General features: G+C 68.7%; 47 protein-coding genes and 1 tRNA gene (2 of these 48 cut by a window edge). 14 read left to right on the forward strand and 34 right to left on the reverse strand.

Going from position 1 to position 57080, the window contains the following annotated elements; translation table 11 throughout:
- Positions 1-778, forward strand: partial view of a M28 family peptidase gene (locus tag ACT54L_RS18735; RefSeq protein WP_476087143.1) — the 3' portion only. Its footprint begins 500 nt before the window's first position; 778 of the gene's 1278 nt are visible here — the last part of the coding sequence; its start codon lies off the left edge, out of view; it ends in the stop codon at positions 776-778.
- 12 nt (positions 779-790) lie between these two features.
- Here ACT54L_RS18735 and ACT54L_RS18740 read toward each other — a convergent pair whose 3' ends face one another.
- The 13 genes from ACT54L_RS18740 to ACT54L_RS18800 all read right to left on the reverse strand — a co-directional run bounded on the left by ACT54L_RS18740 (position 791) and on the right by ACT54L_RS18800 (position 14287).
- The gene (locus ACT54L_RS18740; protein WP_476087144.1) at positions 791-1249 is read right to left on the reverse strand and encodes an HIRAN domain-containing protein; all 459 of its coding nucleotides are present in this window, start codon (positions 1247-1249) and stop codon (positions 791-793) included.
- A 58-nt stretch (positions 1250-1307) separates the two neighbouring features.
- Entirely contained in the window at positions 1308-4841 is a 3534-nt protein-coding gene (locus ACT54L_RS18745; RefSeq protein WP_476087145.1) for a bifunctional cytochrome P450/NADPH--P450 reductase, read from the reverse strand.
- A gap of 69 nt (positions 4842-4910) precedes the next feature.
- Positions 4911-6176, reverse strand: coding sequence for a glycosyltransferase (locus ACT54L_RS18750; RefSeq protein ID WP_476087146.1), 1266 nt, complete (start codon positions 6174-6176; stop codon positions 4911-4913).
- Positions 6176-7729, reverse strand: coding sequence for an MFS transporter (locus ACT54L_RS18755; RefSeq protein ID WP_476087147.1), 1554 nt, complete (start codon positions 7727-7729; stop codon positions 6176-6178). Before ACT54L_RS18755 ends, ACT54L_RS18750 begins: the two co-directional genes overlap by 1 nt.
- A 228-nt stretch (positions 7730-7957) precedes the next feature.
- Positions 7958-8470, reverse strand: coding sequence for an Lcl C-terminal domain-containing protein (locus ACT54L_RS18760; protein WP_476087148.1), 513 nt, complete (start codon positions 8468-8470; stop codon positions 7958-7960).
- A gap of 42 nt (positions 8471-8512) precedes the next feature.
- Complete coding sequence (locus tag ACT54L_RS18765) at positions 8513-8755, reverse strand: hypothetical protein (protein WP_476087149.1); 243 nt, start codon at positions 8753-8755, stop codon at positions 8513-8515.
- Positions 8756-8824: 69 nt separating this feature from the next.
- Positions 8825-9523: a hypothetical protein gene (locus ACT54L_RS18770; protein ID WP_476087150.1), complete on the reverse strand. Its 699-nt coding sequence runs from the start codon at positions 9521-9523 to the stop codon at positions 8825-8827.
- A gap of 56 nt (positions 9524-9579) precedes the next feature.
- Complete coding sequence (locus ACT54L_RS18775) at positions 9580-10443, reverse strand: hypothetical protein (protein WP_476087151.1); 864 nt, start codon at positions 10441-10443, stop codon at positions 9580-9582.
- A gap of 200 nt (positions 10444-10643) precedes the next feature.
- A complete protein-coding gene (locus ACT54L_RS18780) occupies positions 10644-10850 on the reverse strand; it encodes a hypothetical protein (protein WP_476087152.1) in 207 nt (68 codons plus the stop codon).
- Between the two features lie 249 nt (positions 10851-11099).
- On the reverse strand, positions 11100-11396 hold the full coding sequence (locus tag ACT54L_RS18785; RefSeq protein WP_476087153.1) for a hypothetical protein: 297 nt from the start codon (positions 11394-11396) through the stop codon (positions 11100-11102).
- A 1-nt stretch (position 11397) separates the two neighbouring features.
- Complete coding sequence (locus tag ACT54L_RS18790) at positions 11398-12279, reverse strand: SPFH domain-containing protein (protein ID WP_476087154.1); 882 nt, start codon at positions 12277-12279, stop codon at positions 11398-11400.
- A gap of 90 nt (positions 12280-12369) precedes the next feature.
- A complete protein-coding gene (locus ACT54L_RS18795; RefSeq protein ID WP_476087155.1) occupies positions 12370-13278 on the reverse strand; it encodes an alpha/beta hydrolase fold domain-containing protein in 909 nt (302 codons plus the stop codon).
- 157 nt (positions 13279-13435) lie between these two features.
- On the reverse strand, positions 13436-14287 hold the full coding sequence (locus ACT54L_RS18800; RefSeq protein WP_476087156.1) for a helix-turn-helix transcriptional regulator: 852 nt from the start codon (positions 14285-14287) through the stop codon (positions 13436-13438).
- Positions 14288-14364: 77 nt separating this feature from the next.
- On the opposite strand from ACT54L_RS18800, the gene ACT54L_RS18805 reads away from it, so the two are divergent.
- A complete protein-coding gene (locus ACT54L_RS18805) occupies positions 14365-15267 on the forward strand; it encodes an SDR family oxidoreductase (protein WP_476087157.1) in 903 nt (300 codons plus the stop codon).
- Positions 15268-15546: 279 nt separating this feature from the next.
- The gene (locus ACT54L_RS18810) at positions 15547-16425 is read left to right on the forward strand and encodes a manganese catalase (RefSeq protein WP_476087158.1); all 879 of its coding nucleotides are present in this window, start codon (positions 15547-15549) and stop codon (positions 16423-16425) included.
- A 53-nt stretch (positions 16426-16478) separates the two neighbouring features.
- Here the strand turns inward: ACT54L_RS18810 and ACT54L_RS18815 are convergent, their stop codons facing one another.
- The 5 genes from ACT54L_RS18815 to ACT54L_RS18835 all read right to left on the reverse strand — a co-directional run bounded on the left by ACT54L_RS18815 (position 16479) and on the right by ACT54L_RS18835 (position 23493).
- Entirely contained in the window at positions 16479-17819 is a 1341-nt protein-coding gene (locus ACT54L_RS18815; RefSeq protein ID WP_476087159.1) for a putative bifunctional diguanylate cyclase/phosphodiesterase, read from the reverse strand.
- Positions 17820-17910: 91 nt separating this feature from the next.
- Positions 17911-19713 carry a sulfatase family protein gene (locus ACT54L_RS18820; protein ID WP_476087160.1) on the reverse strand — a complete coding sequence of 601 codons (1803 nt, stop codon included), beginning with the start codon at positions 19711-19713 and terminating at the stop codon, positions 17911-17913.
- A 60-nt stretch (positions 19714-19773) separates the two neighbouring features.
- A complete protein-coding gene (locus ACT54L_RS18825) occupies positions 19774-21588 on the reverse strand; it encodes an amidohydrolase (protein WP_476087161.1) in 1815 nt (604 codons plus the stop codon).
- 109 nt (positions 21589-21697) lie between these two features.
- Positions 21698-21919 (reverse strand): hypothetical protein, encoded by a 222-nt coding sequence (locus ACT54L_RS18830; protein ID WP_476087162.1) that lies wholly within the window; start codon positions 21917-21919, stop codon positions 21698-21700.
- Positions 21920-22119: 200 nt separating this feature from the next.
- Complete coding sequence (locus ACT54L_RS18835) at positions 22120-23493, reverse strand: protease (protein WP_476087163.1); 1374 nt, start codon at positions 23491-23493, stop codon at positions 22120-22122.
- Positions 23494-23821: 328 nt separating this feature from the next.
- On the opposite strand from ACT54L_RS18835, the gene ACT54L_RS18840 reads away from it, so the two are divergent.
- Both ACT54L_RS18840 and ACT54L_RS18845 read left to right on the forward strand, forming a co-directional pair.
- Positions 23822-24667, forward strand: a complete 846-nt coding sequence (locus ACT54L_RS18840) for a MipA/OmpV family protein (RefSeq protein ID WP_476087164.1) — start codon at positions 23822-23824, stop codon at positions 24665-24667.
- Positions 24668-24788: 121 nt separating this feature from the next.
- The gene (locus ACT54L_RS18845; protein WP_476087165.1) at positions 24789-25481 is read left to right on the forward strand and encodes a YoaK family protein; all 693 of its coding nucleotides are present in this window, start codon (positions 24789-24791) and stop codon (positions 25479-25481) included.
- A gap of 27 nt (positions 25482-25508) precedes the next feature.
- Here the strand turns inward: ACT54L_RS18845 and ACT54L_RS18850 are convergent, their stop codons facing one another.
- The 3 genes from ACT54L_RS18850 to tcuA all read right to left on the reverse strand — a co-directional run bounded on the left by ACT54L_RS18850 (position 25509) and on the right by tcuA (position 28906).
- On the reverse strand, positions 25509-26225 hold the full coding sequence (locus tag ACT54L_RS18850; protein WP_476087166.1) for an MgtC/SapB family protein: 717 nt from the start codon (positions 26223-26225) through the stop codon (positions 25509-25511).
- 125 nt (positions 26226-26350) lie between these two features.
- Positions 26351-27463, reverse strand: a complete 1113-nt coding sequence (tcuB, locus tag ACT54L_RS18855) for a tricarballylate utilization 4Fe-4S protein TcuB (protein ID WP_476087167.1) — start codon at positions 27461-27463, stop codon at positions 26351-26353.
- Positions 27464-27496: 33 nt separating this feature from the next.
- Positions 27497-28906 (reverse strand): FAD-dependent tricarballylate dehydrogenase TcuA, encoded by a 1410-nt coding sequence (gene tcuA / locus ACT54L_RS18860; protein WP_476087168.1) that lies wholly within the window; start codon positions 28904-28906, stop codon positions 27497-27499.
- 247 nt (positions 28907-29153) lie between these two features.
- On the opposite strand from tcuA, the gene ACT54L_RS18865 reads away from it, so the two are divergent.
- The gene (locus ACT54L_RS18865) at positions 29154-30119 is read left to right on the forward strand and encodes a tripartite tricarboxylate transporter substrate binding protein (RefSeq protein WP_476087169.1); all 966 of its coding nucleotides are present in this window, start codon (positions 29154-29156) and stop codon (positions 30117-30119) included.
- Positions 30120-30179: 60 nt separating this feature from the next.
- Here ACT54L_RS18865 and ACT54L_RS18870 read toward each other — a convergent pair whose 3' ends face one another.
- The 6 genes from ACT54L_RS18870 to ACT54L_RS18895 all read right to left on the reverse strand — a co-directional run bounded on the left by ACT54L_RS18870 (position 30180) and on the right by ACT54L_RS18895 (position 36146).
- Complete coding sequence (locus ACT54L_RS18870) at positions 30180-30935, reverse strand: IclR family transcriptional regulator (protein WP_476087170.1); 756 nt, start codon at positions 30933-30935, stop codon at positions 30180-30182.
- Positions 30936-31130: 195 nt separating this feature from the next.
- Entirely contained in the window at positions 31131-32015 is an 885-nt protein-coding gene (locus ACT54L_RS18875) for an NAD(P)-dependent oxidoreductase (protein WP_476087171.1), read from the reverse strand.
- Entirely contained in the window at positions 32012-33490 is a 1479-nt protein-coding gene (locus tag ACT54L_RS18880; RefSeq protein WP_476087172.1) for an aldehyde dehydrogenase, read from the reverse strand. Before ACT54L_RS18880 ends, ACT54L_RS18875 begins: the two co-directional genes overlap by 4 nt.
- A 126-nt stretch (positions 33491-33616) precedes the next feature.
- Positions 33617-34831 (reverse strand): ABC transporter substrate-binding protein, encoded by a 1215-nt coding sequence (locus ACT54L_RS18885; RefSeq protein WP_476087173.1) that lies wholly within the window; start codon positions 34829-34831, stop codon positions 33617-33619.
- A gap of 14 nt (positions 34832-34845) precedes the next feature.
- Positions 34846-35706, reverse strand: a complete 861-nt coding sequence (locus ACT54L_RS18890) for an alpha/beta fold hydrolase (RefSeq protein ID WP_476087174.1) — start codon at positions 35704-35706, stop codon at positions 34846-34848.
- Positions 35703-36146, reverse strand: a complete 444-nt coding sequence (locus tag ACT54L_RS18895) for a hypothetical protein (protein ID WP_476087175.1) — start codon at positions 36144-36146, stop codon at positions 35703-35705. The genes ACT54L_RS18890 and ACT54L_RS18895 overlap by 4 nt, the downstream gene beginning before the upstream one ends.
- Before the next feature lie 100 nt (positions 36147-36246).
- Between ACT54L_RS18895 and ACT54L_RS18900 the strand changes: the two genes are divergently transcribed.
- Both ACT54L_RS18900 and ACT54L_RS18905 read left to right on the forward strand, forming a co-directional pair.
- Positions 36247-37047: an N-acyl homoserine lactonase family protein gene (locus tag ACT54L_RS18900; RefSeq protein WP_476087176.1), complete on the forward strand. Its 801-nt coding sequence runs from the start codon at positions 36247-36249 to the stop codon at positions 37045-37047.
- A 204-nt stretch (positions 37048-37251) separates the two neighbouring features.
- Complete coding sequence (locus tag ACT54L_RS18905; protein WP_476087177.1) at positions 37252-38178, forward strand: dienelactone hydrolase family protein; 927 nt, start codon at positions 37252-37254, stop codon at positions 38176-38178.
- Here ACT54L_RS18905 and ACT54L_RS18910 read toward each other — a convergent pair.
- The gene (locus ACT54L_RS18910) at positions 38175-39557 is read right to left on the reverse strand and encodes a sigma-54-dependent transcriptional regulator (protein WP_476087179.1); all 1383 of its coding nucleotides are present in this window, start codon (positions 39555-39557) and stop codon (positions 38175-38177) included. The two genes, ACT54L_RS18905 and ACT54L_RS18910, sit on opposite strands and share 4 nt — an antisense overlap.
- Positions 39558-39559: 2 nt before the next feature.
- Positions 39560-41332 carry a sensor histidine kinase gene (locus ACT54L_RS18915; RefSeq protein WP_476087180.1) on the reverse strand — a complete coding sequence of 591 codons (1773 nt, stop codon included), beginning with the start codon at positions 41330-41332 and terminating at the stop codon, positions 39560-39562.
- Positions 41333-41659: 327 nt separating this feature from the next.
- On the opposite strand from ACT54L_RS18915, the gene ACT54L_RS18920 reads away from it, so the two are divergent.
- Complete coding sequence (locus tag ACT54L_RS18920; protein WP_476087181.1) at positions 41660-43000, forward strand: dicarboxylate/amino acid:cation symporter; 1341 nt, start codon at positions 41660-41662, stop codon at positions 42998-43000.
- A 156-nt stretch (positions 43001-43156) separates the two neighbouring features.
- Here the strand turns inward: ACT54L_RS18920 and ACT54L_RS18925 are convergent, their stop codons facing one another.
- On the reverse strand, positions 43157-44209 hold the full coding sequence (locus tag ACT54L_RS18925; protein ID WP_476087182.1) for a GGDEF domain-containing protein: 1053 nt from the start codon (positions 44207-44209) through the stop codon (positions 43157-43159).
- 316 nt (positions 44210-44525) lie between these two features.
- Complete coding sequence (locus ACT54L_RS18930) at positions 44526-44960, reverse strand: MerR family transcriptional regulator (RefSeq protein WP_476087183.1); 435 nt, start codon at positions 44958-44960, stop codon at positions 44526-44528.
- Between the two features lie 84 nt (positions 44961-45044).
- On the opposite strand from ACT54L_RS18930, the gene ACT54L_RS18935 reads away from it, so the two are divergent.
- Positions 45045-47279: a heavy metal translocating P-type ATPase gene (locus ACT54L_RS18935; RefSeq protein ID WP_476087184.1), complete on the forward strand. Its 2235-nt coding sequence runs from the start codon at positions 45045-45047 to the stop codon at positions 47277-47279.
- A 138-nt stretch (positions 47280-47417) separates the two neighbouring features.
- On the opposite strand, the gene ACT54L_RS18940 is transcribed toward ACT54L_RS18935, so the two are convergent.
- A tRNA-Thr gene (locus ACT54L_RS18940) sits at positions 47418-47492 on the reverse strand.
- A gap of 224 nt (positions 47493-47716) precedes the next feature.
- Between ACT54L_RS18940 and ACT54L_RS18945 the strand changes: the two genes are divergently transcribed.
- The 4 genes from ACT54L_RS18945 to ACT54L_RS18960 all read left to right on the forward strand — a co-directional run bounded on the left by ACT54L_RS18945 (position 47717) and on the right by ACT54L_RS18960 (position 52827).
- Positions 47717-48877, forward strand: a complete 1161-nt coding sequence (locus tag ACT54L_RS18945; protein WP_476087185.1) for an ABC transporter ATP-binding protein — start codon at positions 47717-47719, stop codon at positions 48875-48877.
- A 99-nt stretch (positions 48878-48976) separates the two neighbouring features.
- A complete protein-coding gene (locus ACT54L_RS18950; protein WP_476087297.1) occupies positions 48977-49888 on the forward strand; it encodes an ABC transporter permease in 912 nt (303 codons plus the stop codon).
- Complete coding sequence (locus tag ACT54L_RS18955) at positions 49885-50703, forward strand: ABC transporter permease (protein ID WP_476087186.1); 819 nt, start codon at positions 49885-49887, stop codon at positions 50701-50703. Before ACT54L_RS18950 ends, ACT54L_RS18955 begins: the two co-directional genes overlap by 4 nt.
- Before the next feature lie 207 nt (positions 50704-50910).
- The gene (locus ACT54L_RS18960; RefSeq protein ID WP_476087187.1) at positions 50911-52827 is read left to right on the forward strand and encodes an acyltransferase family protein; all 1917 of its coding nucleotides are present in this window, start codon (positions 50911-50913) and stop codon (positions 52825-52827) included.
- Positions 52828-52836: 9 nt separating this feature from the next.
- Here ACT54L_RS18960 and ACT54L_RS18965 read toward each other — a convergent pair whose 3' ends face one another.
- Positions 52837-54903, reverse strand: a complete 2067-nt coding sequence (locus ACT54L_RS18965; RefSeq protein ID WP_476087188.1) for a hypothetical protein — start codon at positions 54901-54903, stop codon at positions 52837-52839.
- Positions 54900-57080 carry the 3' portion of a DUF4159 domain-containing protein gene (locus ACT54L_RS18970; RefSeq protein ID WP_476087189.1) on the reverse strand. It continues 630 nt past the right edge of the window, so the window shows 2181 of its 2811 coding nt (coding positions 631-2811); its start codon lies beyond the right edge, outside the window — the gene reads right to left on this strand; the stop codon is at positions 54900-54902. The genes ACT54L_RS18965 and ACT54L_RS18970 overlap by 4 nt, the downstream gene beginning before the upstream one ends.

Genomic DNA, 57080 nt, shown 5'->3' on the forward strand with positions numbered 1-57080 from the left:
GTCCGGCCGCGCCGGTGACGAGCCCGGCATTCCCGCCGCCGGCATCTCGCCCGAGAGCGCCGCGCGCCTTGCCCGCACCGCCGCCGGCTGGCCGAAGGTGCGCTTTCACCTCGACGTGCAGGACCGGCCGGGCGAGACGGCGACCTTGCTGTTCGACCTGCCGGGGCAGGGGCCGGACTTCGTGGTGCTGAGCGCCCATGTGGACGGCCACGACATCAATGAAAGCGCGCTGGACAATGCCTCGGGCGTCGCGGTGGCGCTTGCGGTGATGCGGGCGGTGGCGCCCCTCGTGGCGGGCTTCCGCCGGGGCGTGCGGCTCGCTTTCTTCAGCGCCGAGGAATGGGCGCTCACCGGCTCGGCGCAATATGTGGCGGGCCTTGCGCCGCAGGAGCGCGAGCGCATCGCCCTCGACATCAATCTGGACACGGTGGTGGGCGGCGCGCGCCATGCGGCGCTCACCAGCGGCTATGGCGCGCTGGAGCCCTTCCTGCTGCGGGCGGCGGAAGACGCCGGGCATAAGCTGCGCTGCGTGCGGCCTTTCCTTCAGAATTCCGACCACGCCAATTTCGCCGCCGCCGGCATCCCCGCCTTCCGCCTGGTGGCCGGCTATGACGAGCCGGAGGCGGCCGTCCGCCTCGTCCTGACCCCCGAAGACCGGCGCGACAAGGTGCAGCCCGGCGAACTCCCCCGCGCCGCCGCCCTCACCGCCGCCTTGCTGGTGGCCGCCTGCACGGCATCGCCCGAGGAAGCGTCGGGGTGGCGGGCGCGGGTGGGGTGAGGATCGTCCGCCTCAGGAGCGGGCGGTCACGAAGAGGCGGATCATGGGGTCGCCGCGCGTGAAGGCGGTGAAGACCAAGTCTTCCGGCAGGTCCGCCAGGCGGCGCAGGTTCAGCATGCGGATCACCTGCGCCGTGACGGCCTCGCCGCGATCCAGGAGGCATGCCACCGGGCTGTTGGCTTTGCGCGGGATGAAGCCGAGCTTCGTCCCGTCGAGATGCACCGCCACCGCATCGCCGTCATAGGGGTTCAGCGCTTCCCGCACGAGGGTCAGCTGCGTTCCCGGCTGGAGGCGCGGCAAGGCGTCCTGAAGGCCGTAATAATGGCCGCCGGCAATGGCGAAATCGAACAGGGGCAGGGACGGCCGGGCGATGGCCTTTCCTCCGCTGGCGATTGCCACAGCGGTGGCCAGGAGGGCCAGGTTCACGTCCCGGCGGGTGAAGGCGGTGCGCTCCGCCAGGTCGTCATCCATGCCCGCCCCCGTCTTGCGGCGCGTTCGCCCGGGAGGCGCCGGTTGTCGGCCCCACCCCTCAGCCGGCCGCCCAGACATCCTGCAGATAGCGCCCGCCGTCCTCAAGCTCCTTCAGCGCGCGCGCGCCCAGGAGCTCGGCGAAGGCGGCGTGCACGTCCGGGGCCATGGTGCGGGCATTGCCGCACACCAGGATGCAGGCGCCACGCTTGACGAGGTCACGCACCCGGTCCGCATGGACCCGCAGCAGGTCCTGCACATAGGTCTTGCCCGCGCCCGGCCGGCGGGAAAAGCCCACCGCCAGAAGGTCCAGCGTGCCTTCCACCCGATAGGCGCCCAGCTCCTCGCGATAAAGATAGTCGCTTTCATTCCGGCAGCCGAAGAAGAGCAGGATCGGCCCCACCGTGAGCCCCTTCATCCTTTGGGCGTGGCGCTCCTGGATGAAGCCGCGCAGCGGGGCAAGGCCGGTGCCCGGCCCCACCAGGATCAGCGGTACGGACGGATCGGCGGGCAAGTGGAAGCTGCTGCCGGTGTCCTTCACCAGCACGCGCACCGGCATGCCCTCGCCGCAGGAGGCCAGATAGCTGCTGCACAGCCCGTCATGGCGCACCCCGTCCGCAGAGACGAAATGATGCACGCCGACAGTGAGGGCGCAGGCCTCCGGCGACAGGAGCGGGGAGGAGGAGATGGAATAATAGCGCGGCTTCAGCGCCGGCCTCAGGGTGAGCAAGGTGCCGAGGTCCAGCCGCACCGAGGGCACCTGGGCCAGCAGGTCCTCCATGCGCGGCTTGGCGTCCGCCACGGCCGTGGGGAAGTCCGCCAGCCAGGAGGCGATCCGCGCCTGGTCCGGCGGGCATTGGGCGGCCTGCGCCCAGGTGCGCAGGTCCCGCCGGGTCACGGGGCCGGCCAGGTCCACATGATCGGCCAGCAGCTCGGCGACGCTGATCGGCACACCGAAGGGCAGGCCGGCATCGCTCGCCGCTTCCGGGTGCACGGGGGTCAGCAGCACGCGGGCTTCCAGCGCCAGGCCGCAGCGGGCCGCGGCGGCGGCAACCAATGCCGGCGGGTTGGACGGGAACACCGCCAGATGGTCGCCCGCCGTATAGGTGACGCCAGGGGGCAGGGCGATTTCCAGGTGGCGGGTGGACCCCTCGGCGCCGGGCGCCAGCAGGTCGCGATTGACGCGCACCCGGCTGACAAAGGCCCCGTCATCCAGGAGGGTGCCGGCGCGCGGGGCAGCCCCGAGGGCGGTGCCGGCGAAATTCACCACCTCCACCCGCACCGCCGCGGCCTCGCCCTGCGTCTCGCTCGGGGCGGCCTCCGCCGTGCCGCCGAAGGTCCGGTCCACGGCCTCCCAAAAGGCGGTGGTCCAGCTTTCCACGGCGGCCTCGTAATCGCCGTCCGCATCCGCCGTGCCCAGCTCCATCAGGGCGCTGCCGCCCAGTTCCACGAGGCGGGCCGAGATGGCCTTTGGGAATTTCTGAAAGGTCTGGTGCCAATGGGTATTGCCGCAGCCGAGCACCGCATGGCGCACGCCGGCGCATGCCGTGGCGGGCGCCCGCTCCAGCCAGCGGGCGAACTGGGCGGCATTGTCCGGCGGGGTGCCGTTATAGGTGGAGGTGACGATCACCACTGGCCCGTCGATGAGCCAGGCCTGGTCCACCTGGTCGTCCAGCTCCGCAACCGTGGCGGAAAAGCCCCGGGCGGTGGCCTGCTGGGCGAGGGAGAGCGCGATGTCGCGGCAGCCGCCCATGTTGGAACCGTAGAGCACGCTCATGCGGCGGGTGCCGGACCCGGCACCCAAGGGGGCCACGGTTCGGGCCTTCGGCGCCGTGGCATGGACGGGGAACTGGCCTTTCACCTCGGGCCGGGGCGCCAGCACCATGTCCAGATGCTCGGGCTTCATGGTCAGGGTGTGCTTGTGACGCAGCACGTAATGGGGGTCTTTGGGATGCGCCGTATAGCGCTGGATGAAGCGCGCCAGCACCATCTTGGCTTCCAACAGGGCGAACTGGAACCCGATGCAGGAGCGCGCCCCCATGCCGAAGGGATGATAGGCGTGGGGATGGTGGTGCTGCTCTTCCTCCGGCGCGAAGCGATCGGGACGGAAGACATGGGCATCGGCGCCCCAGAAGCGCGGATGCTGCTGCATGGTGGACAAGGTGATGAAGACGCGCTCGCCGCCCTTCACCTCATAGCGGCCCTGGCCCAGCGTGGCGTCGCGTGTGACGAGGCGCGGGAACATGGGCACCGGCGGGCACAGGCGCAGCGCCTCCTTCAGCACCCGCTGGGTATAGTCGAGGTGGGCGATGTCCTCATAGGTGGGCCGATAGGAGAAGTCGCGGCCCAGCACCCGGTCCACTTCGGCGATGAGCTTTTCCAGCGTCTCGGGATACTTCCACAGATAATAAAGGGCATAGGCCAGCATGCCCGAGGTGGTTTCGTGCCCGGCGATGAGCAGCACGATGAGCTGGCCGCGGATATTGTCGTCGGGCAGCTTCTGCCCGGTCGCGCGGTCGGGCGTGGTGAGCATGATCTGGAGCAGGTCGGTGGGCACCGCCTCGCCCGCCGCCATGGCCGCGCGGCGGGCGGCGATGATGGCCTCCACCTCGTCCAGCATCACCTTGTCGGCGGCCGCGCGCCGGCGCCGGACCTCGTGGTAGAACACCTCCGGCAGCAGCCGCTTGGGCTCCTGCATGGCATCCGCCAGCACCAGGTTCATGGCCTCCACGAAGGCCGGCAGGTCCGGCGCGTCGATGGCCCCGTAGCGCCGGTTGAAGGCGGCATAGGAGATGGCCTCGAAGGTCATCCGCGTCATCAGCTCGGTGGCCAGGAAGCTCTCGCCGGGCGCCAGGCGGTCGAGATGGGCCAGGAACTCGTCGGCCACCTCCAGCAGGCGGCCGTAATAATTCTTCAGGGCCGTGGCGCCGAAGGCCGGGGCGAGGATGTGGTGGGCCTGGTGCCAGAGCGGGTCGTCGTCAGAGGCGGTAAACAGGGCGCTGCCCACGCTCTTGTCGGCCAGGTTGCGCAGCCCGCCGCGCCCTTCCACGATCTTTGCGAACACCTCCGGCGCGGCGCACATTTCGGCGACCATGTCGGCATCGGAGCAGAAATAGGCGCACTTGCCGCCCACATGGAAGGCGAAGAAGTCGCCGTGCTTGGCGTGCAGGTCGTCGATGGCTCCCACCGAGCCGCCGGCATTGTGCAGTTCGGGCAGGTTGCCGACAATGGGATAGGGCCGCGGGCCGGGCACCGGCTCGCGGACCGCAGCCCGTGCCGATGCGTAAGACGAGGGGCCGGATGCGGCGTCTCCTGCGTCCGAGGCGCCCGATTGCTCCGGGGGCGCGGCGGCCGGCGCGCGGTGTAGCACCAGGCGCAGCTGGATGCCGTCGGGCAGGCTGTCGTCCAGCGCGACGGTGATGCCCCCTGCAGTCTCCACGTGGAAGGTGGCGTTTCCCGGAAGGTCTGCTGCCGCCCGCACCGCCTCTGTCACCGCCGCCGGGCTGGCGCCGGCGAACCAGCCCACCCGGACCTGGGCGCCGGCATGGTCGAGCGCGATGCGCTTTATGGCCGGAGGCGTGGGGCTCTGCGACATGCGGATCTCCTGCGGATCTCCCGGCCCTGGCCAAGGGCGCAGGGCCGGTGCGAGGGGGGCAGCCTCCCTTCAGGCCGCGACGAGGGCCGCTGGCATGCGGCGCACCATGGCCTCGATGGCGTCCACGGTGCGGTCCATGTCGGCGGCGGGGTCCATGGCCCGGGCGATGTCCTGGGCACGCGTCGCCATCGCCGCGTCATCCAATACCGCGCGCAGGCTGCGTTCCAGGTTGGCCCGATTGACTCGCGTATAGGCCAGAACCTTGCCGACGCCCATGCGGCGCATGCGCTCGGCATTGTCGGGCTGGTCGAGGCCCACGGGAATGGTCAACACGGGCACGCCGGCCCGCACCGCCTCGGCGCAGCCGCCCACGCCGCCATGCTGCACCACCGCCGCCGCATGGGGGAAGACGGCGCCATGGGGAACAAAGTCCAGCGAAAGGACCTGGTCGGCGGGGGCATTGGGCGGCGGGTTCTTGCCGATCAGCAGGATGGCCCGGCGACCGAGGGCGACCGCCGTGTCGGCGGCCACCTGGTAGAAATCCTCGGCCACATTGACCACCGTGCTGCCGAGCGTGAACACCACCGGCGCCGGCCCAGCCGCCAGGAAGGCGCTGAGGCGGGCGGCGGTGTCCGGGCTCGCCTCCTGGGCGAAATAGGGAAAGCCGGTCTGCACCGAGGCGGCCGGCCAGTCCTGCTGGAGCGGGCCGAAGGCGGCGGGGAAGAGGGCCAGCACCAGGTGGGGCGAGAATTTGTCGCTGAACACGATGTCCCGGGGAGCGGCCCCCAGCTCGCGCTGGAGGGCAAAGACCGGCTTGGCCCACGCATTGGTCATGCGGCGCATGAAGCGCATGATCGCCCGCTGCGGCCAGGTGCCCAGATGGCGCAGATGATAGGCGGCCGGGAACCAGGTGAGCACGCTCGGGTCCTGCGCCGACAGCATGGTGAGCGGGGACAGCATGACATTGGCCCACGGCAGGCCCAGCTTCTCCGCCACCAGCGGCGCCACATAGACCGCCTCGCCCGCCAGGATCGCATCGGCGCCCTGGGCGGCCTCCAGCAGGTCCGCATAGGTCTCGCGGGCGGCAGGGAAGACGTGCTCGGCCAGGAGATGCTTGCCGCTTCGGAAGGGGTCCGCGAACACGCGGGTCATCACCTCCGGCGGGAAGTCCGGCCGCAGGGGGCGGAAGGTGAGGCCGAGGGCGGTGATCCGCGCCGCATAGCAGGGGGCGGCGGCCATCACCGCCTCATGGCCGCGCGCCCGCAGCGCCAAGGCCACGGACAGCATGGGAAAGAGATCGCCGAGGGACCCGAGGGTGGCGAGGACGATGCGCATCAGGACGGCTCCTTGGTGGTCTCGACCGGCGGTTGCAGAGGGCGACGGAACAACAAGACGGCAGCGCACAGGGCGACGGCAAGGAACACGACGCACACGACATAGCCGTGGGCGATGCTCTGGGCCGCGCTGGCCCGCAGGGCGGATGCCACCGAGGGCCAGTGCTGCTCCAGAGCCTGGATGGCCTCCGCCTTGCCATAGATGGCTTGCGCCATGATTGCGTCGAGCGCCGCCGGCGGCTGCCCCGCCGCCGGGGCCGCGGCGGCGCCGATGGCTTCGATGCGGCTGCGCTCGGAGGCGACCACCACGGTGCCGATGGCCGCCATGCCTACGGCTCCGCCCAGCTGGCGCACGGTGTCCATGGCGCCGAAGGCGAGGCCCCGATGGCCTTCGTCCACCTGGGCGGTGCCATCCGCATAGCTGGGGGGCATGGACAGGCCGAGGCCGGCGCCGATCATCACCAGGGCCGGCATCATCAGGACGAAATCCATGCGCATCACCGCCAGGCTTTCCAGGACAAAGCCCACCGTCGCCAGGCTCAGGCCGGCCACCAGCGGCAGCTTCACGCCGTGGCGGTCATAGAGCTTGCCCGAAATGGGGCTGCACACCATCAGGGGCATGAGGAAGAGCAGCATGGTGAGGCCGGACTGCATGGGTGCGAAATGCAGCACGCGCTGGAGATAGATGGCGCCATAGGCCGATTGGCCCACGATGGTGCATTGGACGCAGAACAGCGCCAGTCCATCGACGCTGACGTGGCGGTTCGCAAACAGGCGCACGTCCACCAGCGGCTCCGCCGCCCGGGCCTGGGCAAGCACGAACACCGCCAGAATGAGAGCGCCCACCGTTACCAGCGACAGGGTCAGGGGGGAGGTGAGGCCCCAGGCGTGGCTCTGCTGGAGGCCAAGCACCAAGGGCCCCAGCGCCGCCGCCAGCAGCAGGCTGTGGGCGGGCCGGAAGGTGCCGCTGCGCGGGCTCGCGGCCGCCGGACCGGCCGCGCGCAGCAGCAGCAGCACGGCCACCGCCGTGGGCAGATTGACGAAGAAGACCCAGCGCCAATTGCCCATCTGCACCAGCGCGCCGCACAGGACGGGAGCCGTCACCAGGGCGATGCCGCCCAGGCCGCTATAAAGACCCATGGCCCGCCCGCGCCCCGCCGGGCCGAACGCCTCGGTGGCCAGCAGCGCCGCCGCCGGCGACATCAGGGCGTTGCCCAGGCCTTCCAGGGCACGCCCGCACAACAGCATGGGAAAACTCACCGACAGGCCGCTCACCAGCGAACCCGCCGCGAACAATGCCACGCCGATGCGGAACATCCGTGCCCGGCCGACCACGTCGGCCAGCCGCCCGCCGCTGGCGATGGCCACCGCCAGGGTGAGGGAATAAAGCGTGATGATCCATTGCTGCGCCCCGTGGCTCAGCATCATGTCGCGCTGGATGGAGGGGAGAGCCACGGAGGTGCCGGTGGCGTCGACCATGGCCATGCTCAGCACCCCGGCCGCTGCCAACAAGGCGCACCAGCGTTGCCGGTTGTCCACGGTCGCGACACTCATGCGGCGGCCTCCCGTGCAGGATTTACCCCTCAGTCATCGGCACTTTCGATGACATGAAGGTAACATGCGGCCAAGTTTCCCGAGCCGTTGGTTGTTTGTCCAGTGCACGGCGAAGCTTGTCCAGGGCCAGCACCGGCCCCGGCGTCCATCCCCTTTCGGAGCTTATTCCGGATAAATCACACACGACGTGAAGCTCGGCGGACCGCTGCCGAGACGTCGGCGCACGGCCTATGGGGTGCGCACCAGCCGCAGCCGTGCCTTTGCGCGTTCAAGATAATAAGCGTGGCGGAGGCCGTCGGAGAAGCGCACCGCCACCCGCGCGCCGGGGGCGGTTTGGCAGGACGTCCAGTACCAGTCGCCGCCGAAGCCGCGGATGAGGTCCCGGTCCGCATACATGAGGTGCAGTTCGGCCGGGGAGGGGATGCGCCAATCCCCATAGCCATTCCAGCGCGCCCGACGGGCGAGAGCGTCGATGTCGCAGCCGCGGATCAGGCAGAAGTCCCAGGGATGGGGGCTTTCATCGTCGGGACGCGCATGCAACACCGCGCCGGTGTCGGGCGAGTGGCCGGCAAAGACGGTGCCGTCTTCGAGGCGGGGCCGCCGCAGGGCCTTCCGGCGTTCATATTCGGCCGTCATGAAGAAGGGCACGTCGAAGGGCGGGCACCCGTTCGGCGCGGCGGCGTCTGAAGGGGGGAGGGCGGCGTCGCCGCGCCCGTCCCCGCCATCCGTGGCGTCATCCATGTGGCCGCGACCGTCGGAATGGCCGGAGCGGGGAGGGCATGTTCATGACCCTCCGCCGGGGGGGCGCGATGCGGCGCGCCTGACGTTGTCGGCTGTCTTGCCCAGGTGGTCCAGCCGCGCCCGATGGCGGTGCAGGAACGCCACCTCCCGATGCGAGAGACCGTCAATGTAGTCGTCCATCTCGCGCAGGATCTGCGGGCTCTTGTCCGCGATGCCGCGATAGAAATGAAGAAACTGAAGGATTTCCGTCTCCTTCTCGCTCAAAGGCGGGGCATCTTCGGCCATTGTCTCTCCTGTCCCGGCGGGGCCGCGCACCTTTTCGGGCCCGTCGACCCCTTCACGCCTGCCGTCATCTCACGCGCGCCGGCGCGCCCCATACTGCGGCACGGCGGCGCTTCGACGCTGCACCAGCCGGGCGACGCCTCCCACCAGCAGGAGCCAGACCAGGATTATGCCCGAGAGAATGGCATCCCGCTTCAGCGGGCTGACGGTCTGCGCCGACGGCGGGCCGAACACCTCCATGCCCTCCAGGATCAAGACGAGGCCCACCGCGACCAAAGGCGGGAACACCACATTGGCCGCGCGGGACCGGCTGATGGCCCGCAGGGTCCGCAGCACCGGCAGGCGCCCGAGCAAGGTGGCCATCACGAAGCCCCATGCGGAAAAGCCGACGGCCACCAGGATGAGGAAGACGACCCCAAGAAACCCCGGCTGCACGCCCATCCCTTCCAGCGACAGGAATGTCCCAAGGCCGCACAGGCCCGCCCCCACCCAGCGCGGCAGGAGGCTCAGCAGCAGGATGAAACCCGCGACGATGACGCTGAGGCAGACGATCTCCTGGACCAAGGACAGCGACAGGACGCCGGGAAAGAGCAGCCCGGAGACCAGATAGGCCAGCGGCCACAAGACCGTGACGGGAAAGCCGAAGATCAGGAAGACCACGCCGAACACCGCCGCTGCCACGGCCGCGAGGCCGAGGATCGCCACGATGAGGATGCCACCCCCGCCAGTGTCCGTGCGGTCGTCGATCACATGGATGAAGATGGGAAACATCCTGTCCTCCCTCGCACCTTGTCCTCGCAGATGGGTTCGCGACGGGCCGCCATTCCTCAGCGATGGGCCGCGCACCACGCATAGGTCTTGCCGTTGGAGATGAACGTCTTCTCGTCCAGGACCTGGAAGCTGAACCGGTAGCGCCCCATGTCCGTGGAGGCGCGCCCGCCGCTCTCGCAGGCGGGCGCGCCGGAATAGACATTCCCGGTCCCGGACAGGGGCTCCGCCAGGGGGCAGACGCCGAACATGCCGTCCGCCGTCGGCGAGAGGAATTGGCGCCCTGAGGACGGCCCGTCCGTGAAGGTATAAAGGCCGATGGAGCGCGCCCCGTCGGGCGGCGTCGTGCAGCGGCCGGTGCTGTATTCCCCCGGCAGCAAAGGCAGGTGTGTGGCGGGCGGGCGTGTGGCGGGCGGAGGCGCCGCCGGCTGGATGGCTTCGGGCGCTGCGGGGCGGTTTTGCCCACAGCGTGCGGCAAGCCGGTCCAGGGCGCCGCCGGCCCCGGACAGGTCGAAGGCGCGGGCCGCTTGCGTCATGGCGCGGGCGGGCGGCCCCGACAGAACCAGGATTTTTCCGGCGCCGAGCGCCCGAACCGTCGCTGCGGACAGGCCGAGCGTCCCGTCCGTCCTGTCGCTCAGCAGCACCCCCGCCCCGAACGCCTCGACGGCGACGGAAAGTGAGACGCCGTCAATGTCCAGGACCGCCGTCCCCTCCGGGCGCCAGCCCGAGGTCGGGGACAGGATGAGGCTGAGCCGGGTGGGACCGCCGGGGCGGCAGGACAGCACGAGCGCCGTCGAGCCGGTCCGGTTGCGGGTGAATGCCTCGATCGTCTCGCCCTGGTCCCGCACGGTCCAGGCCCCCGGACCGGACGCGGCCAAGGCGCGCGGGCCGGGTGCCGCGCCGCCAAGCCACAGGGCCGCCATGCCGGCCATGATCCTTGCGGGACACGGCCAGCGCATCCGATCCATCCCCCAGCGTGAGCGTCACTGTAGAGCCGTTGCGTCAGGGGCGACAGCGGTTTTTCATCAGCGGCTTTTTCATCCCCTGCGGCCCGCCACCGGCCGGCATCGCCCACACCATCAGCTTGGTTGCGCTCTATTTGCTGCGCTCTATTTGGCGCGCGCTACTTGTCGCGCAGCTCCCGGGCGCGGCGGGCCTTCTGGCGCGCCATTTCCGCGCGCTCGGCCTCGGCCTTGTCGCGGGCTTCGCGCAATTCCCGCTGGCGGGCCATGCGGGCCTGGAGGGCGTCCGTCTCGGCAGGCTTTGCCGTCGGCTGCGGGGCGAACACCGCTTCGGCACGGGCCTTCAGGTCGAAGGGCATTTTCGTCACATTCACGTCCTCTGGCCGCGTATGGGGATCGGACCGGCTGCGCGACAGCCCGTCCGCACGGTGTCCGGGCGCCGCGCCTGGTGTTCGCCTTGTGTCTTGCCCCCACGCCCGAAGACAACCGGACGGCGGCAGGAATGGCTTGGTTTTCCCGATTCTTGGCTGGCCGTCCATCCAGGTCCCGATTCCGGGAGCCTAGAAGGTCTCGGCTTGCGCCGGAAGCGCTGATTGGGGGCAAGTCCGCGCGTGCCCCTAGGGATCGTTCACGTCCTTGTCCCAGATCTTCACATTGCCGCGCATGCGCACGCCCTTGCCCCGCGTCTTGCCAAAGCCCGTGAGGCGGCGCAGCAGCAGCCAGGCAAGGAGCGCCGCGCAGGCGAACACCAGCAGCAGCACGGGCACGCTCTCCCCCAGCACGCCCAGCGCGAGCAATCCGCCCACCACCGCCGCGCCGATGGCAAAGCCTAAGAAAATGTAGCCCGAGGTCAGCATTTCCAGGATGGCCAGCACCAGGCCGGCCACCACCCAGACCCACCACACCGTCCACATGTCAGCCGCGCCCCTTCAGCATCTTGAAGGCATCGGCGAAGGCTTCCAGCGCCTGGGTGGGGATGAGGATGGTCTGCTGGCCATTGCCCTTGGCCACCTCGGCGAGTGCCGCCACCTGCTTCTGGGCGATCTGGAATTGCGCCGCTTCCAGCCCGTTGGCGGCGATGGCGGCGGCAATCACGCCCGTGGCATAGGCTTCCGCATCCGCCGTGACGCGGCGGGCCTTCGCCTCCTGCTCGGCAGCATAAAGGGCGGCGTCGGCGGCCAGCTCCACCGAGCGCTTGCGGCCTTCCGCTTCCATCACCTGGGCGCGGCGGGCGCGCTCGGCATTGAGCTGCTGGAGCATGGCGGCGCGGGTGGCTTCGTCCAGATTGACGTCCAGGATCTCGGCCCGCGTCACCTCCACGCCCCAGTCGTCCACCATGGCGCGCACATGCTCGCGCACCCGCTCGATGAGCTGGGCGCGGTTGGACTGCACCTGGTCCAGCTCCAGCTTGCCGATCTCCGAGCGCACGATGCCGGCCACCGTGGTGGCGATGGCCGCGTCCACGTCGCGGATGCGGTAGACGGTCTTTTCCGGCTCGGTGATGCGATAGAAGACCGAGGTCTCCACCCGCACCAGCACATTGTCGGCGGTGATGGCGTCCTGGGTGGCGTTGGGAAGCTGGCGCTCCAGGATGGAGATCTTGTGCGCCACCCGGTCGAAGAAGGGGATAACGAAATTGATGCCCGGCCCCAGCACCGCCCGCAGCCGGCCGAAGCGTTCGACCACGTACTTTTCGGACTGCGGCACGATGCGCACGCCGAGGAAGACGCACAGGATGAGGAAGCCGGCGAGCGCCAGGGTCACAACGCCGCTGCCGAGGAAGTCACTGGGGTGCATAAGAAAGCCTCGCGGGCGATGGAATGGCGCGCAGCCTGCCCCCGTTCGGGCCGCCGCGCAACCTCACGGGGTCAGGAGAAGGCCGGCGCCTCAGGCGCGGGCGTACCGCTCCACCTCGTCCAGCACGCGGGCGATCTCGCCGAGGCATTCCTCCGCCTCGGGAATGGAGGCGGACATGAAGACATGGGGCATGTCGTCATAAAGCCGCAGGTGGGAACGCGCGCCCGCCGCCTGCGCCCGCTCATGGGCGCGCACCGCATCGGGGCTGGTGAGGTCCAGCGTGCCGCCGAACAGATGGAGGGACGGCAGGCCCCGGAAATCGCCGAACAGCGGGCTCACCGCCGGGTCCGAGGCATCCCCGGAGGGCGAGAAGGCGGTGGCGGCCCAGCGCGGCCCGGCTTGCGCCAGCATGGGATCGTGGGGTGCGATCTCGGCGCTCTCGGGCGCCGAGAAGGTATAGTCGAGGGCCGGCGAGAGCAGGATGAGGGCGTCCGCTCCCTTGTCGCCGCGTGCCCGCAATTCCTGCGCCAGGGACAAGGCCAGGGCGGCGCCGGAGGAATCCCCCATCAGCACCAGCGGACCGTCACGCTGGACCAGCACCGCCTGGATGGCGAGCAGCGCATCCATGGCCTCGCGCCAGCTGTGGCGGGGGGCGAGGGGAAAGACGGGCACATGGAAGGGCGTGCCGCAGCGGCGCACCAGATCGGTGATGATGGACCATTGGTAGCTGGCCAGCTCCAGCGCATAGGCCCCGCCATGCACATAGAGCACCCGCGTCGCGACGCTCTCGCTCTCCGGGAAGCAATGGAAGCAGCGCGTGCCGGTCTCGTTGCTCTCCAGCACCTGCACGCCCCGGCGCAGCAAGAGGCCGGGGGGCGAGGCGCCGGCGGACTGGGACTTCAGGGCCGCCGCCTCCAGCCGGCTTGGATCGGCCATCATGGCTTTCGATCCGCTGAGCGGCAGGATGACCGACTTCAGGATCTCGGCGGACAGGCTCATGGGGGTTCCTTTTGCGGGCGGGCATTGGTCATCGCGGACTTGGACCGGAGACAACGCGTGCGGCGCAGCAAAGTTCATTCCCCAAGGGAATCGCCGAAGGGGCGGCGGGGGCGGTCCTGATTTGCGTGCTGCGCAGGCGCGCGCGGCGCACACAGCTTTAGAGGGGCGCCGCCTCGTCCGCCGCGCACAGCCGCCGCACCTTGGAAAGGTCGGCCTCTCCGGCGGGATTGTAGATGACCAGCTTCAGGTCCGGCCGGCCATCCACGGTGAAGCAGGAGAATTCGAGGCTGATCTCGCCCGCGACGGCGTGGCGGATGGTCTTGGCGCCCTCTCCGGTCGCGCGCACGTCGGTCTCGCTCCACAGGCGGGCGAAGTCTGCGCTTCGGGCGGTGAGCTCGGCCACCAGGGCGTCGGCGCGCGCCGTGTCGCCGATGCGGGCCGTTTCCGCCCGGAAGGTGGCCACCAGGAAGCGCGCCACCGGCTCCCAGTCGGCCTGTGCCGCGCGGGTGTGAGGATCGAGGAACATGCGCCGCAGGATGTTCCGCTCGGGCGCAGGCAGGGCCTCGTAATCGGTGAGCACCCGCCGTGCGGCGCGGTTCCAGGCGATGATGTCCCAACTGGAGGTGGCCACCGTCGCCGGGATCAGCGGCATGGCATCCAGAAATCGCTGGAGACGCTGGGAAATCCCCTCGCTCGGGGTGGCATGGGCCTTGGGCGGGCGGCCGATGGCCACCAGGAACAGATGCTCCCGCTCCGCCTCGGTCATCAGCAAGGCCTCGGCGAGGCGGTCGAGAACGGCGGGGGAGGGGGCGCCGCCCCGTCCCTGTTCGAGCCAAGTGTACCAGGTGGTGGAGATATTGGCGCGCTGGGCCACTTCCTCCCGCCGCAGGCCCGGCGTGCGGCGGCGACCGCCAAGCCCCAGCGCGGCCGGATCCAGCCGCTGCCGGCGGTCCCGCAGGAAGCGCGCGAGGCGCCCCTCGGCGCCGGCCTCGTCCAGCCTGTCAGTCATTATACCCCTATAACGCCTCATCTTTAACTGGATAAGCCTGCGCCATAGGGTCTCCCCATGCAAGAGGGAGAGCGAGGATGAAGGTTTTTGTCACCGGCGCCACAGGCTTTGTGGGCGCCGCCGTGGTGCGGGACATGCTGGCCCATGGGCATCAGGTCCTGGGGCTGGCCCGTTCGCCGGGCGGCGAACAGGCCCTGCGTGGGATGGGGGCTGAGCCTCTGGCGGGGTCTCTGGAGGCGCTCGACACGCTGCGCGCCGGCGTCGACCGGGCCGATGCGGTGGTCCACACCGGCTTCATGCATGATTTTTCGCGCTACGCCGAAGCCTGCGCCATGGACCGCGCGGCCATCATGGCCCTGGGCGCGGCGGTGGGCACCAGCGGCAAGCCGTTCGTGGTCACCTCCGGCCTCGCCGCCCTTGATGCCGCAGGCCGGTCCGCGGTGGAGACCGATCGGGCTCTGCCGCCGTCCGCCCGCTATCCCCGCGCCTCCGAGGCCGCCGCTGCCGATCTGAACAGCCAGGGCATCCGCACCAGTGTCATGCGCCTGCCGCCATCCGTGCACGGCGGGGGCGATCATGGCTTCGTCCCGCTGTTGATCCAGATGGCGCGGGAAAAGGGCCTGTCTGCCCATGTGGGGGCCGGCGTGAACCTGTGGCCGGCGGTGCATGTGGGCGATGCCGCCAGCGCCTATCGCCGGGCGGTGGAGCACGGCCCGCACGCGGGAGCCTGGCACGCGGTGGCCGAGGAGGGCGTGCCGTTCAAGGCGATCGCGCAGGCCATCGCCGCCGGTCTCGGCGTGCCCTGCCTGTCGCTGGAGCCCGACGCGGCCCCGAGCCATTTCGGCTGGTTCCAGGATTTTGCCCGCATCGACCAGGCGGCTTCCAGCGCCTTGACCCGCGCCCGTCTCGGCTGGTCGCCGCAGGGCCCCGGCCTCATCAGCGACATCCGTGACGGCGGATATTTCAGCGGCGCGGCCTGAGGCGGACGCCGCCCCTGCAACCGCATCGCGGGCGCCGTCGCTGTCAAAAGCGGCGGTGGCGCTGCCGTTCATCTGGAGCGCAAGCGTAGAAGAATGCAGCGCTTGCGTTATGCAAAGTCAAGCTGTGGCGTATGGGCCTATCTGGGGGAGAGGGGAATGTAATTTCGGAACAAGAGGCGCGTCTTCTTCTTGTGTCTGCGGGGCGGCTGCCGTGCCTGCGCGGCCCGCCCCCTCCGTCCCCATTCCCGGCCGCGGCCGAAGGCCCCAAAGGAGACGCGCATGTTCATTCATCGCAGGCACTTGCAGTATCAGGCCCGTCCCGACCGTCCCGATCCGCTGTTCGCCAAGCTGCTCCAGGAGCCGCTGGGCGGCCAGTGGGGCGAGGTCTCGGTGATGATGAGCTATCTCTGGCAGGGCTGGACCTGCCGGGGGCCGCAGAAATACCGCGACATGATCTGCGACATCGGGACCGAGGAAATCGGCCATGTGGAAATGCTCGCCACCATGATCGCCCGCCTGCTGGAAACGTCTCCCGTGGAGGCGCAGGAGAATGCGGCCAAGGATTCCGCCGTGGGCGCGATCCTCGGCGGTGCGCGCATCGAGGATGCCATCATGGCGGGCATGAACCCGCAGCATGTGATCGTCGCCGGCTCCGGCCCGCGCCCGGTGGACAGCGCCGGCAATCCCTGGACCGCCGGCTATATGACCGCCAGCGGCAACCTGCTCGCCGACTTCCGCTTCAACCTCACCGCCGAGAGCCAAGGCCGCCTGCAGGTGGCGCGGCTCTATAATCTCACCAGCGACAGCGGCGTGCGGAACATGCTGTCCTTCCTCATCGCCCGCGACACCATGCACCAGAACCAGTGGCTGGCCGCCATCCGGGAGCTGGAGGAGGAGGGCTTCGACAGCACGCCGGTGCCCGCCAATTTCCCGCAGGAGCGGGAGATGGGCGAAGTGGCTTATCGCTACATCGGGGCCTCCGAGGGCACGTCGGCGAAGGCCGGAAGCTGGGCCAGCGGCCCCTCGCCCGACGGCAAGGGCGAGCTGGATTATGAGGAGATCCGTCCTCTCGCGCAGGATGACGGCCGGCTGGGGGAAGCCGACCCGCGCATGTACGGCACCGCCGCCACGCCGATGCCGCCCCAGGCGGCTGAGTAGGCCGGCGCGTCCATCCCGTTCCGGTGCGACCGCCCTCGCCGCCGCGGGGGCGGTCAGCCCTCCGGCGCGGTCCTTTCGGGGCGGCGGCCGGACATGTTCGCCTCGAAGGTCGCCACGTCCGACGGCGGGCCGAAGAGATAGCCCTGGAAGGCGCGGCATCCCACGTGCACGAGGGCGCCGAATTGCTCCTGCGTCTCCACCCCCTCCGCGATCAGGGCAAGGGAGAGGCGACGGCTGAGCGTGGTGACCGCCTCCACAATGTGCATGTCGCGCCCACCCTCGGCCATGGCCGCGACGAAGGTCTGGTCGATCTTGATCTGGCCGAAGGGCAGGCCGCTCAGGGCCCTCAGGCTGGAATAGCCGGTGCCCAGATCATCCAGCGACCAGACGATGCCCAGTTCCCGCAGGACCTGCATCCGGGCGGCGGTTGCGGCCACATCCTCCACCACCATGCTTTCCGTCAGCTCCAGCACGAGCTGGGACGGCCGCGCGCCGCTGTTTCGCACTGTCTCGATGGTGGTGCGCAGAAAGTCGGGCTGGAGAAACTGGGAGGCGCTGATGTTCACCGAAAGCGTCAGGTGCGCCGTCTCCGGGCGGCTGTTCCAGAGCGCGAGCTGGGCGCAGGCGGCGCGCAGCACCCAATTGCCGATGGGCACGATGAGGCCGGTCTCCTCCGCCACCGGAATGAAGGTGGCCGGCCCGACTTCGCCGCGCGCGGGATGGCGCCAGCGCAACAGCGCCTCCGCGCCGATCACCCGGCCGGTGAGGTCCACCTGCGGTTGATAGAGCAGAACGAACGCACTCTGGGCGATGGCCTGGCGCAATTCTTCTTCCAGGTCGTTCCGCTCGCTGAGGTCCGCATGCATCAGCATGACGGCGATGACGAACGCGATGACCCCCATGACGGTGTTGATCCAGGCCCCCGTCCACTGGGCATAAGGGGGGATGATGATCGCGGGATCGGTAAACTTCAGCGGCGTCAGGGTGAAGGCAACGAACAGCACCAGGAAGAGGCCCGGCAGGACCATGCGCAAATAGACGCCGTCCCGGCGGAACACGAAATAGCTGCCGGCCGCGAGGGCCAGGTGGAACATATGGGCGGAGCGGGGGACATCGGGCCCGGGATTGTCGAACAGGCAGACGATGGTGGCGATGAGGGGGACCGCGTGCACCGCGACCAGGGTGGCCGTTCGCAACCGCTGCCGGTGAACCAAGCCGAGGAGGACAAAACCGGTCAGGACCAGAAGGGCATAGCAGGTGGCGAGGGCCGGCCGCCCCATGGTCACGGTCCAGATGCTCCAGCCCCCGCCGATGAGCACGACCATGGCCCCTTCGATGGCGATCATCGCGCGAACGCGCCGCGCGTGGCTCTCATCCCAAACCGGGTACGTCATAGCTCCTCGGATCGACTGCCGCGCTGGCCCCCGCCGCGTGCGAAGCCTATCAAGCCGATCATAACGCCCGTCGCAATATTAAAGTAGTTTACTACCGCGCACTGCGCGGTGGGAAATACCACTTTCCATTGCGAATCGGCAGGAAGGCGCCGTCATCCACTCCCACCTCGGCGCTAATGAGGGATTGGGTGAGCGTGTTGAGGGCGAGGATCAGGTCCTTGTGGGCCGCCTTGTCCAACGCGAGATTGCGCATTTCGTCCGGGTCTTCCTGAAGGTCATAGACCTCCACGTCATTGGCGGCGAACAGGTCTTCCAGGCTGGTGGGGGTGTTGAAGGCGGTCTGGCCGAAATAGCGCGAGAAGCGATACCGGCCATCGAAAATGGAGCGGATGCCCACGCGCTCGCCAAAGTCCGGGTCGTTCTTCAGGAAGGTCTGCACCTTCTCGTCATTGGTGACGGTGCCGGAGAACATCATGTGGGCGAAGTGCTCGGCCCAGGTGACGTCCTGGTAGGACAACATGTTGTAGTTGAACAGCGTGGCGGGGCGCACCGCGTCCACCTTGGCGGTGGCGGGGGCCTTCAGCAGGCCGGAAAAGTCGTGGCCCTTCAGCCCGTCGCCCGCCTTGGCGCGGCGGGCTGCGTCGGCGCCGGTGAGCCCGATCAGGGTCGGGGCAAGGTCCAGCTGGGAGGTGAGCGCCTGGCACGTCACCCCGCCGGGATAGGCCGGGTGATGGACGATGAGGGGCACATGGTTCTGCTCCTTATAGGTGCAGTTGCCCTTGCCGCGCATCTGGTGGTGGCCGCCCAGCTCGCCATGGTCGGCATTGAAGATGACGATGGTGTTCTCGTGCATGTTGTTGGCTTCCAGCGCCTTCAAGACATGCATGACCTGCCGGTCGCAATCGCGGATGCAGTTGTAATAATAGTTGCGCAGCACATGCCAGCGCCGGTCCTCGTCCGGCCAGGCGCCAACCATCATGTCCTGGATGGCCTGGTAGATGAGATGCGCCTTGGGCCGGCCCGGCGCGTCGAGCGGCTGGGAACGGTTGACGGGCAGGGGCACGTCGTCCCAGCGGGCCTGGTAGAGCTGGTCGTCCGGGGTGGGGAAGATATGGATGGCCGGGTCCTTGCCCTGCACCACCTGCCCCGGCAGGTCCGAATTGATGTACATGACATCGTGCGGATTGACGAAATTGACCGCCATGAACCAGGGCTGGCCCTTGGCCCGCAGCGCCTCGCCCTCCCGGCGCATCCAGCTTTCTACCCGGTCGGCGGTGAAGCCGTCGAAGGAATAGCCGCCCAGCCCGGAATCGATGAGGTCGCCCAGGCCGAAGAAGTCGTCGAAGCCGTAGCTCTCGATGATCTTGCGATAATCCGCCATGGGCGCGTCCACGGCGACGCGGGTCTGGTCGAGATTGGCGCTGAGGTGCCACTTGCCCTGATAGGTGGCGTGGTAGCCCAGCTCCTGCATGCGGTGGCCGATCGTCTTGATGGACGTCGACATGTCCGGCTGCCACAGATAGTTCAGGTTATCGAATACGCCGGAATGCTGGATGTGCGCGCCGGTATAGATGACCGAGCGGGCGGGCGAGCACACGCAGGACGCCGACTGGTGGTTGGTGAACGTGATGCCCTTGGCGGCCAGCATTTCGCGGGCGGGCACCGGGAAAGGCCATTTCGGGAAGAAATGCTCCTGGTCCACCAGGATGAAGAGGATGTTGTAGCCCTTGGGCGGCGCATCCGGGGCGAGGATGGGCTTTGGCGGCGTGCCCAGCGTCACCGCCGGCTGGGCTGCAGCCTGGGCGGGGATGAGGTTGGCGCCGAGCAAGGTGGCGGTGCCCTTGCCCAGGAGGTCGCGGCGGGAAATGCCCTTGGGCGTATCGTTCTCGGACATGTGTGAACCTCCCGGAAATGGCGATGGGGCGCGCGGCACAGGGCGGCACGCCCCGGAACGTCAGGCCTGGTGGCGGATCTTTCCGTTCATGAGGGTCAGTTCCACCTTGGCCTTGTGGATGTCGTGGGGGTCGCCCTTCAGGATGTCGCGGTCGAGGACGATGAGGTCCGCCAGCTTGCCCACGGCGATGGAGCCGACCTTGTCGTCGAGGCGCAGCTGATAGGCGGCCCCCATGGTGTTGGCATGGATCGCCTCCTCCACGGTCAGCCGCTCATCGGCGGGGGCCAGGATCGGGGCATCGGGCTGGCCCACCAGCTGGCGGGTGACGCCCACCTGGATGGAATCCAGCGGCTTGTAGGTGGAGAAATAGCCCGCCGCCGGCCAGTCGGTGCCGAAGGAGACGCGTCCGCCCTGCTTCAGCACCGATTTCGTGCGGTACATGTTGCTGGCGCGCTTCTCGCCCAGGCGCTGCACCATGTTCTGGAGCGTGTCGGGATCGGCCGAGGACCAGTTGGCGGAGAATTCCGCCGTGACGTTGAGCTTGCCGAAACGGGCATTGTCCGCGTCTTCCACATAGACGAGATGGGCGATGGCGTGGCGGCGGTCGCGGGGCGGGTTGTTGGCGATGGCCTTCTCGAAGCCATCGAGGGCCACCTGCGCGGTGCGCTCGCCGCAGGCATGGACGTGCACGTCGTATCCGGCCGCGTCCACCGTGCCGATGAGCTGGTGCCACTGCTCCACGGTGAAAGGCGAACCGCCCGTGCTGTCCGGCTTGTCCGCATAGGGCGCGTTGAGCCAGGCGGTATAGCCGCCCTGCGAGCCGTCGCCGATGATCTTGACCACGTTCACCTGCACCAGCTCGGTGGCGACGCGGCGGCTCACGTCCTTGAGCACCGCCACTGCATTGTCGATGGGCGGCCCCTTCACCGTGCAGGAGGCGACAACGCGGAAGGGCAGCACGCCGCGCTTCTCCGCATCCGCATAGAGCCCGATGATGGCGCCCTCGTCGCTGCCCACGGGGGGAACGCCAGCGTCGAAAACGGTGGTGATGCCCGCGGCGGATGCCCGGGGCAGCCAGTCTTCCAGCAGGCGGGCCATGGTGGCGGCGGTGATGGGGTCCACGGCATTGACCAGGCTGAGGACCGCGTTCACCTCCAGCACATAGCCGGTGGGGTCGCCCTTCTGGTCGCGCACGAAATAGCTGAAGCGCGGGATCGGGTCGGGCGTGTCGCGATTGACACCCGCCAGTTCCAGCGCCTTGGAATTGGCCCACAGGCTGTGGCCGTCAATGGCGAAGAAGAAGCCGGGGCGGTCAGGCAGGATGGCGTCGAGATCGGCGCGGGTGGGGCCTTCGGGCGGGAACATGTCCACCCGCCAGCCGAAGCCGCGGATGGGGCCGGTGGGGTGTTCCTTGGCATAGGCGGCGATGGCCTTGAGGGCGTCAGCCTTGGTGGGCAATTGCAGATCGATGCCGGAGGTCAGGAAGGCGCCCAGGAAAGGATGGGTGTGTCCCTCCACGAAGCCGGGCAGGAGCAGGCGGCCGTTCAGGTCGATCACCTGCGTCTTCGGCCCCGCCAGCTTCAGCGCGCCGGCCTTGTCGCCCACATGGACGATGGTCTTGCCGGTCACCGCCACCGCTTCCACGTTGGCGGGGCCGGCGACCGTGTGGATGGGGCCGTTATGGAAGACAAAGTCGGCCGGGCCGGACGCCTCCTGCGCCAGGACTTCGCTCGCCCGGAACAGGGAGCCGGCGGCGGCCGCTGCGCCCATGGCCGCGCCGGCGCGCAGCACGCTGCGGCGGCTCGGGCCGGATGCCTTTGCCACGGCAAGGCCGAAGCGCTCGAAATGGGGTGCCCAGTCACACGCGATGCACATCTGCCCGTCCCCCTCTGGATCACCGCGCCGACGAAGCCGGCGGGCCGTCTCATGTCCTTGGATCGTCAATCGCCCCGAAGGGCGCGAGGGGGGAGCGCCAGCGGGGCGCTCACCAGCCCCGGCACAGATTGAGCCAGTGGCGATGCGCGCGCGGGATGCGGCCGGCATCGCAATCGGTGCGCGCCGGACCGTTCAGCGCCATGAAGCAGGACTTGCCCTCGCGCAGATGCTGGCACCAGCCCCGGTCATTGGCATCGTTGAAGGCCATGAAGCAGGACTTGCCTTCCACATAGGCCTCGCAGAAGCCGCGGTCCGGGCCGTCAAACGTCATGAAGCAGGAGCGCTTGCCCGTGCAGACATCCGGCTGCGGTTGCGCATATGCGCCCGAAACGAGAACGAGATGTCCAATGCCAAGCGCAGTCATCAGGATAAAAACGCGGCCTATCCTCGAATGATCCCGGCGCATTGTTTGTTTTCCCGTTGAAATAAACGGCATTTGTCTACGCAAGCGCCATGGAATCGCTGCGTCATCTATCCTTTGCTTGTTTTTTGATGCGTGTCCAGCGTTGCGGTGCCGGTGGGCGGGGTCGGTGGCGCGGCGCGACGTAGGCGGGCGGTGGCGCGCAAGGTGCCCCAGCTGCGCCGTCCTCCGCCCATTTGCAGGATGCCGGAGACCGCCCGCGCATAGTCGAGCACCATGCCCGGCGTCCAGGCCATCCAGGCGGCGCGCCGCCGCATCAGCCCGGCCACCCACAATTCCGGCAAGCTCAACAGGCGGATGACGAACAGGGGCGAGCGGACCTCATGGGCAAACCGCCCCTCGATGGCCGCATCCAGGGCCCGGGCCACGGCGCTCGAACAGTTGCGGTAGGTGAGATTATAGGTGGTGTCGGTGCGATAGTCCGCCCAGAAGCGGCGCACCGCCGCGCCATTGATGCCGGCAAGGCGCACCTGCATGGTGGAGGGACACCATTCGGCGCTCTCCTTCTGGTAGCTGGGCTTGAACTCGCCGGGCACGTCATTCTCCCGGGTGGCGCGCAGCACGCGGGCGAACTGCTCGGGCGAGCGCTCGATCTCCACCGCCGGATAATGGCTGATATAGACGTCCGGCGGCAGTTCGAGCGCGGCATGGCCGGTGGACGCCGCCCCTGTCGCATCCTGCGCCACCACATAGCGCTGAACACCTTGGGCGAGGGGCGCCAGGCCCCCGGTGGGCGTCCACACGTGAACGGTCAATGTGTCGTCGAAGGACTGGGGGGCCGCCGCCTCCGCCACCTCCACATGCGGGTGAACCTGCCCGGCGCGGTCGGCCCGGGTCTGGGCGAGAATGTCGGCCAGCAGCACGCCTTTGGGCAGGCCGCGCACCCGCAGCGAAAAGGCGGTGACCCCCACGGCGGCCACGATAATCAGCTGGGCCACGTCCGAACCCACTTCGCCGCGCCAATGGGTGGGCCAGGGCACGTAGGACCACAGGCCCATCAGGAATTCCAGGCCTGCCAGCACCAGCGCGCTGTGCCAGCGGGGAAAACGCACCACATAGGCGCTTCCCGCCCGCCAGATGGCGTCGGCGATGAGCAGCGTGCCCACCAGGATGGCGATGACAATATCGGAATGCCAGGGCGCATCCACCAGCAGCAGGATGATGACGACGCACACCGTGCCCTTGATGAAGCGCATGGTTCGGTGCATGCGCGAAGGGCTCATGATGCCGGCGCCGAAGGACACCAGGGCCATGATGACCAGGGGGATGGCGAAATAGTCGGTGGGGATGCGCACTTCGTTGAACAGCGCATCCAGCAGCAGGAGGACCCCCACCACCAGCCAGATGAGGCCGATAGCGGTGATGACCCACCATGTGCGGCGGAGCGTGGGGCCGCCGATCAGCAGAAGCAAAAGCTCGAACACCGCATCCCCCGCTCCGGGCGGCACCGTCAGGGGCTGAGAGCGGTGCCGACGCGCGCGAACCAAAGATTTTTCAAGCCGGTAGCATGGAATGACCTGCGTGAACAGATTTTCAAATGGCCAAGGCCAAGCTTATACTCGATTTTATCTTACGTATTCTTTTGTGACGGGGAAGAGGAGCTGCCTGCGCAGGCATCTGCCGTGCGGTATCCCGTGGTGAGGATTGTTTAACCCTGTTTTCTTCTGCAATGACGTGGCCTCTGTGGTAATTATGCCACCACGCACGGGCGCTCCGTGTCTAAAATGCGGCACGTTGTTCAGGATTCCCCCCATGCTCACCGCTCCCCTTGGTTCCCGCGCGCTTGGTTCCGTGGTGGCCCTCAGCCTCATGGCGTCCGGCGCGGCGGCGGCGGATGTGAAGACCATCTTCGACCAGCCGGCGCAGAAGGAGAACTGGTACGTCATCATCGGCGCTGCCGGCATTGTGGAGCCCGATTATGCGGGCAGCTCCAGCTACCGGATCGTGCCCGGCTTTCTCTTCAGCATGAGCAAGGAGAGCGAGCTCTACGATTTCCATTCCATCGACGACAGCCCGTCCATCGCGCTCCTGGACATTGGACGCTTTGCGGTCGGCGTTGCCGGCAACCTGGACTGGGGCCGGAATGCGGATGATTCCGACCGGCTCCGCGGCATGGGCGATGTGAGCACCACCGTGCAGATGGGCGGTTTCGCGGAATGGTTCCCGGCCGAATGGCTGCGCCTGCGCGGCGAGCTGCTTTATGCGGCCGGCGGCTATTCCGGCGTGGTGGGCTCCATGAAGGCCGACTTCATCTATAACGCCCCCGGCGGCTGGGGCTTCGCGGTGGGCCCGCGTCTCTATTATGCCGGCACGGGCTACATGGACGCCTATTTCGGCGTGACGCCCTACCAGTCCTTCACCACCACGGCGCTGCTCAATCCCACCCGGCCCTATTCCCCCTCCGCCGGCTTCAACCAGTGGGGCGTGACGGCGCAGGTGACCAAGCAGCTGGGCAACGGCTTCACCGCCGGCATGTACGGCACTTACCTGAACTTGCTGGGTTCCGCCGCCGACTCGCCGCTGACCCAGAACACCAACCAGTTTGAGGCCGGCGTCTCGCTCACCTACAGCTTCAACGTCGGCAAGGGCTTCTGGTGACCTTGACGCCCCGCGCCTGAGGGCGGGGCACCGGCGTGCGGTCCCGCCGCGAAACTTGGGCGGGCGTCTGCGCCGCGCCTGCGCTATGCAACGGGAGGCCGGAACCCCGTTGGAGATGCGCGTGAAACATGTTCTGCCGAGCTTACTGTGCTTCAATGCGGGCTTCGTGGATGCGGCGGGGTTTGTCACCCTGCACGGTCTGTTCACCGCCCATGTGACCGGCAACATCGTTACCTTCGCCGCCGCCATCGCCGACGGCCACATGCCCGGCCTGTCCAAAATCATCGCCGTGCCGGTGTTCTGCCTGGTGGTGGTGCTCGCCCGCATCATCAGCCATCGCAGCCTGGCGCGGGGCTATGACGATTTCCGCATCCTCATGGGTCTCAAGCTGATCCTGCTCGCCCATGCCGCGCTGGTGGCGATCCAGGTGGGGGTGCTGGCCAATCCCGATGATCCTGCGGCGGTGATGATGGGCATGACGCTGGTGGCGGCCATGGCGCTCCAGAACGCCCTTCATCGCACCCACCTCACCGATGCCCCGCCCTCCACGGTGATGACGGGCACCATGACGCAGGTGCTGCTCGACGTGACCCACCTGTGGAGCCCGCCCCCCGGCGGCGACCTTGCCCCCGTGCGGGCGCGTCTGAAGCGGCAGGGACAGTTCTTCGCCAGTTTCTGCGCCGGCTGCGCGGCGGCGGCGCTGACCTATCTGGCGGTGGGGGTGTGGTGCTTCCTGGTGCCGCCGCTGGTGGCGCTGGCGGAAATCTTTGCCCTGCCGGCGCGGCCGGCGCCGGCCAGCCCGCAAAAGGGGTAGGCGCCTCCGCCGGCGGGCGGGGAGGCCTCACTCGCCGCCGGCGCTGCGGAACCAATGGGCGGAGGACACCGCGTCCAGGGTGCGCAGGCGCGTCATGAGGGCATCCAGTTCGGCCCGTTCGGCGGTGGAGGAGACCAGCTGGGCGGTCAGTTCCACCATGTCGTTGGGCCGCTCCACCACATCGATGTCCGCCACCGGAAAGGACGCCTCCTCCAGCATCATGGCCAGGTTGGCCTGCAGATCCACCGCCTGCGCCGAGGGGCCGAGCACGATCACCTCGTAGCAGGCCTCCGTCTGGCCGGACTGCGGACGGCGTTCCAGCCAGCGCACCAGGGGACGCAGCAGCGTGTTGCCGGCGAGCACGAACAAGGTGAGCGCCACCGCCTGGGCGACCAGGTCCGCCCCCGCGCAGGCGCCCACCGCCGCCGAGCACCACAAGGTGGCGGCGGTGTTGAGGCCGCTCACATTGGCGCCGTCCTTCATAATGACGCCGGCGCCCAGGAAGCCGATGCCCGAGACCACATAGGCGATCACGCGCACCGCCCCCGGTGCGCCGTCCAACTGCATGGACATGTCCACGAACTGGCAGGCGCCGATGGCCACCAGCACATTGGTGCGCAGCCCCGCCATGCGCTGGCGATACTGCCGCTCGGCCCCGATCAGCGTGCCCATGGCGAAGGCGACAGCCAGGCTGAACAGGGTGCTGACGAACTCGTCGGGATGGAAGGAGGTGATGAACGGCATGTGGCTCCCCATGGCTCCGTGCCAGGATCGCCCTCAGCCGGGGCACGCCCCTTCGCTGCCTGGGCGCAGCTTATGATGAGGGGCGCACTAACCTTGGGAGTGTGACAGGGGGATGACAGTCCCCCTCAATGCCCCGCCAGTTCCTTGTGCCGCTCCTTGGCGTAGCGCACCAGGGCGGCGTAGCGGTAGAGGCCGTGGACGAACTTGCCGTAGGGCATGGTCAGGAAGAAGCCGAACACAAAGCCCAGGTGAATGGCCAGCAGCGTGCCCATGGCCGGGGTGGCGCGGGCCACCAGCAGGAGGAGACCGGTCAGTGCCGTGAGGAAGAGCATGGCGAGGAAAGCCGCGTCCATGCCCTTGCGGGTCTCGTCCATCATCATGGGGTCGCGGGCCTTCTTGGCCAGGAACAGGCCGGCCGGGCCAATCACCAGGCCGATGCCGCCGAGCGTGCCCAGCACCACCGGCAGGTCCCACCAGGGATAGGGCGAGTGGCGGTTGAGCAGATAGGCATAGAGGGTGGCCACCGAGGTGGCGGCAAAGCAGAGCGCGAAGCCGTAGAAGGTGAGGTGGTGGAAGATGCGACGATTGTCGGTGGGCTTCTCGTCCGCATTCATGCAGCCGACCCCGCCGCCATCCAGATAGCGCAGCCGCCCGGCATCCTTCATGGCCTGCCACAAAGAGGGGGCGTCGGTGGGCAGGGGATTGCGCGCCTCCATGTCCCGCCAGAAGGCGCGCAGGCCCATGAACAGAGCGAGGATCGCATAAAGAAAGGCGGCGCCGAACAGGCCCACCATGGCGCCATGGGGCATGAGGCGGAAGAAGGCGCCCTGGCCCACCTGGGTGCCGAACATGACGGCCGGGTCATTCAGCGCCATGAAGCCGAACAGGAAGCCCGCCACGGAGAGCGCCGCGATCAGCGCCACCGAGAGCCCGTTGCGCCGGAACAGGCCCGCCAGCGGGCGCGGCCAGGCATAGGCGGCATAGGTGTCGTTGCGCACCTCAGCCAGCGTGCGGGGCACATTGACGTTGAATTCGTGGGGCGGGGAGAACTGGCAGTCATAATAGCAGGCGCCGCACGAATGGCAGAGATTGGCCAGATAATTCAGGTCGCCGGCGGCAAAGGAGCGGCGCATTTCCATGGCCGGGAAGACGGCGCACAATCCCTCGCAATAGCGGCAGGAATTGCAGACCGTCATGAGGCGCTCGGCCTCCTGGAGCGCGTTGCTGTGCGCGGTCATGTCAGGTCATTCCTCGGAAACGGGCATTAAGGGTCAGGCGCGGGCCGCGGAGGCGGCGGCGGTGCCGGCGCAGCGGCCGAAGACGGAGCCTATGGTCATGCCTATGCCGGCCGCATAGCCCCGGCCCAGCACGTTGCCGGCCATGATCTCGCCGGCGGCGAACATGTTCTTGGCCTTGCTGCCATCGGCCATCTGCATGCGGGCTTCCTGGTCCACCCGCACGCCCAGATAGGTGAAGGTGATGCCCGGCCGCACCGGATAGGCATAGAAGGGCGCCTGGTCGACGGGCCGCGCCCAATGGGTTTTGGGCGGGGTGAGGCCCTCCGTGCGGCAATCGTCCAGCACCGTGTGGTCGAAGCTGCCGCCGGGCACGATGGCGCCGTTGAAGCCCTTCACGGTGGCGGCGAACTTGGCCGGATCGAGGTTCAGCTTGCCCGCCAGTTCCTCCAGCGTCGGGGCGCTGATGGGGGGATAGAGGGAGGGCATGAAGGAGGTCAGCGACTTCGCGTCGAAGACGATATAGGCGATCTGGTCCGGTTGCTGGGCGACGAGGCGGCCCCAGATGGCATAGCGCTTGGGCCAGAAATCCTCGCCCTCGTCATAGAAGCGCTCGGCCTTGTTGTTCACGACGATGCCGAACACCACGCAGTCCAGGCGCGTGATGATGCCGCCGTCGAACTTGGGCGCGCGGGCGTCGATGGCGACCGCGTGGCACTGGGTGGGATCGCCCACTTCCTTCACGCCCTGGTCGAGCAGCATGCGCAGCATGGTGCCGCGATTATTGGGCGTGCCGCGAATGAGGAAGTTTTCCGCTGGCGGACCCCAATATTCCTTCAGCCATTCGATATTGGCCTCGAAGCCGCCCGCCGCCGCCACCAAGGCGCGGGCGGTGACGTCGGTGGTGCCGCCGGCATGGCGCACGCGGGCGGAGCGGAAGGTACCGCCCTCCAGGGTCAGGCCGACCACCTCGCTGTCATAGGCCACTTCCACGCCCAGCCGCTCGGCGGTGAGATAGAGGGCGTTCAGCATGGCCCGGCCGCCGCCGAGAAAGAAGGAATTGGTGCGCCCCAGCGAGAGCGTGCCGCCGAGGGAGGGCTGGAAGCGCACCCCTTGCTCGGTGATCCAGGTGAGCATGTCCTTGGACTTGGCGATCATGAAGCGCGCCAGGTCCTCGTCCGTGTGGCCCTGGGTGACGCGCAGGAGGTCGTCGAAGAACTCCTCCTCGCTATAGGGGCCGGTGAGCGTGTCGGTGGCGCTGTCATGGGCGCAGCGCATGTTGCGGGTGTGGCGGGTGTTGCCGCCGCGATAGAAGCGGGAGGCCGCCTCCAGCACCAGAACCGAGGCCCCCTGCCGGCGCGCCGCAATGGCCGCGCACAGGGCCGCATTGCCCCCGCCCACCACCAGCACGTCCCATTGCCGCCCCAAAGCCGAGCTCGCCGCCATGGGCATCTCCTCCCCTGCATCCTTTTGCATACAAAAGTATGCGTATGTGGCCCCTCACACACCATCTCGTCAAGATGCCTTGACGGGGGTGGGGCAGGGGCTATTATAAAATTAGAATAAATATTCTGTCTAACAGAACAAACTCCGTCCTGCGCCTCCCCGAAGCGAGGCGGTGGACGGGCGGCAAGCGGCGGAGGGCCGCTTGGTCCGGCCACATCCCCTGCAAGCAAAAAGGTTGGGAGGACCCATGACCCTGAAGACCACGCTGGCCGCCCTGGCCGGCTGCCTCGCGCTTGCCGCGCCCGCGGCCGCGCAGACCTATCCCAGCCGGCCCGTCACCATGGTGGTGCCCTATGCGGCGGGCGGCGCCACCGACGTGGTGGCCCGCGCCATCGCCGAAAAGCTCACCACGGCCTGGAAGCAGGCGGTGGTGGTGGACAACCGGGCCGGCGCCGGCACCACCATTGCCGCGCGCGCCGTGGCCCAGGCGGCGGGCGATGGCTACACGCTCTATATGACCACCTCGGCCCACACCATTTCGGGCCATCTCTATCCCGGCCTCAGCTATGATCCGCTGAAGGATTTTGCGCCCATTACCCTCGTCACCAAGGTGCCGCTGGTGCTGGTGGTGAACCCGCAGGTGCCGGCCAAGACCTTGACCGAATTCACCGCCTGGCTCGCCAAGGAAGGCGACAAGGTGAATTTCGCCTCGCCCGGCATGGGCACGGCGCAGCATCTGTCCGGCGAATTGTTCAAGATCGCCACCAAGAGCGGCATCACCCATGTGCCCTATAAGGGCGATTCCCCGGCCCTGACCGATCTCATGGGCGGGCAGGTGCAGATGATGCTGGCCACCGCCACGGCGGTGATCCCGCTCATCGAGAGCGGCAAGGTGCGGGCGATCGCGGTGGCCAATGCCCGCCGGCTGCCGGCGCTGCCGGACGTGCCCACCTTCGATGAATCCGGCCTGAAGGGCTTCGAGGCCGCCACCTGGTTCGGCCTGCTGGCCCCCGCCTCCATCAAGCCGGAGCTGGTGCAGACCATCTATAAGGAGGTCTCGCGCATCGTCGCCGAGCCGGACATGACCAAGCGCATCGAGCAATTGGGCGGCGACGTCATCAATTCCACACCGGAAGCCTTCGCCGCCTTCATGGCCGACGAAACCCAGAAATGGGGCGCCGCCGCCAAGGCCTCGGGCGCCACGCTGAAGTGAGCGTGACCGGCGCGGACTGAGACGGGGCCAGGTGGCGACACCCGGCCCCTTTTTTATGGCTCAGGCAAAGCGCGGCCAGGCGCCGCCCAGGCGCCGGGTCAGGTCGGCGGCGGCGGGCATGAGCAGGGCGCGCATGGCGGCGATTTCCTCCGGTCCGAAGCGGTCGCGCGCGCCCGACAGGGACAGCGCCCCGATCAGCCCCGCCGGCCCGAACACCGGCGCCGCAAGGCCGGCGCAGGCGGGGTCGCGCTCGCCGAGGGACAAGGCCCACCCTTCCGCGCGCAGGGCGTCGAAGCCGTCCCCGGGGCTGCCCTCGAAGGCGAGGATCACCCGGCCGGCGGCGCCCACTTTCAAGGGATAGGTCTCGCCCGCCGTCACCCGGTCCAGGGTGGCATGGCGGGAATCCACCCGCAGCAGGCAGAGCCGGCGCTCGCCATCCTGGCGCATATGGAAGGAGGCGCTCTCCGTGCCCTTGTCCACCAGATCCTGGAGCACCGGAAGCACCTGGCCGCGCAGGGCATTCTTGCGCTCATGGGCAAGGCCGAGGCGAAAGGCGGCGGGGCCGAGATCATAGCGCCCGTCGCGCAGGCGCGTGGCGTAGCCATTGTGCTCCAGCGAGGCCAGCAGGCGCAGGATCGTGCTCTTATAGAGGCCGGTCATGCGGGAGAGGTCCGCAAGGCTCGCCGGCCCGTCCCCCTGCTCCAGCGCCGCGACGATGGCAAACGCCCGCTCCACCGCGGCGACGCCCCCGTCGGGCGACGTGAAGGTCTGCTTCTCGGCCACGCCCATCTCCCTCGCAGCGGTCTGTGCCGCCATTCCGCCATTCCCGTGCGCCGGGGCTTACACCAAAAAAGAGGGCGATTCACCGCTCAAGGGCGCCTTTGAAGCGCCCAGGTGCGGGATCGCCCTCTAGAAGTGGAACGCGCGCCGGGAGGAAAGCGGCGGGAGCGTCCCGGACTGTGCCGCGCCGCCCGCCGGGTCAGGGCAGACCGGCGGCCGGCGCGGGCGCCGTCAGCTTTCGCTGGCGGCGATGATGCGGCTGACCACCGGCCAATAGAGATCGGCAAAGCCCGCTTCCTGGGTGCGGGCGAGCAGCCGGTCGGCCAGCTCCGCCCCCTCCAGCTTCAGGCCCACGGAGCCGGCCAGCGACAGGGCATAGGAAATGTCCTTGCGGGCATAGGAGGTGGAGAAGGCGCGCTCGGGGAAGGTGTCGGGCACCACCGCCTTCATGCCGTGATTGCGCAGGGCGAAGCTGTCGGCCGAGCCCTTCATGAGGGTCTCGAACAGGAGCTTGCCGTCCACCCCGGCGCGCTTGGCGGTGGCGATGGCCTCCGAGAGGGCGACCACCGTTTCCACCAGCACCATATTGTTCAAGATCTTGACGATCTGCCCGGCGCCCACCGGTCCGCAATGGGTGATGTCGCTGGCGAAGGTGGCGAGCAGCGGGCGGATAGCGGCGAACGTCGCCTCGTCCGCGCCCACCATGATGGAGAGCGTGCCTTCCTCCGCCGCTTGCCGGGTGCGGGCGATGGGGGCGTCCGCATAGATGGCGCCCTTTGCCGCGAAGCGGGCGGCGATGTCGCGCGTCAGCTCCACCGGCGAGGTGCCGAGATCGACGATCACCTGGCCCGGCCGCGCGCCGGCCAGAAGGCCATTTTCGCCCAGCGTCACCGCCTCCACATGGGCGCCGCTCGGCAGTGCCATGAGGATGACGTCGCAGGAGGCGGCCAGCGCGGAGAGGCTCTCCGCCCGCGACACCCCGAAGGCCGCGAGCCGCTCCAGGGGGGCATCGGCCCGGTCGAAGCCGAGGACCGGGCGCCCGCTCTTCTGGGCCAGATTCCGGCACATGGGCTCGCCCATGACGCCGAGCCCGATGAAACCCACAGAACCCGTCATTGATGGAAGCCCTTCTCGTCGCCGCCCACCAGCGGCCCCATGTCCCAATAGATGCCCTTGGCCTGCTGGTAGAGGCGCACGCCGGAAATGCCCTTCTCGCGGCCGATGCCGCTTTCCTTGAAACCGCCGAAGGGGGTGGCGATGGACAATTGCTTGTAGGTGTTGATCCACACCGTGCCCGCCTCGATGGCGCGGGCGACGCGGTAGGCGCGGCGATAATCCGCCGTCCAGATGCCGCAGGCGAGGCCGTAGACGCTGTCATTCGCCTGGGCCACCACATCCGCCTCGTCGTCGAAGGGCAGCAGGACGAGCACCGGGCCGAAGATTTCCTGCTGGGCGGCGCTGGAGCGGTTGGTCAGGCCGCAGATGAGGGTCGGCCGGTAGAAGGCGCCGGCGGCGAGCGCGGCATCATCGGGGCGGGCGCCACCGGAGATGATCTCGCCGCCTTCCTTGCGGGCGGTCTCCACCATGCGCTCCACCCGGTCGCGGTGCGGGAAGGAGGCGAGCGGGCCCATCTTCACGCCGGCCTCCGTGGGCAGGCCCACCTTCAGCGCGTCGGTGGCGGCCTTCAGGCGTTCGGCGAAGTCGTCGAAGATGGAGCGCTGCACGAACAGGCGCGAGCCGGCGACGCAGGACTGGCCGGAGCCCTCGAAAATGCCGCCCATGACGCCGGCCACCGCCGCGTCGAGATCGGCATCGGCGAACACGATGTTGGGCGACTTGCCGCCCAGTTCCAGCGCGGCGGGAATGAGCCGGTCGGCGCAGATGCGGCCGATGGCGCGGCCCGTCTCGGTGCCGCCGGTGAAGGAGACCATGCGCACGCCGGGATGGCGCACCAGGGACACGCCGGCTTCCCCGCCAAGGCCGGTGACCACATTGAGGATGCCGGCGGGCAGGCCCGCCTCGGCGGCGATGCGCGCCACCAGGAGGGCGGCGGTGGGCGTGACCTCCGACGGCTTGACGATGACGGCGTTGCCGGCGGCCAGCGCCGGGGCCACCTTCTGCGCCTCCATGGTGAGGGGCGAGTTCCAGGGTGTGATGGCGGCCACCACCCCCATGGGCTCATAGACCGACATGGACAGGTAATCGCCGCGCGGCGGCGTCAGGTCGCCGCCCAGCGTCTCGCAGACGGCGGCGAAATAGCGGAAGGTGGCGATGGCGCTCGCCACCTGGGTCCGGCATTCGGCCATGACCTTGCCGTTCTCGCGCATCTGGATGGCGGCCAGCTCGTCGGCATTGGCCGCCATGCCGTCGGCGATGCGGGCGATGATGCGGGCGCGCTCATGGGGGCGCAGGTTGCGCCATTTCGCCGAATGCACCGCCGCCTGGGCGGCTTTCACGGCGGCATCCACGTCGGCGGCAGAGGCGGCGGACACCTCGTAATTCACCGCGCCGGTGGCGGGATTGATGGAGGCGAAGGCCGGCCCCGTCCCCTGGACGGGCTGGCCTGCGACGAAGAAGGGCAGGGCGGTCATGAGGTCCTCGCTAGAGCCGGATCCCCCCGCCTGGGATCGTCCTGCGATCCCAGGCGGGGGGTGAATCCGTCTCTTTTCCAGAAGTTAATGCCGGCCCGCGTTCGGGGGCGGGCCGGCTGGAAGGGATCAGCGCTTGACGAGCGGGCACTCGCTCTCGCTCAGCGGCCGGAAGGACTCCGAGCCGGGGAAGCGCTGGACGGTCTTGTAGAAGTCGTTCTCGTACTTGGACTCGGCCGGGGTCTTCACCTGCATCAGGTACATGTCGTGCAGAACACGGCCGTCGGGGCGGATCACGACATCCTTGTTGTACATGTCGTTGACCGGCATCTCGTGCATCTTGGCGGCGACCTTCTCGCCATCCTTGGTGCCGAGCGCCTTCACGGCCTCCAGGTAATGCTTCACGCCGGAATAGACGCCCGCATGGATCATGCTCGGCACCTTGCCGCCGGTCTGCGCCATGAAGCGCTTGGTCCAGGCGCGGGTGTCGTCATTCAGGTCCCAATAGAAGGAGGTGGTGACCTGCAGGCCCTGCGCCGCCTTCACGCCCAGCGCCTTCACGTCGGTGATGAACACCAGCAGGCCGGCGAGCTTCTGGCCGCCTTCCACGATGCCGAATTCGCCCGCCTGCTTGATGGCGGTCTGCACGTCGCGGCCGGAGGTGGCGAGGCCCACCACATTGGCCTTGGAGGACTGGGCCTGGAGCAGGAAGGAGGAGAAGTCGTTGGTGCCGAGCGGATGGGCCGCCTGGCCCAGCACCTTGCCGCCGGCCGCCTCGATGAACTTCGTCGCGTCGCGCTGGAGCGCATGGCCGAAGGCATAGTCGGCCGTGATGAAGTACCAGCTCTTGCCGCCGGCCTGGGTGATCGCCTGGCTGGTGATCTTGGCCAGCGCATAGGTGTCGTAGGTGAAGTGGAAGGAATAGGGCGTGCAGGCCTTGCCGGTGAAGTCGGAGGAGGCCGGGCCGTTGACGATGAAGATCTTCTTGCGCTCCTTGGCGGCTTCCAGGATGGCGAAGCCGGCGGAGGAGGCGGCGCCGTCCGCGATCAGGTCGACGCCTTCATTGTCGAACCATTTGCGGGCGGTGGCGGAGGCGATGTCGGCCTTGTTCTGATGGTCGGCATTGACGATCTCAATGCGCATGCCATTGACGCTATTGCCGAAGTCCTCAGCCGCGAGGCGGGCCGCGGCGACCGAGCCCTGGCCGCCATTGTCGGCGAAGACGCCGGACTGGTCGTTCAGGATGCCGATGCGGATCACATCATCGGCGGCGCTGGCAAGGCTGGGCGCGGCGAGGGCCAGCGCGCCCGAGAGCGCGGCGGCGAGCCGGGTTGCGGTGTTCATGGAAGTCCTCCCGTTTATTTCTTGTGATGAAGCGCCCGCACCTCTTCGAGGACGGGGGCGATATAGGCCCGGAACTGCTCGGGGTTTTCGCTCATGGGGAAATGGCCGAGCCGGTCCATGACCGTGACCTTGGCGCCGGGAATGGAGGCGGCAGTGCGCACCGTGTCCTGCGGCGAGCAGGAATAGTCATATTCCCCCGTGAGCAGGAACAGTGGGCAGACCGCCGTGTCGATGGCGGCGGTGCGGCCCCTGAGGTCGCCGTCCACGCGGTAGAAATAAAGGTCGCCTTTGAAGACGCCCGGTCCGCTCTGCTTGTAGTGCCACAGCGTCTCGCGGCGCCGGGCGGGGGGCACGTCCGGCGACATGAGGCCGGAGACCAGCGCCGCGCAGGCTTCCCCGCCATGCACGTCGGGCCGGTTGAGCCAGGTGGTGTCATACCAGGGCTGCTGGAAGTCCGCCGCCTCCAGGCCGATGAGGGCTGAAAACTCAGCCGCATGGTCGATGGCGAGGTTCAGCACGATGCGCCCGCCGATGGAGCAGCCCATCACCACCGGCTTGTCCAGCTCCAGCGCGCCGCAGAAGGCGCGGATGGCGGCCGTATAGGCGGCGGTGGTCAGGCGATATTCGCTGCCGTCCCAGTTTTCCGGCGGGTTGGACTTGCCGTGGAAGGGCAGGTCGAAGGCCAGGACGCGGAAATGGCGGGTGATGTCTTCATCACACAACAGGTGCCGCCACTGGCGGGCGTCCGAGCCGGCGGTGTGCAGGCAGACCAGGGGAATGCCGCTGCCAGCTTCCTCGAAATAGATGCGGTGGGGGCGGCCATCAATCTCGCAGTGGAGATAGCGGCCCACCATGGGCTCCAGGCGCGGGCTCATGGGTGCGCCTCCGAGAGGGAGGCCGCGCTGCGGGGCAGGGCCAGCAGGTCCTTGAAATATTGCAGGTTGGCGATGAAGGGGTGCAGGTCCCCCTCCAGGCTCGCCGCGCCGCTTTTGGTCAGCGCCAGCAGATCGTGCCAGCCGGCGCGGGGCAGCGGCTTCCAGAATTCCAGGAAGGCCTCGGGGGTCGCCCGATAGGCAAAGCGCCAGCTCGCCATCAGGCGCGGGCCGGCCTCCATGGCGGTGATGCGGCCTTCCACGATGCGGGTGTGGAAGGGGCGGGCGGGCGTGCCGAGAAGGCAATCCACGGTGAGGAAACGCCCGCGCTCCATGAGGGGCGCATTGGCCTCCAGCAAGGCGGGCAGGCGCGCGAGGCGCGCCGTGACGGCATCGAGCGCCACCCCCTGCGTGGGGGCCGAAGCGCCGGGTTCCTGGGACACGCGTCTCTCCCTGTGTTCTGTCTAACAGAATATGTGTTCTTTTTTGTGAGACGAACTATACACAGGCCAATCCCGCACGCAAGCGGGCCGAAACGGGAGAATGGGGATGGAGTGGGAGGTCTATGCGCTGCGCTATGGCGTGCAGGCGCGCACGGCGGGCATGAACATGATCGGCTCCACCGATCCGCACGATCTGCCCATGCCGCTGGATTTCTATGTCTGGCTGCTGCGCTCAGGCGGGCGGACCATCCTGGTGGACACCGGCTTTCGCGCGGTCGGCGCGCCCGAGCGGGGCCGGCGCATCCTGCGGCAGGTGGAGGACGCGCTCGCCGACCTCGCCTGCGATCCGGCTGGGGTGGGCGATGTCATCATCACCCACCTCCATTACGACCATGCGGGCAATCTCGACCTTTTCCCCGCCGCCACCTTCCATCTCCAGGAGCGCGAGATGGGGTTCGCCACCGGCCGCCACATGTGCGTCCACGCCATCCGCCACGCCTATGACGTGGAGGACGTGGTGAAGATGGTGCGTGCCCTCTACCAGGACCGGGTGCGCTTCCATGCGGGGGAGGGCGAGGTGGCGCCGGGGGTGAGCGTGCACCATGTGGGCGGGCACACGGACGGCCTGCAAATGGTGCGCGTTCTGACCGCCCGCGGCCCGGTGGTGCTGGCGAGCGATGCCAGCCATTTCTACGCCAATATGGAGCGGGGCCTGACCTTTCCCATTGTCTTCAACCTGGGCGAGATGGCCGCCGGCTGGGCCAAGGCCCATGCGCTGGCGGGCGCCAAGGACCGCGTCATTCCCGGCCACGATCCCCGCGTGCGCGCGCTCTATCCCGCCGTGCCGGGGACAGAGGGCGAGACGGTGGCGCTGCATCGGCCGCCGGTGGGGGAGGGGTGAGGGGACTGTTCCCCGCCTGATGCCGGGCCGGCGGAACGGATCGGGAAAACGGCGCGCTCCCTGATTCGCGCCCGGTTTGGTCCGGTCCCGTTCCCGCCCGCGCGGCGCTTCTGTCCCGATCCGGGACGCTCTGCCCTTGCGCGACATTGTCCGACGGGCGGGGGCGGCCTAGGCTCGACGCAAAGGGAAAATGGGGAGCGCCCCGTGCCACACGCCTTTATCCGCCGCGCCCACGTCCGCCTCGCCCACGTCCGCCGCGCTCTGGCCGGGCTCGCCGCGCTCTTGCTGATGGCCGCCGGCGTTTGGGCACAGGGGGCTTCGGCGCAGGAGAAAGTGAACTTTCCCTCCCGCGATGGCACCACCCTCGACGGCTATCTCTTCCGCGCGAAGACAGCGAACGGGTCCGGCCCGGCGGTCATCTTCGCCCATGGCTGCGGCGGCCTCATCGGCAAGGCCGGCATCAATGCCCGCGAGACCGACTGGGCGCAGCGCCTCACCGGCTTGGGATATACCGTGCTGATGGTGGACAGCTTCACGACGCGCGGCGTGAAATCCATGTGCGCCCCCGCCACTTTCCGCGGCGAGGTCTATCGCGCCCGTCCGCAGGACCTTTATGGCGCGCTCGCCTATCTGCAGGCGCAAGCGTTCGTGGACCCCGGCCGCATCGCCCTCATGGGCTGGTCGCTGGGCGGGGGAGCGGTGCTGAACACGCTGCGCGCCGACAGCCCCGCCCGTCCCGCCGGCCTTGCCCCGGCGCGGGACTTCCAGGCGGCCATCGCCTTCTACCCCGCCTCCTGCCGTCCCGAACGCCAGCCCGGCGGCTGGTCGAGCCGCATTCCGCTTCTGGTCTTGACCGGGGAGAAGGACGTCTGGACGCCCCTTGCGCCCTGCGAAGCCCTGCTCACGCAGGCGGCGCAAGCGGGCAGCCCGGTGACGCTGCACATCTATCCCGGCGCCTATCATGATTTCGACTGGCCGGGCCTAGCCTATCGCGAACGCCCGGAATTCCGCACCAAGGACGGGGGCGTGCCCATCGTCGCCACCGACCCCGCCGCCCGCACGGACGCGCTCGCCCGCGTGCCGGCCTTTCTCGGCCGGTATCTCAAGACAAGCGAGAAAGAGCGTCCCTAGTCCCGCCCGCCGCGAAAGGCGTTCTGGTCGATGCCGTGGCGGTGGAGCTTGTCGTAGAAGGTCTTGCGGGGGATGCCGAGGGCCTTGACGGTGGCCTGCACGTCGCCCTGGTGGGCGGCGAGCGCGGCGCGGATCTGCTCGGCCTCATAGGCCTCCACCCGCTGCGGCAAGGGAACAGCGCCGGTTGCGGGCTCGGCCGGGACGGGCGCGTCCACGAGGCCGAGGGCGACGCGCTCCACATAATGGAGGAGCTCGCGCACATTGCCCGGCCAGTCGTGGGTCTCCAGCCGGTCGAGCACGGCCCGCCCCAGGACGGGCGGCGGACGGCGGAAGCGCTTGGCGGCGGCGGCGAGGAAATGGGAGAACAGCAGCGGCACGTCCGAGCGGCGCTCCCGCAAGGGGGGAATGCGTACGGTCGCCACATGCAGGCGGTAATAGAGATCCTCCCGGAACCGCCCGGCCTTCACCAGGTCCAACAGGTTGATCTTGGCGGCGGCGACCACGCGGATGTCCACCCGCCGGCCTTCATTGGCGCCGAGCGGGATCACCTCGCGCGCTTCCAGCACGCGCAGCATCTTCACCTGGAGGGCGGGGGACATGGCCTCGATCTCGTCCAGGAACAGCGTGCCGCCATGGGCGAAGACAATCCGCCCCACCCGCTTCTTGAGCGCGCCGGTGAAGGCGCCGGCCTCGTGGCCGAACAGTTCGCTCTCAATCATGGTTTCGGGCAGCGCGCCGCAATTGACCGCCACGAAGGGCCGCGCCGCCCTGTGGCCGAGGCGATGGAGGAGATTGGCCACCACCTCCTTGCCCGACCCCGTCTCGCCTTCCACCAGCACGTCCACGTCCGCATCGGCCAGCTGCCGGATGGTCTGGCGCAGCCGCTCCATGGCCGGATCGGCGCCGAGCAGCGGCAATTCCTCCTCGGCCAGTTCAGCCGCATGCTGGGCGGCGAGCTGGGCGGCGCGGCGCAATTCGCGATTTTCCAGCACCAGCCGGCGCTTTTCCAGCGCATGGCGGATGGAGCCCAAGAGCCGCTCGCCGGAATAGGGCTTGGCGAGGAAGTCATAGGCCCCCTCCCGCATGGCCTCCACCGCCATGGCGATGTCGCCATGGCCGGTGATGAGGATGACGGGCAGGTCCGCATCCCGCCGCTTCAGGCGCCGGAACAGTTCCAGCCCGTCCATGCCGGGCATGCGCACGTCGGTCACCACCACGCCGGGAAAGCCGGCATCGATGGCCTCCAGCGCGGCTTCCGCGCTGGCGAAGGGCAAGGCGGCAAGGCCTGCCAGCATCAGCGACTGGATGTTGGCGGCGCGCAGCGTGTCGTCATCGTCGATGAAGGCCACATCAGGGCGGGGATCGGCGGGATGCGCCATGGTCAGGCCCTCGCCAGAGTGAGGATGAAGACGGCGCCCGGCCCCTCGCCGGCGGTGAAGGTGCCACCGCATTCGGCGACAATGTCGCGGGCGATGACGAGCCCGAGGCCGAGGCCTTCCGGCTTGGTGGTGACGAAGGGCATGAACAGGCCCTCGCGCACGGCAGGCGGCAGGCCCGGCCCATTGTCGGAGACGGTGACCACGGCCATGGGGCCTTCCACCTTGGCGGTGATGCGGATGCGCCCGTTGGCCCGCCCGTCCAGGGCCTCGACGGCATTCTGCAACAGGTTCACGAACACCTGTTCCAGCCGGATGCGGGCGGCGCGCACCACCACATCCTTGATGGGAATGTGGATTTCCAGCGCCACCTTCTGCTCGGCGAGGCGATGGCGCACCAGGAGGCGGGCGCCCTCCAGCACCGCGCGCAGCGACACCGGGGCCATGTCGGCGGGGGCCTTGCGGGCGAAGGCGCGCAATTCACCGGTGATGGCGCCCACCCGCTCCGTGAGGTCCTCGATGATGGCGAGGTTCGAGCGGGTGGAGGCGCCATCCCCCCGCTCCAGGAACAGGCGGGCATTTTCCGCATAGGTGCGGATGGCCGCCACCGGCTGGTTCACCTCATGGGCGACGGACGCCGCGATCTGGCCGAGCACCGCCAATTTGTTGGCCTGCACCAGCTCGTCCTGGAGATGGCCGAGGGCAGCCTGGGTGCGCCGGCGCTCCTCCATTTCGGCGGTGAGGCGGGTGTTGGTCTCGCTGAGCGCCTGGGTGCGCTCGGCGACGCGGGCCTCCAATTCCCGCCGGGCCGCCGCCGCGCGGTCGCGCTCCCGGCCGAGGCTCCGGCGTCGGGCGGTCCAGATGCCGGCGACGCCGAAGCCGGCCACCCCCAGCAGCAAGGCCAGCGAGCGCGCCGCCGTGGTGGCCAGGGGCACCGAGGGGGCGGTGGGAGCGAGTGCATGGAGGGTCCAGCCCGATGTGCGCAGCGGGGCATCGGAGGCGACGAAGGTCTGGCCCGCCAGGGCACGGGGCGCGGCCACGGCTGCCGCGCCCGGCAGATCGCGGGCCGGGTGGATGGGCAGCATGGCGAGGGGCGCGTCGCCGAACTGAAGCGAGGCACGGATCTCTTCCCGCTGGGCGGCATCCAGCGGCACGGTGGCGTGGAAGCGCCAGTCCGGCTCGCTCGCCACCAGCACGATGCCGCGCTCGTCGGTGACAAAGGCGGGCTCCGGCAAGCTGTGCCAGGCCTCCTCCGTGGCGCCGAATTCCGCCTTCACCACCACCACGCCCAGCGGCCCCGTATCGCCCTCGATGCGCCGGGACAGGTAGAGGCCCGGCCGGTGGCTGACCGTGCCGAAGGCGAAATGCTCCGCCTGGCCGTCGGTCATGGCGCCGGTGAAATAGGGGCGGAAGGCGTAGTTGGAGCCGACGAAGCTCTCTGCGGTGCGGAAATTGCTGGCGGCGCGGGTGAGGCCGTCGGCATCGATCACATAGATGGCGCCCGCCCGGCTCTCCTGGGCGATGCGCTCCAGCCGCTCGTCGAGGGCCAGCAACCGGCCATCCTGCGGCGCCGCCAGGGCCTCGCGCACGCCGGGATCATCGGCCAGCACCAGCGGCAGGGAGCGCTGCTTCTCGATCTCCGAGCGCAGCATGGCCACCCGCAGCGCCACAGCCGCCTCGGCGGTGCCGCGCAATTGGGACAGGGCCCAGCGCTCCGCCACATGGGCGGCCACCGCATCCAGCACCACCAGCGCGCCGAGCGCCAGCGTGCCCAGCACCAGCCAGGAGGCCCGGCGGCGGCGGGGCGCCGGCGCGCCGGGCGGCGCGGTATCGACGGATGAGGACAGGAGAAGGCTCCCTTTTGTGCGGAATTCCGCACGCGACTTTGGACGATATTGTGCGAAAGTTCGCACATTGCGTCAAATCAGCGGCAAGAGCGGGGCAGAAAGGCGTTTCGATTCAATCCAGTGGTCTTGGCTGTCTGCCGGCGCAAGCTGGCACGGGGCTTGCCATGGTCGGGGCGAGGGTTCGCCCTCTCCTGATCCACCAAGGTTCCGAAGGCGCCCTGTTTGAAGAGGTGCCGAAGGCCCAAAGGAGAAACGCCCATGGCGCTCGCCGTTCCGGCGCCGGCCCCGGCCGCGCGTCGCAAGCTGCATCATCACCTGTATTTCCAGGTGCTCGTGGCCATCATTCTCGGCATCCTGCTGGGCCACTTCTACCCCAAGTTCGCGGTGGAACTGCGTCCCCTGGGCGATGCCTTCATCAAGCTGGTGAAGATGGTCATCGCCCCCGTCATCTTCCTCACCGTGGTCAGCGGCATCGCGGGCATGCGGGACCTCGGCAAGGTCGGGCGCGTGGCCGGCAAGGCCATGATCTACTTCCTCACCTTTTCCACCCTGGCGCTCATCATCGGCCTCGTGGTCGGCAATGTGGTGCAGCCCGGCGCGGGCATGAACATCAATCCCGCGACGCTGGACCCCAAGGCGACCGCCGACTATGTGGCCAAGGCCCACGATTCTACCATCGTCGGCTTCCTGATGAACGTCATCCCCTCGACGCCGTTCAGCGCCATGGCCTCGGGTGACATTCTCCAGGTGCTGTTCTTCGCGGTCCTGTTCGGCATCGCGCTCGCCGGCATCGGCGACAAGGCCGAGCCGCTGATGACCGTGCTGCATTCCACCGCCCAGGGCATGTTCCGCCTGGTGGCCATCCTGATGCGCGCGGCCCCGGTGGGTGCCTTCGGTGCCATGGCCTTCACCATCGGCCGCTACGGCCTCGGCTCCATCGTGAGCCTGGCCATGCTGCTGGCGACCTTCTACATCACCTCCTTCCTGTTCGTGTTCGTGGTGCTCGGCGCGGTCGCCCGCTACAACGGCTTCTCGCTCTGGAAGCTCTTGAAATACATCAAGGAAGAGCTGCTCCTGGTGCTCGGCACCTCGTCCTCGGAAGCCGCCCTGCCGAGCCTGATGGAGAAGATGGAACTGGCCGGCTGCCACCGCTCGGTGGTGGGCCTGGTGGTGCCCACCGGCTATTCCTTCAACCTGGACGGCACCAACATCTATATGACGCTGGCGGCCCTCTTCATCGCCCAGGCCACCGGCATTCATCTCAGCCTGTGGGACCAGATCCTGCTGCTCCTGGTGGCCATGCTCTCCTCCAAGGGCGCGGCGGGCATCACCGGCGCCGGCTTCATCACCCTGGCGGCGACCCTCTCCGTGGTCCCCTCCGTTCCGATCGGCGGCATGGCGCTCATCCTCGGCATCGACCGTTTCATGTCGGAGTGCCGCGCCATCACCAATTTCATCGGCAATACGGTGGCCACCATCGTTGTGGCCCGCTGGGAAGGCGAACTGGATGAGGCGCGCCTGGCCGCTGCCTTGTCCGGCCGCGTGCCGCTCGGCCACGACATCAAGGTGGCCGAGGAGTTCGTGGAAGCCATCGACTGAGACCCGCCGGCCCCGGCGCCGTGCAGGGCGCCGGGGGCTTGAGCGCGATCCGTCCGGCCCCGCCGAAGCGGACCTCGCGCCCTCCCGAGCCTGGTTCCTGCGGGGGAACCGGAAGGCCGCGACGCTCCGGGCGTCGCGGCTTTTTTCTTGTGTCCGTCAGGTCGGCGGGCCGGCAAGGCCCGCCGGGGGGACCGCCGCGTCCCCCGCCTCGAACCGCACCACCCGGTCGCGGCCGAGGGCCTTGGCCCGATAGAGGGCGCGGTCGGCCTGTTCCACCAGCTGGCCGATGTCCGTGGCCGGGCCGTGGTGGGTGGCTGCGCCGATGCTGGCCGTCACGCGGCCGGTGAGGGGATGGGGCATGTGGGCCGCCGCGATGTCGGCGCGGACCGCTTCGGCAAGACTTGCCGCGCCGGTGTCGTCGGTGCCCGGCAGGAGGATGGCAAATTCCTCCCCGCCATAGCGGGCGGCCAGATCGTCGCTTCGGCGCACCATGCCCTTGAGGCGCTCGCCCATGCGGCGCAAGACGGCATCGCCCGCCGGATGGCCGGACAGGTCATTGACCGCCTTGAACTGGTCGAGGTCCACCAGCAAAAGCGACAGGGGCGCCCCTGTGCGCCGCGCCCGCCGCCCGGCGCGCTCCAGCTCCTCGTCGAAGGCCCGCCGGTTGGGCAGGCCGGTAAGGGCATTGGTGTCGGCCCGACGGCGCAGGTCGGTGTTCGCCCGCCAGACCTCCAGGGCATCCATGGCGATGGCGCCCAGATCCAACAGCGGGGTCAGATCGAACGCCTCCGCATCACCCGGCGTCCGGTCCATCACGCACAAGGTGCCCACCGTCAGATCCGGCGGCAGCACCAGGGGCACGCCGGCATAGAAGCGCAGCGCCAGACGCGATGCCAGCGGATGGCCATCCAGCCGGGGATCGGTGCGCAGGTCCCCCACCACCAGCGGCCGACCGCTCTCGATGATGAGATTGCAGACGGTGAGCGGCCGCGCCACCACGGGGGCAAGCCCCGGCCCCGACATGGCCTTCATCCACTGGAACGCCTCGTCCACGAAGGACAGGAACGCCACATCCACCCCATAGACCGTGGTGGCCAGGCGCGTCAGCCGGTCGAACCGCTCATCGGGCGGCGTGTCCATGATGTTGCAGGCGGCGAGCACCCGGAGGCGTTCGGCTTCGTTCCCAGGGGGGCGGGGCTGCTGCCACATCCGGTCGCTCCGGCAGGGGGGGCGGGAGGGGCAAGGTGTCCCGGATCGGCCGGTTGTGGCAAGGGCGAGGGACGCCCCTGCGGAAGGTGCTGTCCGGTGGCGCAGGGGAGGCGCCGCGGGGGGGCGGGCGAGGGGGCCAAGGGACGGGGGAGGGACGGGGGAGGGACGGGGGAGGGACGGGGCGAGGGACCGGGAAAAGGGCGAACGGGAGGGCGAGGGGGCAGGCGGGAAACGCCAAGCCCAGATCAGGCCGGACGGCGCCCGGTTCCGCCCCTGTTCCGTGCCACCTAAGCCGAGAACACCGGCCGTTTCGGGCCTATTCGTCGGCGAGACGGCCATGGGTGTGGGTGGGATCGGCCAGGGTCTCGATCACCCGGCATTCCCCCACCCGGCCTGCGGCACACTGTTCCACCATCTTGCGCAACTCCCCCCGCAGCCGCTCCAGCCGGGCGATCCGGCGCTCCACATCCTGGAGACGGGCGGTGGCAATGGCATCGGCGGTGGCGCAGGGCTGGTCTGGATCGTCCTGCAATTTCAAGAGGGTACGGATCTCATCCATGGGGAAGCCCAGTTCCCGCGCATGGCGGATGAAGGCCAGGCGCCGCAGGTCCTCCGCGCCATAAAAGCGCCGATTGCCGTCGCTGCGCGCCACGCCGGACAGCAGGCCGATCTGCTCGTAATAGCGGATCGTAGGTATTTTAATGCCGCTTAACCGGGCTGCGTCCCCGATGGAATGCTCCTGTTCCGCCATTTTCCGTTTGCTCCTCCAGTCACTAGAGGATGTATCGGGAAAGCCGACCCTGCAAGCCGCCCCGGCCCATTGAGGAGTTCGGCCATGTCTCCGGCCCTGTCACAGACGAGCCCCGCCACCACCCGTTTCCGCGTCCAAGGCATGGACTGCGCCTCCTGCGCCCTGAAGATCGAGACGGCCGTCCGCCGGCTTCCCGGCGTCGGGGAGGTGTCCGTCTCGGTCCAGGCGGGAACGCTGATTGTCCAGCATGGCCAGGGCTTTGAGGTCGATCGGCTGGCCCGTCAGGTCGCCGCGCTCGGCTATGGCGTCACCCCCGCCGACGGCGCGCCCGCCCCCGCGGAGGCCGCCTGCTGCACCGCCTATGATCCCGCCGGCCACCCGCACGATCACGCCCACGACCAGTCTCACGGCCACCCCCACGATCACTCCCACAGCCCCGCCGCCCCGTCCGCCGAAGCCCCTTGGTGGCGCAGCCGCAAGGCGAACCAGGCGGTGTTCTGCGGCCTCGCCGTTGTTCTGGCCTGGGTCTGCGGCTGGGTCTGGCCGGCCGCCGACCTCTGGGCGTTCCTGGCCGCCCTGCTGGTGGGCCTCGTCCCCATCGCCCGCCGCGCCCTGGCCGCCGCCCGGGCCGGCGCGCCCTTCACCATCGAGACCTTGATGACCATCGCAGCGGTCGGGGCGGTCGCCATAGGGGCGGCGGAAGAGGCGGCGGCGGTGGTGTTCCTGTTCCTGATTGGCGAGATATTGGAAGGGGTTGCCGCAAGCCGCGCGCGCGCCAGCATCGCCGGTCTCACCGCCCTCCTGCCCAAGACTGCCCTGATACAGGAGGGTGGCGCGGTGCGCGAAGTGCCGGCGGACCACCTTGCCCCCGGCGCCGTCATCCTGGTGCGCCCCGGCGACCGGATCGCCGCGGATGGTGTTGTTCTTGAAGGGGAAAGTGCGGTCGATGAGGCCCCGGTCACCGGCGAGAGCATGCCCAAGGCCAAGCGCGCCGGAGAGGCCGTCTTCGCCGGCACCATCAATGGCGAGGCGGCCCTCACCGTGGAGGTCACCGCCGCCGCCGCGGACAACACCATCGCCCGGGTCGTGAAACTGGTGGAGGAGGCGCAGGAGAGCAAGGCGCCCACCGAGCGGTTCATCGACCGATTCTCCCGCTATTACACGCCCTTGGTGCTGGTTGCGGGAGCTCTGGTGGCGGTGCTTCCGCCGCTTGCCCTGGGGCTCCCCTGGAGCGACTGGATCTATCGGGGCCTGGCCATCCTGCTCATCGGCTGCCCCTGCGCGCTGGTGATTTCCACACCCGCCGCCATCGCTGCCGGCTTGTCCGCCGGGGCCCGCCGCGGCCTGCTGATGAAGGGCGGCGCGGTGCTGGAACGCTTGCGGCAAGCCACTTTGGTGGCCTTCGACAAGACCGGAACCCTCACCGAGGGGCGGCCCGTGGTCACGGACATCGTCGGTCTCGGTCGGCCGGACGCCGACGTGCTTGCGCTGGCCGCAGCGGTCGAAACCGGCTCCAGCCATCCGCTGGCCGCCGCCATCCTTGCCGGCGCGGCGCAAAGAGGCCTCGCCGTGCCCCCCGCAACGACTGTGAAAGCCCTGCCGGGGCAAGGGGTTGCCGGCATAGTTGCGGGGCAGGGGATCGCGCTCGTCTCCCCGCGTGCGGCGGCGGAGCGGGCGATTCTCCTGCCCGAGCACGCCGCGCAGATCGCGGCCTTCAGCGATGCGGGCAAGACGGTGGCGGTGCTGCTGGTGAACGGCGCGCCCGCCGGCATCCTGGCCCTGCGCGACAGCCTGCGCCCCGACGCCGTGGCGGGCATCAAGGCCTTGAAGGATCTTGGCGTTTCCGCTGCCATGCTGACCGGCGACAATGCCCGCGCCGCAGCCGCCATGGCGGGCCCGCTGGCCATCGAAGCCCATGCCGGCCTTCTGCCGCAGGACAAGCAGCGCCAGGTCCAAGCTTGGCAGAGCAAGGGCGAGGTGGTGCTGAAGGTGGGCGACGGCATCAATGATGCGCCCGCTCTCGCCGCCGCCGATATCGGCATCGCCATGGGCGGTGGAACCGACGTGGCGCTGGAGACCGCCGACGCCGCCATCCTTCATGGCCGCGTGAGCGATGTGGCCCGCATGATCCGCCTGTCGCAAATGGTGATGCGGAACATCACCCAGAACATCTCCATCGCCTTGGGTTTGAAGGCGGTTTTCCTGGTGACGACCATCGCCGGCCTCACCGGCCTGTGGCCAGCCATCCTCGCCGACACCGGGGCCACCGTGCTGGTGACGCTGAACGCCCTGCGCCTCCTCTCCCCACGCCTGGAGTGAGGAAGGCCACCGCCAGCCATCGGGGGGAGCGTCCGGCCCGGGGAGGCCTGACGCTCCCCTGGCAAAGCCACGCAAGCGCCCTCACGCCGGGGTCGTCCCCGTCGGTGGTCATGCTGAAACAATTTAGGGATGTTAGGATGGTGCTGCGAGAGAGGATTGAACTCTCGACCTCTCCCTTACCAAGGGAGTGCTCTACCACTGAGCTACCGCAGCGACTGTCGGCGACGAAGGTTTCCGTCGCGAGCGGGCTGTTCCTGCCACAAGCTGGCGGGTGGTGCAAGCCTTGCCGACTGTGGAACTGTCCGCAAACTTGCTTACCCACAGGTCGTCACATTCTCCGCGCTGCAACGCATCATTTTTGCGCTTGCACATGACTTGAGCATGACGGCGGCGCGGGCTAGCCTTCTCTCCAGCGGCAACGAGGGGAAGCGGGGCTCATGTCGAAACCACGGACACAGACCATCGGCGCTGTGCGGCGCACATTCGCCCCCTGGGCCGATCCTCAGGCCACGCCGCTGATCCGGTTCGAGAACGTCATCAAGCGGTTCGGCGATTTCGTTGCGGTCGATAATGTGAGCATCGACATCTACGAGCGGGAGTTCTTCGCCCTGCTCGGCCCCTCCGGCTGCGGCAAGACCACCTTGATGCGCATGCTGGCCGGCTTCGACGAGCCAACGGACGGGTGCATCCGGCTGGCCGGGCAGGATTTGGTGGGCGTGCCGCCGTACCAGCGTCCCGTGAACATGATGTTCCAGTCCTACGCCCTGTTTCCGCACATGAGCGTGGCTGACAACATCGCCTTCGGCCCCCGCCAGGCGGGCATGCCCAAGGGCGAGGTGACCCAGCGCGTAGAGGAAATGCTGGCGCTGGTGAAGCTGGAGAAGTTTGCCAAGCGCAAGCCCCACCAATTGTCGGGCGGCCAGCGACAGCGGGTGGCGCTGGCCCGCGCGGTCGCCAACCGGCCGAAGGTGCTGCTCCTGGACGAGCCCCTGGGTGCGCTCGACAAGAAGCTGCGCGAGGAAACCCAGTTCGAGCTCATGGACCTGCAGATGAAGCTCGGCATGACCTTCCTGATCGTGACCCACGATCAGGAGGAGGCCATGACGGTGGCGGATCGCATCGCGGTCATGAACCAGGGCAAGCTGGTGCAGGTGGCGCCTCCGGCCACCATCTATGAGCAGCCCTCCACCCGCTACGTGGCGGACTTCATCGGCGATGTGAACATCCTGGAATGCAAGGTGGTCAGCTGTGCCGCCGGCGAAGTCGTGCTGAATTCGAGCCTCACGCCGCATCCCATCCGCATGGCCCAGTCCGTGGATGCCAAGGTTGGTGATACGGTGTTCCTGGCGGTGCGGCCCGAAAAGATGCGCATTTCTCTCGATCCGCCCGCCGACGTGTCGGAAAACCTGTTCGCGGGCGAGATCTGGGACATCGGATATCTCGGCGACTTGTCCATCTACCATGTTGAAATGCCGTGCGGCACGCGCATCAAGGTGTCGCTGCCCAACCTCTCGCGCGTGGTGGAACGGCCCATTTCCTGGGAGGACAAGGTCTATGTGACCTTCGCCCCCCATGCGGGCGTCGTGCTCTGCCATTGAGACAAGGCCGCTTCCCGCAGGCGCGGGGAGCTTTTGGGAAGGCCGGGCCCGTGCGGGACGGCCGTCGACCGCGAGGAAGAAGAGGGGGCGCCCATGGCCATGGCGGGTGAAAAGGGACGCGGGCGATTGTTCGTCATCGCCATTCCCTATCTTTGGTTGCTGATCCTGTTCCTGGTGCCGTTCTTCATCGTGATGAAGATCAGCCTCTCCCAGGACGTGATCGCCTCGCCGCCTTATACGCCATTGCTGGACCTGTCGAAGGGGTGGGCAGGTTTCCTGGACTTCCTGTCCCAGCTGTCCTTTGCCAATTACCTTTATGTGCTGGACGGCGAGAATGAGTTCCTGCGGGCCTACGGCTCCAGCCTCATCATCGCCTCCATCTCGACGGTGCTTCTGCTGCTGGTGGGCTATCCCATAGCCTATGGCATGGCCCGTGCGCCGCGCGGGCTGCAGCCGACCTTGCTCATGCTCATCATCCTGCCCTTCTGGACCTCGTTCCTGATCCGCGTCTATGCGTGGATCGGCATCCTCTCGCCGGAAGGCCTGCTCAATCAGGCGCTTCAGGCGGTGGGTCTTATCGATGAGCCCCTGCAGATCCTCAATACCGACCTGGCGGTCTATATCGGCATTGTCTATTCCTACCTGCCCTTCATGGTGCTGCCGCTCTATTCGGCCCTGGAGAAGCTGGACGGGACCTTGCTGGAGGCGGCGCAGGACCTCGGCTGCACCCCGTTCAAGGCTTTTTGGCTGATAACCTTTCCGCTGTCCTTGCCGGGCGTTGCCGCGGGCGCGCTGCTCTGCTTCATCCCGGCGGTGGGCGAGTTCGTCATTCCCGACCTGCTCGGCGGCTCCGACACCATGATGATCGGCAAGTCGCTGTGGACCGAGTTCACGGTCAACAGGTCCTGGACCTCCTCATCGGCGGTGGCGGTGCTGCTGCTGCTGGTGCTGGTGGTGCCCATCGTGATCTACCAGAACATCCAGGCGCGCCAGCTGGAGGCAGGAAAATGAACAAGGGCCTCTCCTGGTTCAACGTCACGTCCATCGTCGCCGGCTTTGCCTTTCTCTACATTCCGATCCTGCTGCTGGTGATCTATTCCTTCAACGCGTCGCGCCTCGTGACGGTGTGGGCGGGCTTCTCGTTCCAGTGGTACGCCTCACTGCTGGAAAACGAGCAATTGCTGGATGCTGCCTGGGTGACGCTGCGCGTCGCCTTCATCTCCTCGCTGATCGCCACGGTGCTCGGCACCATGGCTGCCCTGGCGCTGACCCGCTATGGGCGCTTCTTCGGGCGCACCCTTTTCTCGGGCATGACCTACGCGCCCCTCGTCATGCCCGAGGTCATCACCGGCCTGTCGCTGCTGCTGCTGTTCGTGGCGGTCGGCTTCGAGCGCGGCTTCTGGACCATCACCCTGGCCCATATCACCTTCACCATGTGTTTCGTGGCGGTGGTGGTGCAGTCGCGGCTCGTCACCTTCGACCGTTCCCTCGAGGAGGCGGCCCTCGATCTCGGCTGCCCGCCGTTCAAGACCTTCTTCATCATTACCTTGCCGCTGATCCTGCCGGCGGTGGTGTCGGGCTTCCTTCTGGCCTTCACGCTCTCCATGGATGATCTGGTGATTGCCAGCTTCACCACCGGGCCGGGCGCGACCACCTTGCCCATGCGCATCTATTCCCAGGTGCGCCTTGGCGTGACGCCGGAAATCAATGCCGCCTGCACCATTCTCATCGCCATCGTCACGGTGGTCGTGCTCATCGCCTCGGTGGTGACCAAGCATCAGGAGAAGGTGCGCGAGGCAGAGGAGCGGGCGGCCGCCGCCCAGTAGCCTGTCCCGCATTCCCCCATTGAGCGCCCGGCTTCGGCCGGGCGCTTTGCGTTTCAGCACCTCATTCCGGCCGCGTGCCGCCGCGCCACACCTGCCTGAAAACGACGCCGGGAGGTGGCCCCCGGCGAAACATTCTGCAAAAAGGAGAAACGACGGAGAAACAGATCGGCGTCCGGGGGAATGCGGTACAGGGCGGATATTGGCGGCTTGCGCGCCCTGGCAGTCATTCCCGTGGTCCTCTATCACCTGGACGAGCGCTTGGTGCCCGGCGGCTATGTGGGCGTCGACATCTTCTTCGTCATCTCCGGCTATCTCATCACCAAGCTCCTGGCTCAGGATCTGGAAGCCCGGCGCTTCAGCCTTTTGACTTTCTATGACCGGCGGGTGCGCCGCATCGTGCCCGCCTATGCGGCGGTGGCGCTGGCGATTTCGGTGGCGGCGCTGATTCTGCTGCCGCCGGGCATGATGGTGGCATTCGGAAAGTCCCTGCAGGCTGCCTCCACCTTCCTGGCGAATCGCTACTTCCTGTCCGCCACCGGCTATTTCGGCGCGGCGCCAGACGAGCAATGGCTGCTGCACACTTGGTCGCTGTCGGTGGAGGAGCAGTTTTATCTGGCCTGGCCGCTGCTGCTGGCGGTCCTTTTCCACCCGCGTCTTGCGCGCCTGCGGCCTTATCTGGTCTGGGCGCTCATCATCGCCTCGCTGGCGGTCTCCACGCGCAATGCGGTGCTGCGGCCGGCACCGGCCTTCTACAATTCCGCCGGGCGCTTCTGGGAATTGCTGCTGGGGGCACTCCTGGCGCTTGGCTATCTGCCGCGGCTGCGTACATCCTGGCAGGCGGAAGCTGTGGCGGGCGTGGGCCTGGGGCTCATTGCCACAGCCTATGCCACGTTCAACCACGACACCATTTTCCCCGGCGCCCTCGCGCTGGTCCCGACGGCGGGCGCGCTCTGCCTCATCTGGGCGGGAGAGGAGGGGCGGACCACAAGGGTTGGACGGCTCCTGTCGCTCCCACCCCTGATGTGGATCGGGCTCATCTCCTATTCGTTGTATCTGTGGCACTGGCCCATCATTGCGATCCATCGTTTCCTGACCTTCCGGTCGCCGGACCTCTGGGAGGGCGTGGGCCTGTTCGCCGCCATGCTGGCGCTTTCGGCGCTGTCCTGGCGCTTTGTGGAGGCGCCTTTCCGCCGCCACGGGCCGGCAAGCGCCGCCAGCGAATGGCGCAGTGTGGGCGGCGGCGTTGCGGTGCTGGCCGCTCTGGCTGGGCTCGCCTGGGTCATGGTGGCCACCGGAGGCCTGCCAGGGCGTGCAACGGCCGCCTATCTGGCGGCCGAGCGGACGGTGGGCACCTACTGGCAGGGACGTGCCACATGCTTGCTGGGGCCCGGCGGCACCATGCCGGCGGACGGTCAATGCCGTTTCGGTGATCCCGATCCGCAGGCGCCGGTTGTGGCGTTGTGGGGCGATTCCTTCGGCGATCATCACGGGCCCGCCCTCGATCGTCTGGGCCGGGAGGAGGGGTTCGGCTTCTGGCAACTCACCAAGGCGGGGTGCGCCCCGCTGGCACCCGATCCGGCCATGAGCCCGCTGGCCCGGTCCGAACAGCGGGCCTGCAATGCCTTCCGCGATCAATCTCTCGCCCGGTTGATCGCGGACCCGCGCGTGCGCCTGGTGGTGATCGCGGGCAATTGGTCGAACGACCCGCCCGCCGATCGCGCGCGCCTCGCGACGGCGCTGGATGGCCTTTCGGCAGCGGGCAAGCCGGTTCTCCTGGTGGGGAGCGCAGGTGGGTTTCCCACCGGCGGGGGGCGCTGCGTGCTGCGCCGGCGCTTCGCCGGGACCGATGAGGGGGTGTGCGACATGACGCGCGAGGCCTCCGATGCGGATGCCGCGCCCATCGAGCAATGGCTGGGATCTCTGGCCGCAGCCGGGCCGGGACGCACCCTGTTCCGACCGCGCCTGCTCTATTGCGACGACACAACGTGCCGGCCGACCGCCGACGGCGTGCCCTTGTTCCTGGATGGCGGCCACCTGGATGTGGCCGGTGCCCTTCATGCCTTGGAGGCCTGGCGGGCGGTGCTGCTTCCCGCCCTGCAAGGAGCCGGCCCGATGGTGCGCTGAAGGAGGGCCTCAGCGTCCTTCGCGGATCCAGCTCAGGGAAATCAGGCCCAGCAGCAGAAGAAGGCCCGTGAGCCCGGCAAAAACGGGGAAGAGCCCGATGCCGGTCACCACGCTGACATCGCGGGTGCGCAGGCCCATCCAGTCTTCGCCCGCCAGACGTTCGCCCGTGCTCACGGGCACCACGCGCGGCACGCCGCCCGACAGGTCCGAAAGCCTCCAGATGCCGCCTCCGGTGGCGGCGGACAAGGGCGCGAGCACATCCTTGGTGCTGGTGACCTCGGCAAATTCCTTCGGATTGAGGGGGCCGATGTTGGTCAGGGCGTTCAACGTGCCATTGGCGGCGCGCCAAAGGCCCAACTGGTCCGCCGGTGTGGTGGCGCGCCAGAGGCCCGGCTCCACCTGGGAGAGGGTGAGCGTGCGCTCCGGCCCCGTGGGTGGGGTGATGCGCGCGGGGGGCACGGTGTCGGCCATGGTCTGGCGTTCCACCACCAATTCGCGCCCGGCGGTGAAGAGACGCAGGCGCTCCTCCTCCAGGTCCGGCTCCTTCATCAGCCAATGGGACAGGCGGCGCAGCAGGTCGATATAGGGGCCGCCGCCCTCATAGCCGCGGGCCCACAGCCAGAAATGATCGGACAGGAGGAGCGCCACGCGGCCCTCGCCCACGCGGTCGAGAATCAGCACCGGCTTGTCCTGGGGGCCGGCGAGCACGGCCGTGCCGGAGCGGGCCTCCGCATCAATGACGCGGAAGAACCGGCTCCAGGACGGCGGATCGGTCTCGGCACCCGGCAAGGCGCGGGTGACCGGGTGGCGCTTGCCGGGATTGGTCAATTGGGTGCGGAACGGCTGCTCGGTGGTGGCGCCCGTGGGCGCCGCAGGCAGGATCTCCTCCAGCGGCGTGTTGTAGAGCGAGCCCGGCTCCACATAGTCCGTTCCCGCCGCCACCAGGATGGCGCCGCCGGCGCGCACATAGCGGACGATGTTGTCGAAATAGACCTGCGGCAGCACGCCCTGCTGGGAATAGCGGTCGAAGATGATGAGGTCGAAGTCGCGGATCTTGGTCTGGAACAGCTCGCGGGTGGGAAAGGCGATCAGCGAGAGTTCGTTGATGGGCGTGCCGTCCTGCTTCTCCGGCGGGCGCAGGATGGTGAAGTGGACGAGGTCCACATTGGCGTCGCTCTTCAACAGGTTCCGCCAGGTGCGCTCGCCCACGTTCGGCTCGCCGGACACCAGCAGGACGCGCAGCTTGTCGCGCACGCCATCGATGGACACCGCCACGCGGTTGTTCACCAGCGTGAGCTCGTCCGGCAAAGGCGGCACCTCCACCTCGACGATGTTGGGGCCTGCATGGGTGATCTCCACATCCACCGTCGCCGGCTGGCCTGTGGTGACCATGGGCGTCGCCACCACCTCGCCGTCGCGACGCACGGTCGCCGTGAGGCGCGTGCCGGGGGGAAGGCCCTCGTCGGTGACACGGAAGGTCAGGCTTTGCCGCTGGCCGACGATGCCGAAGCGGGGCGCCTTCTCCAGGGCCACGCGCCGGTCCTTTTCCCCGGCCCGGCCGCTGATGAGGCCGTGAACAGGGGCCGAAAAGCCGAGGGCGGAGGGGTCGGAGGGTACGTCATGAATGCGCCCGTCCGTGATGAGAACGGCTCCCGCCACCCGTTCCGGCGGCACGTCCGCAAGGCCGGCGGAGAGAGCGGCGAACAGGCGGGTGCCGTCGCTTTCCCCATCGCGCCCGTTGGCCTCGATCACCCGGACCTCCACGTTGCCGAGGCGCGCCAGCCGTTCCACGATCGCCGCGCGGGCAGCCTCGGTCTGGGCATTGCGATCCCCGAAGTCCTGGCTGGCGCTCTTGTCCACCACCACGGCGGCCACCGAGGTCAGCGGCTCGCGCTCCTCCCGCGTGAGGGAGGGATTGGCGAGGGCCAGGAGGCCGGCGCAGAGGGCGAGCGCGCGGAACACCGCGCCGCGCGTGTGGGTGGCCAGGAGCAGCACGGCCAGCAGCGCCGCCACCGCCGCCGCCGCCAGCAAAGCCGGCAGGGGAATGAAGGGGTCGAAGGAGAGCCCGTAGGTCATTGGCCGAGGCGCTCCAGCAGAGCCGGCACATGAACCTGGTCGGCCTTGTAATTTCCGGTCAGCACATACATGGCGATGTTGACGCCGGTGCGGAAGGCGAACTCCCGCTGGCGCGGCTCGCCGGGGGTGAGGGGCAGAAGCGGCTCGCCGCCTTGTCCCACCGCCCAGGCGCCGGCGAGGTCATTACCGGTAATGATGACGGGGGACACGCCATCGCCGGCGCGTGCGGGGCGCTCTTCGCCGTCGCGCACCACCGGCAGAGCCTCCACCCAGGTGGTGCCACCGGTGAAGCGCCCTGGAAAATCCCGCAGGAGATAAAAGGCCTTGGTCAGCACATGGTCGCGCGGCACCGGCTCGAGCTCGGGAATGTCGAGGCCGGAGAGGATCTCGCGCAGCTTGCGCCCGGCCGGCGTCAGCGGTCCGGAGCCGCCGGGCGGGGCTTCAAGCGCGTCGCGGGTGTCGAAGATGACCGTGCCACCTTGCTTCATGAAGGCATCCACCCGCGCCAGCACGGCCGCGCTCGGGATGGGGGCATTGGGCAGGATGGGCCAGTAAAGGAGGGGGAAGAAGGACAGCTCGTCCTTGGCAAGGTCCACCCCCATGGGCTCCCCCGCCTGGAGGGCGGTGCGCTGGCCGAGGAAGGTGGTGAGCCCGGCAAGGCCAGCCTGGCTGATCTGGTCCACCTCCGCATCCCCGGTGCGCACATAGGCCAGATGGGTCTGGTTGGCGGCCTTCACCGCATAGGCATCGTCAGCCCGCGCAGGGGCGGGGAAAGGCACGAGGGCCGAGAGTGCGAGGGCGGCCAGCAGCGCTCCGGCGGCGGCGCGCGCCCGCCGCCCGGTCAGCCGCGACAGGCCGCCGGCCAGGAACAGGACGGCCAGGGCGTCCAGCAGCAGAAGTCCGAGCATGGCGACCAGGACCGGCCCGCGCAGGTCGCGCTGCTCGCCGGCGCGCAGTGGCTCCACATTGGCGCCGAGCGGCGACGTGTCGAAGGGAGCGAGGCGGTCCGCCGGGAGCAGGGCATTCACCGCCACAAGGCCGTCGGCGGGACCATAGAAGCCAGGCGGATGCTCGGCACTGGCGCGTCCGGCAAAGGAGGCGGGCAGGGGACGCACCAGCGGACCGGCGGGCTGGAAGGCCCCGAACCCGTCCAGAACCCGGCTCGGGCGGATGGCGGCGGGGGCCGCGCGCGTGACCGGCCCTGCGGCCGGTGCCTGTTCGGCGACGGCGGCCGTGTCGGCGAGGGCGATCACGTGGCGCAACATCTCCACGAATGTGCCTGACAAAGGCAGGTTCGACCAGGACGTATCCGCGGTCACATGAAACAGCACCAGCGTGCCCTTGCCGCGCCGGACGCCGGTGACGAGGGGCGTGCCGTCCTTCAGGCTTGCCCAGGTGCGCTCGCCCAGCGCCCCGTCCGGCTCGGCCAGGACTTGGCGGGTGACGCTGACATCATTGGGCAAGGGCAGGTCGCGGAAGGGGCCGTCCGGCGTAAGATTGCCCAGCGCCTGCGGCGTCTCCCACGAGAGCGACCCACCCAGCACCCGCCCGCCACGCCGGAGCCGCACGGGCAGCAGGTCGTCCTGCGCGTTGGCAAGGCGCGGCCCTGCGAAGCGCACGAGCACGCCGCCATCTTCCACGAACCGCAGGAGCCGGGTGCGGGTGGCGGGGGGGATGGTGCCCACGTCGGTGAGGATGAGAACCGGCACGCGCTGATCCAGCAGGCGGTTGATGGCCTCAGCCGGCGCTCCGGCGTCGGCGATCCGCACGTCCGCGAACGGGCCGAGCGCACGGGAGAGGTAATAGGTGGGCGCCAGCAGAGGCTGCCCCGTATCGGAGCTGGCGCCCGACACCACGCCCACGCTGCGGCGACGCCAGCGCTTGTCCAGCAGTTGCACCGCGCCGGCGGAGTGTTCCCCCACAATCTCCAGGCGGGCAATGTCGTTGCGCACCTCCACCGGAATGTCGAAGCGCGCTTCGGCCTCCTTGGCATCCGCTGCGAAGGCAAAGGGGGCTTCGCCGAGGCTGAGGCCCTTCTGGTCCTTGGCCTCCACCCGGCCAGCGCGGGGGGCGCCGGCCTCTGCCCGCAGCACCTTCACGCTGAGCGCGCCGGCGGCATTTTCAGGCGCGGCGAGGGCGAGGGGGGCGGCGAGGCCGCCGCTGATGACGAGGGGTGG

The organism is Aquabacter sp. DMC10 (assembly GCF_056314145.1).

What these genes read in the sequence shown, in the direction of transcription:
- ACT54L_RS18755 (WP_476087147.1), bottom strand. Translation starts at nt 7,729, where the DNA reads ATGAGTGTCGCGACCGTGGACAACCGGCAACGCTGGTGCGCCTTGTTG.
- ACT54L_RS18890 (WP_476087174.1), bottom strand. Translation starts at nt 35,706, where the DNA reads ATGAGCCCGCGCCTGGAGCCCATGGTGGGCCGCTATCTCCACTGCGAG.
- ACT54L_RS18850 (WP_476087166.1), bottom strand. Translation starts at nt 26,225, where the DNA reads ATGCCGTTCATCACCTCCTTCCATCCCGACGAGTTCGTCAGCACCCTG.
- ACT54L_RS18805 (WP_476087157.1), top strand. Translation starts at nt 14,365, where the DNA reads ATGAAGGTTTTTGTCACCGGCGCCACAGGCTTTGTGGGCGCCGCCGTG.
- ACT54L_RS18840 (WP_476087164.1), top strand. Translation starts at nt 23,822, where the DNA reads ATGCTCACCGCTCCCCTTGGTTCCCGCGCGCTTGGTTCCGTGGTGGCC.
- ACT54L_RS18880 (WP_476087172.1), bottom strand. Translation starts at nt 33,490, where the DNA reads ATGACCGCCCTGCCCTTCTTCGTCGCAGGCCAGCCCGTCCAGGGGACG.
- ACT54L_RS18740 (WP_476087144.1), bottom strand. Translation starts at nt 1,249, where the DNA reads ATGGATGACGACCTGGCGGAGCGCACCGCCTTCACCCGCCGGGACGTG.
- ACT54L_RS18930 (WP_476087183.1), bottom strand. Translation starts at nt 44,960, where the DNA reads ATGGCGGAACAGGAGCATTCCATCGGGGACGCAGCCCGGTTAAGCGGC.
- ACT54L_RS18945 (WP_476087185.1), top strand. Translation starts at nt 47,717, where the DNA reads ATGTCGAAACCACGGACACAGACCATCGGCGCTGTGCGGCGCACATTC.
- ACT54L_RS18965 (WP_476087188.1), bottom strand. Translation starts at nt 54,903, where the DNA reads ATGACCTACGGGCTCTCCTTCGACCCCTTCATTCCCCTGCCGGCTTTG.
- ACT54L_RS18865 (WP_476087169.1), top strand. Translation starts at nt 29,154, where the DNA reads ATGACCCTGAAGACCACGCTGGCCGCCCTGGCCGGCTGCCTCGCGCTT.
- ACT54L_RS18830 (WP_476087162.1), bottom strand. Translation starts at nt 21,919, where the DNA reads ATGACGTTTGACGGCCCGGACCGCGGCTTCTGCGAGGCCTATGTGGAA.
- ACT54L_RS18795 (WP_476087155.1), bottom strand. Translation starts at nt 13,278, where the DNA reads ATGAGCCTGTCCGCCGAGATCCTGAAGTCGGTCATCCTGCCGCTCAGC.
- ACT54L_RS18750 (WP_476087146.1), bottom strand. Translation starts at nt 6,176, where the DNA reads ATGCGCATCGTCCTCGCCACCCTCGGGTCCCTCGGCGATCTCTTTCCC.
- ACT54L_RS18885 (WP_476087173.1), bottom strand. Translation starts at nt 34,831, where the DNA reads ATGAACACCGCAACCCGGCTCGCCGCCGCGCTCTCGGGCGCGCTGGCC.
- ACT54L_RS18785 (WP_476087153.1), bottom strand. Translation starts at nt 11,396, where the DNA reads ATGTGGACGGTGTGGTGGGTCTGGGTGGTGGCCGGCCTGGTGCTGGCC.
- ACT54L_RS18770 (WP_476087150.1), bottom strand. Translation starts at nt 9,523, where the DNA reads ATGTTTCCCATCTTCATCCATGTGATCGACGACCGCACGGACACTGGC.
- ACT54L_RS18925 (WP_476087182.1), bottom strand. Translation starts at nt 44,209, where the DNA reads ATGTGGCAGCAGCCCCGCCCCCCTGGGAACGAAGCCGAACGCCTCCGG.
- ACT54L_RS18935 (WP_476087184.1), top strand. Translation starts at nt 45,045, where the DNA reads ATGTCTCCGGCCCTGTCACAGACGAGCCCCGCCACCACCCGTTTCCGC.
- ACT54L_RS18815 (WP_476087159.1), bottom strand. Translation starts at nt 17,819, where the DNA reads ATGACGTACCCGGTTTGGGATGAGAGCCACGCGCGGCGCGTTCGCGCG.
- ACT54L_RS18875 (WP_476087171.1), bottom strand. Translation starts at nt 32,015, where the DNA reads ATGACGGGTTCTGTGGGTTTCATCGGGCTCGGCGTCATGGGCGAGCCC.
- ACT54L_RS18820 (WP_476087160.1), bottom strand. Translation starts at nt 19,713, where the DNA reads ATGTCCGAGAACGATACGCCCAAGGGCATTTCCCGCCGCGACCTCCTG.
- tcuB (WP_476087167.1), bottom strand. Translation starts at nt 27,463, where the DNA reads ATGACCGCGCACAGCAACGCGCTCCAGGAGGCCGAGCGCCTCATGACG.
- ACT54L_RS18955 (WP_476087186.1), top strand. Translation starts at nt 49,885, where the DNA reads ATGAACAAGGGCCTCTCCTGGTTCAACGTCACGTCCATCGTCGCCGGC.
- ACT54L_RS18760 (WP_476087148.1), bottom strand. Translation starts at nt 8,470, where the DNA reads ATGGATGACGCCACGGATGGCGGGGACGGGCGCGGCGACGCCGCCCTC.
- ACT54L_RS18870 (WP_476087170.1), bottom strand. Translation starts at nt 30,935, where the DNA reads ATGGCGGCACAGACCGCTGCGAGGGAGATGGGCGTGGCCGAGAAGCAG.
- ACT54L_RS18910 (WP_476087179.1), bottom strand. Translation starts at nt 39,557, where the DNA reads ATGGCGCATCCCGCCGATCCCCGCCCTGATGTGGCCTTCATCGACGAT.
- ACT54L_RS18950 (WP_476087297.1), top strand. Translation starts at nt 48,977, where the DNA reads ATGGCGGGTGAAAAGGGACGCGGGCGATTGTTCGTCATCGCCATTCCC.
- ACT54L_RS18745 (WP_476087145.1), bottom strand. Translation starts at nt 4,841, where the DNA reads ATGTCGCAGAGCCCCACGCCTCCGGCCATAAAGCGCATCGCGCTCGAC.
- ACT54L_RS18765 (WP_476087149.1), bottom strand. Translation starts at nt 8,755, where the DNA reads ATGGCCGAAGATGCCCCGCCTTTGAGCGAGAAGGAGACGGAAATCCTT.
- ACT54L_RS18775 (WP_476087151.1), bottom strand. Translation starts at nt 10,443, where the DNA reads ATGGCGGCCCTGTGGCTTGGCGGCGCGGCACCCGGCCCGCGCGCCTTG.
- ACT54L_RS18810 (WP_476087158.1), top strand. Translation starts at nt 15,547, where the DNA reads ATGTTCATTCATCGCAGGCACTTGCAGTATCAGGCCCGTCCCGACCGT.
- ACT54L_RS18800 (WP_476087156.1), bottom strand. Translation starts at nt 14,287, where the DNA reads ATGACTGACAGGCTGGACGAGGCCGGCGCCGAGGGGCGCCTCGCGCGC.
- ACT54L_RS18920 (WP_476087181.1), top strand. Translation starts at nt 41,660, where the DNA reads ATGGCGCTCGCCGTTCCGGCGCCGGCCCCGGCCGCGCGTCGCAAGCTG.
- tcuA (WP_476087168.1), bottom strand. Translation starts at nt 28,906, where the DNA reads ATGGCGGCGAGCTCGGCTTTGGGGCGGCAATGGGACGTGCTGGTGGTG.
- ACT54L_RS18825 (WP_476087161.1), bottom strand. Translation starts at nt 21,588, where the DNA reads ATGTGCATCGCGTGTGACTGGGCACCCCATTTCGAGCGCTTCGGCCTT.
- ACT54L_RS18790 (WP_476087154.1), bottom strand. Translation starts at nt 12,279, where the DNA reads ATGCACCCCAGTGACTTCCTCGGCAGCGGCGTTGTGACCCTGGCGCTC.
- ACT54L_RS18900 (WP_476087176.1), top strand. Translation starts at nt 36,247, where the DNA reads ATGGGGATGGAGTGGGAGGTCTATGCGCTGCGCTATGGCGTGCAGGCG.